Source organism: Sphingomonas oligophenolica, from assembly GCF_039522915.1.
Lineage (GTDB): Bacteria > Pseudomonadota > Alphaproteobacteria > Sphingomonadales > Sphingomonadaceae > Sphingomonas > Sphingomonas oligophenolica.
The window spans coordinates 1-57,671 of record NZ_BAAAEH010000036.1 but is presented as its reverse complement, the minus strand read 5'-3'; the positions used below and the strand labels follow the sequence as shown (position 1 = coordinate 57,671).

The window sequence follows — 57,671 nt, the reverse complement described above, 5'->3', positions numbered from 1 at the left end:
GCCGGACAGCCCCGCCCAGCTGCGCGAGGCGATCCTCGAGAATCTCTTCGGTCTTCCACTGGGGAATCATGACTGGATTGGGATAAGGCACCGCTTCGCTCGGTGCGCGTTCCGTCATCATCGCCTGCTCGCGCACGATCTCGCCACCCTCATGGAAACCGAGCCGGGGATAGGGCCGGCCCGCCGCGATGACGGCATCGACGATGCCGAGATCGCCGAAAATCTCGAGCGTACGTGGCTGGATGCCCTTGCCCTTCGAGGCATGGACGCGCTCCGCAAGCCGCTCGATGATCAGAAAATCGATCGAGCGACGCGCGAGGTCGCAGGCCAGCGTCAGGCCTGCCGGGCCCGCGCCGACGATGAGAATGTCTGTGCGGATCATGCCGCAAACTCCTCGGCCTGGATGGTGTAGAGCTCCGATGCCGGCGCGGTGGCGGCCGCCCGTAGGCCGATCGCTTCCGGCACGATCTGCGAGAGGTAGAAGGCGCACGCAGCGCGCTTCATCCGCCCGAATGCATCCCCGTCTGCGGCCAGCCGCATCTGGCGGCTCATGAGCCATCCACAAACCGCCACCGACAGCATCGTCAGGAAAGGATAGCTTGCCGCAAGCCGATCATCCGCCGACGCCCGGCACAGCCGGGTACCGATATCCTCGCAGGCGTCGATTAGGTCGCGGAGCGCGCCATCGCCGGCGTCCTGCTTCATCTCGGCGAGAAGGGCCGCAAAAGGCTCGCCATCGGACAGGCCGAGCTTGCGTCCGACCAGGTCCGCCGCCTGGATGCCGTTGGTTCCTTCATAGATCGGCGTGATGCGCGCGTCGCGGAAATGCTGCGCTGCCCCCGTCTCCTCGATGAAGCCCATGCCGCCATGGACCTGCACGCCAAGGCTGGCCACCTCGTTGCCGAGGTCGGTCGCGTGTGCCTTGACCAGGGGCGTCAGCAGTTCGAGCCGCGCCTTCGCGGTCAGATCGCCGAGCGTCGCCGCATCGACCATCGCGGCAGCATAATAGACGAGCGCGCGGGCTGCCTGGGTCTGCGCCTTCATGCGCAGGAGCATCCGCCTCACATCCGGATGCTCGATGATCGCGACGGGAGTTTTGTCCATGCGCCCGGCGCGGGCCGACTGGATGCGGTCACTGGCATAAGCCACGGCCTTTTGCGTCGCGGCCTCCGCCACCTGCACTCCCTGCAAGCCCACATTGAGGCGCGCATTGTTCATCATGGTGAACATCGCGCGCATGCCGCCGTGCTCCGGGCCGATCAGCTCACCAATGCAATCGTCCTCGTCGCCGAAGGACAGGACACAGGTGGGGGAAGCATGAAGGCCGAGCTTGTGCTCGATGGACACCGTCCGGACGTCGTTTGGCGTGCCCGGCGCGCCGTTCTCGTCGAGTCTGAACTTCGGTACGAGGAACAGCGATATGCCACGCGTTCCTTCCGGCGCCCCCGGGGTACGGGCGAGAACGAGATGAATGATGTTTTCGGCCATGTCATGATCGCCGAACGAGATGAAGATCTTCGTGCCCTTGATGCGCCATTTGCCGTTGCCGAGCGGCTCCGCACGAGTCCGCAAGGCACCGACATCGGATCCTGCCTGCGGCTCGGTGAGGTTCATCGTGCCTGTCCACGCGCCGGTCGAGAGGTGCGGCAGATAGGCCGCCTGCTGCTCGGGCGTACCATGGTGCAGTAGCGCTTCGATCGTCCCGCACGTGAGCATCGGCGCAAGCGCGAATGCCATGTTCGCGGTGCCTAGCGTCTCGAGCACAGCGCTCGCCAGCACATAGGGCAGGCCCTGCCCTCCAAAGCCCGTCGGAGCACCGAGCGTACCCCAGCCGCCATCGACATAGGCACGGTACGCCGCCCCATATCCCGGGGGCATGGTGACACCGCGCTCCGTCCATTTTGGGCCGGTGACGTCGCCCTCCCGGGCGATCGGCGCCCAAACGCCCTGGGCAAACTGGCCGGCGCCGTCGAGAACGGCATCGACCAGGTCCTGCGTCGCCTCGGCGAAGCGCTCGCTCGCGGCGAGGCCGGGGAGATCGGCGATGGTCTCGAGAACGAAGCGCTGTTCGCGCACAGCAGGGACGAAAGTCATTCTGTGTTCCCGAAACTAGGCGGAGGCACGGGAAATGGGGATCGACAGCGGCTCTCGCAGGCCTGCCTCGGCCAGCTGGATTGCCATCCAGTCGGCGATCAGGTCATGCTTGTCGTCAGCATGATTGTAGACGCAGTGATCCCCGTCCGACCAGATCGCCATGTCCCTGGACGGAGCGACGGTCTCTTCGAGGATCGACATGGCGTCCGCGTCCGGTATCAGCGGGTCGAGACCGCCGTGGACGACCAGCAGCGGTCCCGACAGCGGCATGTCGGGCCCGGTTGGAAGCACCGACTCCCAGATCGCCAGAGCCTCGTCGTCGGGTTTTCCGCCGGTGTGGGCGACCATCTTGCGGAAGAAGGTGGCGTTCGCGCGCGCGCGGGTCACCGTCGCCGGTCCGCCATTGTCGCAGCAGGCGCGGATTCGCGGGTCGAGGGCCGCGTATCGCACCACGACGCTGCCGCCCAGGCTGTTGCCAATGATGCCGAGCGGCACGTCCGGCAGGCGCGATTGCAGATGATCGACCGCTGCCCGGTAAGCCGACGGCCAATCGCGTGAAAGATAGTGGCCATGGTCGAGCCGCGTCTCGCCCTGGCCAGGCCCGTCGAGCAGCAGCGCGGCAACGCCGCGCGCGGCGAGCGCCGTGCCCATCGGTGCGAAATCCATCGCCCAGCCCTCGACGCCCCCGATGACCAGCGTAGCCCCGACCGGCGCCGCGATGGATGCGCCGTGCAGCCATCCGACCAGCGGGCCGCCCGGCGTCTCTATCCGAACGCGCTCACGGTCGCCGCTCAGTGAGGCAGCCTCGACATAGAGCGCGGCGGCGCGGGCGAAGATTGCGCGACGCTCCGGCGTGTCCGTCAACATCATCATCTGCTGCATGCGCGTGAGCGCCGAGGCGCGATACAGGCGGTTGGCGCGCGTGCTGCGCGATTCGCGCGCGAGCACCGCTTCCGGAGGCGACAGGCAGGTCACCGCCAGTTCAGCGGCCACAACCTCCCAGATCTCGCCACCGGCGACACGACCGCGCAACTCAACCATGTCGGCATAGGCCATGCCGTAGGCCATCAGCCGCTCGGCTGAAAACTGCCGCAGGGCCGCCTCGCTTTCCGGGGGGAGTTGTGCGGCGGGTGCCGTCTGGCGTCCCGAAAAGCTTCGCGTGACGATGCGCGGTTGACCACCGTTATCAGACATCCGCCCCTCGATCTTATATTGACCTAAGTGGCGTATATAGATTCGAGTGCGAGGGCTAGAGGCTAATCGCTAGTTGCCCGCTGGATTGCGAAAAAACAGCTTCTCGCAGGTCCGGATGTGCTCTTCGACCTGGCCTGCGCCAGACACGGGCGTCCCCGTGAGCATCTCGATTTCGGCGGAGGAGCGATAAGGCGCGGTTGCGGCGCCCAGAAAGATGTAGAGGAGCTGCAACGGATCGCCATCGACAAAGGCCCCTTCCGCTTGGGCGGCGGCGATGAGCGCGGAGGTGCGCGCGGTCGTCGCCCCGACATGATTCTCCACGAGCCAGCACAAGCGCTCCGAGCGCAACGTGTTCTCCTGCGTGATCATGCGGAAGAAATCGGGATGATCGGCAGAGAAGCGGATATATTCGGCGAAGTAGTGTCGCAGCCGGTCCGCGGCGGTCGAGGTCCCATCCTGCTCCGGCAGGAAAACGCGATCAAGATACCAGCTGACCGCCTCGCGGACGGTCGCGTGCCAAAGATCCTCCTTGTTCTTGAAGTGATGGATCACCAGCGAATGCGGCACCTCGGCCGCTTGCGAAATGCCGCGTGTGCTCGAGCCGTCAAACCCGAACCTGGCGAACTCGGACAGGGCGGCATTGACGATCTTGAGCCGCGTATCGATGCTGCGCTGCTGTCGCCTGCGTTTCAGCGGCGGCGTGCCGGAATCCTGCAATCTATCCTCGCTCCAGTCGCTTGCCGAAGTCTGTGGCACATCTATCCCGCAACCGGAAGCCGCCGTCACCCGGGGCCGGCCAGTGCAGCAACCCGCGCGCCCAGGGTCCTGCTCTCCGAATCGTCCAGGCCGACGAGCGGCGCGACCATCCGTGCCCAGGCCGGGTCACCCGTCCGGCGCGCGAGCTCGGCCTTGATGCCAGGGACCAGCGGCAGGTCTGTGAACAGCGATCGCACGCGTACCGCCCGGTAAAGCGCTGCGCCGTCGCCGGTGCGATAGGCAGCGGCGCAGTCGCGCGCATTGAGGTTCGCCGTCGCCGAGATGCACCCGGCAAACGGTCCTTCGCGTGCCTGGAGCAGCGTCCCCTCATTAGACGGGAACACCGCCAGGCCGGGTGACAGCGCGGCGATCTGGCCCGCATAGTCGAGATCACCCGAGGAATCCTTCAGCCCGGCGATACGGTCGCCGAAACGCTCGATCAGCCGCCCCACGATCGCGGGCGTGTACGCGATCCCGCTGAGCGCCGGGAAGTTGTAGAGATAGATCGGCAGGGCACTGTCGCTCGTCGCCTCGACCAGCGCGCCGATATAGGCGACCAGCCCCTCCGCCTTGACCGGCTTATAATAGAAGGGCGGCAGGACCAGCGCACCCGCGAAGCCCAGGCGCGCCGCCGCGCGCGTGAGCCCGAGGGCATCGGCGCAGGCCGCAGCGCCGGTGCCGACCATCATCCGGCCGAGCGGCAGCCCGGCCGCCGCGACCCCGTCCATCACCCGCAAGCGCTGTTCTATGCTGAACGAGGTGGCCTCGCCTGTAGTACCAAGCAGATTGAGACCATCGCAGCCATCGTCGAGCAACGAGCGCGCATGTTCGACCAAGCGCGCGAGATCGGGCTCGCCACCGTCGTCGACAGGCGTGGCGATGGCGGCGATCACGCCGCGGAGAGTGGCATTGGTCATGTCGGATTCCTCGTTACGGGTTAGGCGGCGGCAATGACGGCGCCTGCGATTTTCTCGGCAATCATCAGCACCGGAAGATTGGTGTTTCCGCGCGGGACGGTCGGCATCACCGACGCGTCCGCAACGCGCAGCCCGGGCACGCCGTACACGCGACCTGCGGAATCGACCACCGCGCCCGGATCTCCGGCCCGGCCCATCCGGCAGGTCCCGGCGTGATGCGCGAGCGGCATCGCATTGGCCCGTACGAAGCACGCGCGCGCCTCGCCGTCGCGCAGAATGTCGGACCACAGCATGCCATCGGCACCGAGCTCGGCGAGCATTGCTTCCCCCATCGACTGGATCAGATCGGTGATCCGCGCCACAGCGCCGGCCGCCAGGCGATTGCGCAGATTGCGGGTGGAGAAGCGCGCGGCGGCGGCGAACCGGCTGATCGGCACCGGCGTGCCAATCAGCCGCTCGGCCTGCAGCTTTGCTATCAGGTCGGCAATGAAGGGTATCGCATCGCCGAGCCTGGCTTCGTCCCTTGGGTCACCGAGCAGGTTGAACTCGATCTTCGCGCCCGCCGCGGCATCGAGCGTGACCTGACCACGCGATTCAGGTGCCATGACGATCGGTGCGAAATGCGCCACCCGAGCCGCGACTGCATGCCATGCGGCCCGGCTGCCGATGCCGATCATCATGTCGGACGCGCCGCAGCCGGGCTGACCCGAGCTGTACCGGATCATCGTGTTGTTGTGGTTCCGCTCGGGTCGGTGCTGGAGCCCTCGTCGCTTGATGTGCGCCGTCACGGTCAGGGCGGCGTGGTTCTGAAGGTTGCGGCCCACCCCGTTCAGCGCGTGCCGAATGGCCACTCCGGCGGTCATCAGCGTCTCGGGCGCCCCGATCCCTTGCGTCAGCAGGAAATGAGGCGAGAGCAGCGCTCCCATGCTCAGCAGGGTCTCGGTGGCGAGGCAGTCGCGGGTGCCCCCCGGGGTCGAGACGCGGACACCAGCGACGCGCGCGCCGTCCCAGAGAAGCGACGCGACCATCGTGCTGGTCATGATCTCGAGGTTGGGGCGCGCGCGCACCGCTGACGTCAGATAGGCTCCGGCGCTGAACGAGCGCCGCTCGGGCGTGCCGGCGATCGGCAGCGCGCCATATCCGTCACGAAAGTCGCCGTTCATGTCGGCGATGAGCGGTAGGCCACGCTCCGCGGCGATTCGCTGCGCCGCTCGGGCGATTGGCGGCCACCCGGCAGGATCGTGCCGCCGGATTTCAGTCGGGCCTGCCCTGCCGTGCAGCGGGCCGTCAAAGTCGAGGTCGTTTTCGAGCCTGCGGAACCAGGGAAGCACCTCCTCCCAGCTCCAGCCTTCCGCGCCGAGCTCAGCCCACCGGTCATAGTCCGCCGGGATGCCCCGGAGCATGATCATGCCCATGATCGAAGATCCGCCCCCCAGGACGCGCGCCTGTAGCAAGGGTGCGGCCGGCGACTGGTCGTCGCGCAGCGCATGGCCGCGGACCGGCCAGCGATAGGCTGGGTTGGCGTAGGACAAGGGATAGGGATCCAGGATGTCCGCAGGCGTTGCCCCCGGAGGGGTGTCGATTCCCGCCTCGACCAGCAGCACGCGCCGGTCCGGCCGCTCCGACAGTCGCGCCGCCAGGACGCAGCCCGCCGTACCCCCGCCGGCGACGACATAGTCAAACCGCTGCGCGGTCTCGGTCATGCGACGGCAGTCTGGGCGCCGTGGAACGCGGCGAGCCCCGCGGCCGCGCACTCCAAATCCTGTGCCGGCGTGCCCGAGGACACCCCGATCCCGCCTACGACCTGTCCTTCGACGATCACCGGGAGGCCACCGCCGACGACGCAGAAGCGGCCCGACACAGCGACATTGATGCCGAAAAGCGGCTGGCCCGGCTGGGCCAAGGCCGCCAGCTCATCGGTCGGACGCCGCGCCGAAGCGGCCGTGAACGCCTTGTCCTGCGCCACTGCGATCGAATGGATCTTGCCGCCGTCCATACGCTCGAACGCCAGCAGCGAACCCGAGTCGTCGGTCACGGCGATACACATCGGAACGCCTGATGCCTGTGCCTGGCGCCGCGCGCCCTCAATAATGAGCCGCGCCTCCGACGCATCGAGCCTGCGCATGGTGATCATGCCGATCGGATCCTCCCCTTGTCGCACCAGCGGCAAGCCATGTGCGTATATTGACCAATATGGTCACTATAACTACAGCAGACCCGGCACGCAACCGGAGCACCGGGGCAGATCGAAATTTTCAAGGGAGGATGCATGGACGCGCCAGTTGCCGGCCAGGGAGCCGCACCGTCGCCGGATCGGCCTTATCCGCCGGCCGCCCAGGCCTGGACCGCCTGCGCGATCCTAACTCTCGGCTGCGTGCTCGCCTTCATGGATCGCGGAATCCTCAGCCTTTTCATCCAGCCGATCCAACGCGATCTCCTGCTGAGCGACACACAGATCAGCCTGCTGATCGGCTTCGCCTTTGCCGTGTTCAATGCCCTTTTCGGCCTGCCCATCGCCCGTCTGGTGGACTCGGGCAATCGCAAGGTCATCGCGGCGATCGGGGTGATCGTGTGGAGCACTGCCAACGGCCTGTGCGGCGTCGCGGTCAATTTCTGGCAGATGTTCGGGGCGCGCATCGGCGTGGGTGCGGGCGAGGCAGCGGTCACGCCCGCGGCCGTGTCTCTTTTGGCCGACTATTTTCCACCCCACCGCCGCGGCACCGCGCTGGGCGTCGTGTATAGCGGCATGTTCCTCGGTGCCGGCGGGGTGCTTCTGCTAGGCGGCCTGATCTGGCGTGCCATCGGCGACCGCCTGATCACCGTGCCGCTGTTGGGCCCACTACACTCCTGGCAGGTCATCCTGATCGGCTTCGCAGGTCTCGGGCTGATCGTGGGTCCGCTCACCCTGCTCATCCGCGAGCCCGTCCGCCGGGATGGCGACCTGAAGGCGGCGGGCGCCGTTACAGTCTCGGAGGTGGGACGCTTCTACCGCGACAATGCGCGCACGATGTTCGGCCATAACATTGGCTTCTGCCTGCACAATTTCGCCCTTCACGCCGGTTCCGCCTGGCTGCCCGTCATTCTGATGCGGACCCAGGGCTGGCCGCTCCCAAAGGCGGGACTCGTCTATGGCCTGATGATGATCGTCCTGGCGCCGATGGGCAGCATCCTTGCCGGCACGCTGGCCGACCGGGTGGTGGGTCGTGGACGCAGCGACGGCAGGCTCATCGTCGCGATGGCCGGTGCAGGCGTGTCGGCGATCGCGAGCCTTGCGATCGGCCTGTTCCACGATCCCGTAATTGTGATCCCGGCACTGATGGCCTTTTCATTCTTCGCCGCCTTCACCACACCCCTCGCCCCCGGTGCGCTTCAGGACATCATGCCGAACGCGATGCGCGGGCAGGCGACTGCCATCTACGTGTTCTGGACCAACGTCGTCTCTGGCGGAACAGCGGTTACCCTGGTCGCACTTCTCACCGATTATGTGTTCCGCGATCCGCTGCGGACCAATTTGTCGTTCGCGATTGTGAGCGCGGCCGGCAGCATTTGCGCTGTGCTGATCCTGGCAGGCACGCGCGCGAACTTTCGCCGGCTGGCGGCTGCACTCGCGCGCGCGCATCAGGCGCGGGTTGACGACGCGGCGACGCTCGCGGTGGAGATCGCGACCGCCTAGCGGTCCGGGACGCGGCGCACCAAGCCAGGCGTCGCGGCCTCAAGCGATGCGATGCCGAGGTGCATCAAGCTGCGCTCGAGTTGCTCCTGCAGAATCGCGATTGCCCGCAGCGCGCCGGCCCTCCCGTCCGCCAGCGCCCCATAAAGCGCCGCACGCCCAATGAAGCTGAAGTCGGAACCCAGCGCCCTGGCGGTCACCAGATCGGCACCACAGCGGATCCCGCCATCGAAAAAGACCGGCCCCGTCCCGGCCTGTCGGATCGTCTCCAGCGCCGCGAGCGAGGAGATCGCGTTCTCCATCTTGTTGCCGCCATGATTGGAGACGGTCACAGCATCGGCACCGAGTGCGAAGGCGCGTGCGACATCGTCCGGATGGAGAAGGCCCTTCACCACGAACTTGCCGGGCCAGCGCTGCCGGATTCGATCGACCTCGGGCCAGGAGACGCCCGAGACGATCTGGCCATGGGCGAACGCCGCGACGGCGGCCGGCGACGCGCCGTCTGGCAAATATTTCGCCCATCCCTCCATCCGGGGCATCCCTCCGCGGCAGACATGCCCGACCGTCCATCTCGGGTGCGTTGCGAGCTGCCACAGGAAATGCGGCCAGGCACGCCGGGCGACGCTGCCTGGCGGGAGGATACCCGACCGGAGCAGCCAGTCGGGTATCGGGGGTGTCGGCATGTCGACAGTCAGCACCAGCACGTCGCGGCCACACGCCAAGCCGCGCGCGAGAAAATCATCGGTAATGGCAGGATCGGCGGCGGCATAGAGCTGTTGCCACACATGGTCGGGCGCGATCTTGGCAACGGCTTCAAGCGAGGCGACGCTTCCCCCCGACAACAGAAACGGGATGTTCGCAGCGACCGCAGCCTGGGCGAGCGCAAAATCGGTATCCGCGCGCATCTTCCCGGCATAGCCGATCGCGGAGATGCCGAAGGGCAGCGCGTAGCTGCGGCCAAAGAGCGTGGTTGCAAGGGCCGGCACGACCGGGCTCTCAGGCACTCGCGGCACCAACACATAACCGGCAAATGCCGCCACGTTCGACACCGGACCCCGACCATCCCCGGTGCCGATCTCGGCAGGCTTGAAGGCAAAATCAGGGACATAGCGGCGGGCCGCGCGCTGGAGGTCGCTAATCGTGACCGCTCTCTTGGACGACACGTCACCCCTCCGCGCGACTCGCATTGGATGTTCACGGTTATTGCCGCGAGAAGTCAGCGTCAACCATTGGTCACGATTGGTTTGGCACCGTTTAGTGAGCGATCACAGGTGTAATAGGGAGACGAATCCTAGTATTGACCATAATGGACAATTTAGCTAGAAACCAATCCGACCAATCGGCGCAGACCGATCAGCACTGGATTCCAGCAGGGGTCCCGATATGGAGAAGGGGAGGATTATGGCTAGAAAGGTTTCTCAGGCGCGATCGGCGATGCTGTGTTCGGCCTGCCTGATGATGGCGCCGATGGGCGCTTGGGCGCAGGACGCGAACGCAGCGCCCGGGACCACTCCGGCCGCGCAGGAACCGGCGCCGGCCGAAATCGGCGAGATCGTCGTCACCGCGCTTCGCCGCGATCAGCGCCTCCAGGAGGCACCTGCGGCGATCTCGGTCGTGACGGCGGAGACGATCCGGTCCTCCGGCGTGGTCGGCCTTTCCGATATCAGCAAGGTCGTGCCGTCGCTGCGCTTCGAAGGTGGCATCCGTCCGGGCGTGCCCAGCATCGCGCTGCGCGGTATCTCAGCTGTCCAAGGCGGCGACGCGCCGGTCTCGATTCTGGTCGATGGGGTCCAGGTTCCGTTCCTGTCGCTCGCGCGCATGGACCTGCTCGACATCTCCAGCGTCGAAATCCTGAAAGGCCCGCAAGGGGCTCTCTATGGGCGCGGCGCAATCGCCGGCGCGATCGTGATCAACACGCGGCAGCCGGACGATCACCTGCGCTTTACGGGGCGGGTGATCGCGCAGGAAGGAAGTGATTACCAGGGCATCGCGACCATCTCTGGCCCGATTGTCAGCGACCTGATCTATGCCAAGCTGACCGGATCCTATCAGAACAGGCGCGGGCTGTTGAAAAACGGCTTCCTCAACACCTATGACGACTTTGTCGATCAGGGAACGATCGACGGAGAGGTGGTCCTGAAGCCAGCGGCGGGCACCAGGATTCAGTTGACCGGGATGTATACCCGCGGCCGTGTCGGCACGAACGCCCTTGCCCTGGTACCGACCGCGCGGCTCAACGATTTCAGCGTCGAGATCGATTCGAACTTCCGCAACTACGACCGGCGGCGGCTTTGGCGCGCGGCGATAAAGCTGGACCAGGAGACACCGCTCGGGACCCTGACTGTCGTCGCGCAGCATGCTAGAGCGCGTGACTACGTGGTGACCGACCTCGATTACACTCGGGTCGCAACGCGCTATAACTACAATCCGGAGCTCGACGAGGCGACGAACGTGGACGGCCGCCTCTCCTCCACGAAGGGCGGCGCCTTCAACTGGATCGTTGGCGCCTTCTGGCAATATCGCACGGGCGAAAACTTCATCAACGCGCTGCAGGATCCGGCCGCGCTCACACCGCAATCGACAATTCTGTCTTATCAGGCCGGCAACAGCCGTTCCTGGGGCGCTTACGGCCAGGGGTCCCTCGACCTGCAGGGTGGCGTGTCTGTTATCGGCGCGCTGCGGTACGATCGCGATAAGCGCTTTGACCAGCTGACGAACGTAGCCGGGAGCGCCATTTCCGGTTCTTTTGATGCATGGCAGCCCTCCGCCACGTTGAAATGGCAGGCGCAGCGCGACCTGATGTTTTACGCAACCTATGGCCAGGGCTTCCGCAGCGGCGGTTTCAACGCGGCCAATCTGGTGGTCCCAGCGGTCGGCGCGCGGCGCATCTACGACAAGGAAGTTTCGCGCAACTATGAGGTCGGTTTCAAGTCGCAGTTCGCTGATCGGCGGGTGACACTCAACGCGTCGGCTTTTCATACAGACTATGACAACACGCAGTATCAGCGAACCATTCTGACGCCGGTGTCGGCGCGCTATGTAACGTCGATCCCCAAGAGCCATGTCAACGGCGCCGAAGCCGAGCTCACCTTCCGGCCGGTCGATGCGTTCACAATGCGCGCCGCGGCATCGATCACCAAGACGCGCATCGATGATTTCGACGGTACTACGCTCTATGTCGGCAACCGACTGCCCAATGCGTATACCGACAATCAGCAGGTCAGCATCGACTATACGCCTCGCTTCGATGCCACGTATCGCGGTCTATTCCATCTTGACCTGAGCCGGCGCGGCAGCATCTCTTACGATCTGGCCAATGCGGTGAGCTATGGGCCTGCTGCGTTTCTCAACGCGCGTATCGGGGTTCAGACCGATCGATGGTCGATCGCCGTGTTCGGCGCAAACCTGACCGATCGCCGCGCGCCCGAGTTTGTCTTCCCCAATTTCTTCGGGGCTAATCATGGCCGCCTCGCCAACCTGCCCTTCCGGGCAGGCATTGAGTTCAACGTCAACATCGGGAACTGACAGTCGTGGAACACACCATCGTCGTGGTCTCGGAGCCCGGCCCCGCGGACAATCCGCGGGGCCACTGGCCCGAACCGCTCCAGCGCGCGTTCGAGGAGAACCAGTACAGCGGTGCGGTCGGCAATCTGCTTGTATCCGAAGCCGAGAACTGCAGAGTCTGGCACCTGCACCTTCCCCCCGGGGGATTGCTGACCTTCCACCGGCACGTGCTTGATTATTTCTGGACCGCGCTCACGGCAGGCGTCGCACGTGGCTATTATGAAGACGGTCGTATCGTCGATGTCCATCACTATCCTGGTGAAACCCGTCATTTCAAGCACGGCCCCGGCGAGTATTTCGTGCATGCGATCGAGAATGTCGGGGACACGGAGCTCGTCTTCGCCACTGTGGAATTCCTGCCGGGCGACAACCCTGCGATCGAGATCCCCGACAGCTACCGTCTTGCAAAGCAGCGCGAGGCAGCTGGCCTGGTCGATGTCGCACATGACTGAGGCCGCACATCGCTGGGCGGTAGAGCCCGCACCGCGCCCGAGCGTAGCCGTCAGCGACGGCTCCGCGTTTCCGGTGCGCCGTATCTGGTGCGTCGGCCGCAACTATTCGGACCATGCGCGCGAAATGGGCGGCGATCCCGATCGGGAACCGCCCTTTTTCTTCGCCAAGCCGGCCGACGCCGTCGTGGCGGACGGGTCCATCCTCCCCTTCCCCGCCGCGACCGGCGATCTCCACCATGAGGTCGAGCTTGCCGTCGCGATCGGACAAGCTGGTTTCGACCTCTCTCCGGAACAGGCACTAGCAGCCATTTTCGGCTATGCCGTCGCACTGGACATGACTCGGCGGGACCTCCAGGCCGAGGCGAAGAAAGCCGCCCGCCCCTGGGACATGGGCAAGGGATTCGACAGGTCGTGTCCGATCGGCGCCCTCCGGCCGGCCGCTGAGATCGGCAATGTCATACAGGGTGCGATCCGGCTGGTCGTCAATGACACGCCGCGGCAGGAAGGTGATATCGCCGATATGATCTGGACACCCGCCGAGTGTGTGGCGGCGCTGAGCCGGCTGGTCGAGCTCGCTCCAGGCGACCTCATCCTGACCGGCACGCCCGCCGGCGTCGGCCCGGTTCATCGCGGTGATCGGCTCCGGGCCAGCATCGACGGTGTCGGCAGCCTCTCGATTACCTATGCTGGGTCACCATGCTGATCGTCGACTCGCAAATCCATCTCTGGCGCAACGACAACGCGCCGCCCCACCACCGCCGCGCGCCGTATCTCGCGGACGAGGCGATCACCGCCATGGATGCCGCTGGCGTGGCCCGATCGGTCAATTGCCCGGCCATCTGGGACGATGGCGCCAATGATTATGCCGACGAGGTCGCGCGCGCCTATCCGACCCGCTTCGCGACGCTCGGCTGGTTTCCGCTCGCGCTGGGGGCCGAAGAAGGCTTTGTCGAGCAATTCCTGGCCCGCCCGGGTATGCTTGGGCTGCGGTTCGTGATCATGCGGCCCGAGGATTGCCAAGCATTGGCTGACGGGATGCTCGACCCCATCTGGGCCGTGGCGGACCGCCTAGGCCGACCCGTTGCCATCATGGCGCCGAAACCGTTGCTTCCGGTGGTCGGCGAAACGGCGCGGCGCTTCGCCAATGTCCGCTGGCTGCTCGACCATCTTGCCATTGGTCCATTCGAGAAGCTGCCTGACGCCATGTCGCATCTCGGCGCCTTAGAAGCGTTGGCCAAGATCCCAAATGTCGCGGTTAAAGCCAGCGCAACTCCCAGCATGAGCAATGCCGGCTATCCCTACGAAGACGTGTCGGATCCGCTTCACCGCATCTTCGACGCCTTTGGACGCGAGCGTTTTTTCTGGGGCACTGACATAACGCGAATGCCAATTCCGCTAAGCGCGTGCGTCGAGATGTTTACCAGGCACCTTTCTTGGCTCGGCGGAGCGGATCTCGAGCATGTGATGGGTAGCGCGCTCTGCGAATGGATCGGATGGAATCCTTCCTGAGAAGGTCGAGACACTGCCATCCGGCAGTGCGTGCGCCGGCGCATCAACGCCTGGGGAGGCTGCGTCGGCGCGCGATCTAACCGGAGCTCGCGGTCTCGATGAGCTGCTGGCGTGTTTTTTCGAGGTGCCCGCGCATTGCGCGCATCGCGCGATCCCCTTCGCGGGCCTCGATCGCCGACAGGATTTCCTCATGCTCCCGGAAGGAATGGTAGTCGGGCGGCGGCGCTCCGTCGCCTTTGCGCAGATTGCCCCAAACCACGTGGCGCCGCACGCCGTTCAAAAGCCGTTGAATCTCGATCAGCAGCACGTTGCCGGTGGCCTCGGCCAGGCGATTATGAAACTGCCAGTCGAGTTCGGCATAGTCGCTCCACGTCGCCGCGGTGCGCATCTCCTCGGCCAGCGCACGCATGGCTGCGAAGTCCGTCGACGTCGCATTCAGCGCCGCGAGCCGGGCAAGTTCCGGCTCAACCGCAGCCCTGGCCTCCATGGCAGCCATCGGGCTGGTACGTTTGGCCACGCCTTCTGTCGTGGCAGCAGAGTCGCCCGGGCGCGGCACGATGAAAGTACCGCGTCCGACGTGGCGCCGGATCTGTCCCTCCTGCTCGATCACCGTCAGCGCCTTGCGGAGTTCGGCGCGGCTCACCGAAAATACCGCGGCAAGCTCGCGCTCCGCCGGCAGTCGGCGCGCGGAACCTCGGCGGAATTCGGTGAGCCATGCGCGGATGGCATCGAGAAGTTCGATCGGCTCCATGGGACCCCTTCAGCCTTTGCCCGCGACCATATTGGTTACCTCCCGCGCGAGCAAGCAAAGCCGTGAAACGCGACACGCCAAGCCGCTGTCAACCATATTGGTCTGAATGGTTCTTAAAGGTTGGAAATTGGTTGCACGCGCGGTAGACATGCTCAGCCAGCATGGAGATGACGATGAACGAGACGACGATCGACGAGTTGAAGGCAGCTCCGTCGGATCTTGAGGTCCCCGGGACGATGCGCGCCTGGACGCTGGGCGACCCGAACGAGCTCAAGCTTGAGACCAGAAAAACCCCGACTCCGGGCAGGTCCGAGGTGCTCGTCCGGATCGATGCAGTCGCCATCTGTGCGACGGATCTCGACGTGATCTCCAAGGGCCCTCCAGCCCTGATCAACGGGGGGCTGCCCTTCAATCAGGATTTTACGCCCGGCCACGAATATATGGGCACCGTCGTCGCGGCCGGCCCGGGTGTCGATGAATATACGATCGGCGACCGTGTCGCGGTCGAGATCCATGCCGGTTGCGGACAATGCCGTCGGTGCCGGTCCGGCATGTACACTTCCTGCACGAACTATGGCCGCAATTACGGCGAACAGGACAAGGGGCACCGCGCCAACGGTTTCACCACGCAGGGCGGCTTCGCCCAATATGCGGTGAATCACGTCAATACCCTGGTGCCGGTGCCCGACCAGATGTCGGATGCCGAAGCGGCGCTAGCGGTCACGGCCGGCACCTCGATGTATGGGTTTACGGAGATGGGCGGATTGTTGGCTGGTGAGAGCGTCGTCGTGATCGGGCCGGGCCCAATCGGCCTGCTCGCCGTCGCGGTCGCAAAGGCGCTCGGCGCATCTCCGGTCGCTCTCGTCGGCACACGGGCCAATCGGCTGGCGATCGGCGGGAAGCTCGGTGCCGATGTGCTGATCGACGGGAAATCGGAAGATGCAGTCGCGCGCGTTCGCGCACTCACCGGCGGGATCGGGGCGGATTATGTCATGGACTGCGCCGGCACCGAGCAGACGATCAACGAAGCGATCCACATGTGCAGCCGCGGCGGCAAGATCTGCCTCGCCGCCTTCCCGCACGGACTGGCCAGCATCGACCTTGCCCATGCCGTCATGAACAACATCTACCTGTATGGCATCCGCGGCGAAGGGAAGAGTGCCGTGCGGCGGGCGATGGCCTTGATGGCCGCGGGCCGGTTCGACGCCACATTGATACATACCCATACGTTCAATCTGGCCGATCTGCCCGAGGCGCTGCGTTATGCGCGCGAGCGGGTCGACGACGCGATCAAGGTCGTTTTGCGCCCTCAGCATTGATGTCCGAAGACCGGGCGCGCGGCGCAACCGCGGAGTGACCCTGCAGCTACCATTTATCAGATCGCTCTGAGGGCATCCTTGGCCGCGCCCAGTCTTGGGAAGAACATGAGCTTCGCCGCGTCGATGTACCGCCGGCAACCCGGATATGGCGGCACTCGCGGCACTTCTTCAGACCGAACCGGATCGCGCCTTCCGGCGACTGGACCGCAGTTATTCTCGCGCCTTGGCCACCTCGACGCCGAGTTCCGCGAGCGTACGCAGGATCCGCGCACGTGAAGCTTAATTCATGGCCGGATGATCATCGTAACGGCCGAACAAATGCTGTCGGTGCTCTCATCCGACGATCAGAACCGGATTCTCGACGATGTTGCGGAATGCGGCCATGAACTGTGCAGCGGTGGCGCCGTCGATCGCGCGATGATCGAAACTTGCGGTGGCGGACATGATCGTGGCTAGGCCGATCTGGCCGTCCACCTTCCACGGTTGTTCGACCCCCGCGCCAATGCCGAGGATCAGCGCCTGTGGTGGATTGATCACGGGGAGCATCTCGTCAATCCCGAACATGCCGAGGTTGGTAATCGACGCAGTGCCGCCCTGGTAATCCTCGGGCGCGAGCATGCCATCACGCGCTCTGGCGGCCAGCGCCTTGCTCGCCCCGGCGATCGCCGAGAGTGACAGTGCGGCGACGTCGCGGATGATCGGCGTGATCAGCCCGCCGTCAATCGCGACGGCCATCGAGATATCGACCCGGGAAAATCGATGCAGATCGTCGCCGCCGAACTGGACGTTGGCGTCCGGCACCTCGACCAGCGCCAGCGCGAGCGCCTTCATCAGTATATCGTTGACGCTGAGCTTTATGCCGCGCGGGGCAAGGCTTGCATTCAGCTCCCCGCGCAGCTTCAGCAGCCGATCGAGGTTGCAGCGCGCGGTCAGGTAGAAATGCGGCACCGTCTGTTTGCTCTCGGTCAAACGCCGCGCGATGGTTTTGCGCATCGTACTGAGCTTTACCGTCGTGACCGGCACGCCAGCAGGTGGCGGTGCGATTTCGGCCACCGGCGCGACCGGACGCGGAGAGGCGGTGGGTTGCGGCGATACCAGCCGCGAGCCGATGCCCAGATCGGCACGAACGATGCGACCGTCCGGCCCCGTCCCGGCGATGCCGTCGAGGTCGATCTCCTTGGCCTCTGCGATGCGCAGCGCAAGTGGGCTTATCCTGACGCGATCGGCTGGCGACCGCCGGGGCCGCGCTGTGCTGACCTCAGCTGAATGCTGCGGCGTGGCGGCGGTGGCAGTTGCGGCCGGCGACGGCGGAACGGCCTCGGCCGGGCCGGCAATGGCTGCGACAGCTTCCTCCAGGACCGGTTCGGACACAACATCAGTCGCGTCGGCGAGCAACGCGATCACCGTGCCGACAGCGACATCGTCGGTGCCCTCGGCAACGACCAGCCTGACGACCCGGCCCTCATCGACCGCCTCGAGCTCCATCGTCGCCTTGTCGGTTTCGATCTCGGCGATCAGGTCGCCCGGCATGACGCGGTCACCCTCGGCCACCAGCCATTTCGCCAGCGTACCCTTTTCCATCGTCGGCGACAGTGCCGGCATCTTCAGCTCGATCGCCATTCAGTTTTCCAGGAATAGTTCGGCGGCCGCGTCGATAATGGCTTCGGCGTCCAGCCTGTAGATGCGATAAAGGTCGAACAGATTGCCCGTTTGCCCGAAGCGGTCGATCCCCAGCGGGCTGACGCGCATACCGGTCACCCCGCCGAGCCACGACAGCGCGGCGGGGGAACCGTCGAGCACCGTCACCAGCCCCGCACCCGGCGCGAGCGCAGAAAGCAGCCTTTCGGCATGACACTGCCCCCCTGCCCCGTCCGCCCAGCGCGCCGCGCGCCGCGCCGACCAGCCGCGATGCAGCAGATCGGGCGAGGTGACGTTGAGCAGGCCGATGCCGGGGATATCCTCGGCCAGCTGCTCCCACGCCGCCAGCGCCTCGGGGACGACGACCCCGGTAAAGACGATCGCGGCCTCCGCGCCCTCGGCCGGGCGACGCAGCCAATAGCCGCCCTTCAACGCATCGGCTTCCCAGTCATCATCGTCACGGGCAATCTGCGGTATCGAGCGGGTGGTGAGGCGCAGATAGACCGAGCTGCCGTCGGGCTGCTGCATATGCTCGAACGACCAGCGCATCATCGCCGTGAGTTCGTCAGCATAGGCCGGTTCGAAATAGGTGAGGTTGGGTTGCCCCATGCCGATCAGCGGCGTGTTGATCGACTGGTGCGCGCCGCCCTCGGCGGCCAGCGTGACGCCCGAGGGCGTTCCCACCAGTAGGAAGCGCGCATCCTGGTAGCAGCCATAATTCAGCGCATCGAGACCGCGCGCGATGAAGGGATCGTAGACCGTGCCCACGGGCAGCAGCCGGGTCCCGAAATGCGGCGCCGCGAGACCGAGAGCCGCCAGCATGATGAAAAAGTTGTTCTCGGCGATCCCCAGCTCGATGTGCTGTCCCGCCGCGTGTTGCGCCCATTTCTGCGCCGACGGAATCTTCGCCTTGTGGAACACATCCGCCAGCTCCTGCCGCCGGAACAGGCCGCGCTGGTTGACGAACGCGCCGAGATTGGTCGTCTGCGTGACGTCGGGTGCGGTCGTGACGATCCGGTCCGCGAGCGGCTCGCCGGATTTGGCGAGATCGAGCAGGACGCGGCCGAACGCGCCCTGCGTCGATTGCTCGGCACCGTCCGGCACCGGCAAGCGCACAGGCACGGGAACCGCCTCTGCCTTGGGTTCGCCCGGCTTGCGCGCGAACGGGCTTGCCTCGACAAACGCCTTCAACTGCGTGGCGGCGTTATTGCCCAGTCCGCCCCAGGGTTCCCATTCCTGACCTTCGGCGATGCCAAGACTTGCGCGGAACTGTTCCATCTGCGGCGGATTCATCATCCCCGAATGATTATCCTTGTGGCCGGCGAGCGGCAGCCCGTAGCCCTTCACCGTATAGGCGATGAACAACGTCGGCTTGTCGTCGTTCGCGCTGTCGAAAGCATCGACCAGCGACTCGACGCAATGACCGCCCAGATTCGTCATCAACGACGCGAGTGCCGTGTCGTCGAAACTGTCGAGCAGCTTCTTCACATGGGTCTTGCCGCCGATATCGGCCATCAGCCGCGTGCGCCAGGCCGATCCGCCCTGATAGGTCAGCGCCGCGAAATCGGCGTTGGGGCAACTGTCGATCCACTCCTCGAGTGTCTTCCCGCCGGGCCGCTGGAAAGCCTCGCGCTGCAGCTTGCCATATTTGAGTGTGATGACCCGCCAGCCGCAGGTTTCGAAAATGTCGTCGAACCGATCGAACATGCGATCCGCCGTCGTCGCGTCGAGTGACTGGCGATTGTAATCGACGATCCACCAACAGTTGCGCAGGTTGTGCTTGTAGCCCTCGATCAGGCATTCGTAGATGTTGCCCTCGTCGAGTTCGGCATCCCCCATTAGGGCGATCATGCGACCCGCGTCTTCCTCCCGCACCTGGCCGTGCGCAATCAGATAATCCTGCACGAGACTGCTGAACGCGGTGAGCGCAACGCCGAGCCCGACCGACCCGGTCGAGAAATCGACGGCAATCGAATCCTTGGTCCGACTGGGGTAGCTCTGTACGCCGCCAAGGCCCCGGAAGCGCTGCAGCTGGTCGAGCGACTGCTGCCCCAGCAAATAATGGATCGCGTGCAGGACTGGTCCCGCATGGGGCTTCACGGCGACCTTGTCCTGCGCCCGCAGCGCATGAAAGTAGAGCGCTGCCATGATCGCGGTCATCGAAGCGCAACTGGCCTGATGTCCGCCGACCTTCAGACCATCCAGCTTGGGACGGATGTGGTTCGCGTTGTGGATGGTCCATGACGATAGCCAACGGAGCCTCGCATCCAGAAGCTCCAGCGAATTGATCAGTGCGGCGCGGTCCTGTGAAATCGTCTCGGCCATCGGTCGTCCGTTTGTTTAGGAGTGCCGTTTAGCAGACTTCCGCTTGATGCGTCCTTGCGATATGATGCGTGATTTCCAACGATCACAGCATAATTTGCTGACATTACGCAGAGTATCGACAGATTATGCCAACATTTGTGACGGATGCTATCGATCGCCGAATTCTCTCCGAACTCCAGCGCGACGGACGGATGACCAATCAAGAATTGTCGGAAAAGGTGGGACTCTCACCCAGCCCTTGCTTGAGGCGTCTCCGGCAACTCGAAAGCGACGGGCTCATCATCGGCTATGTCGCGCTGGTGAGTCCCGAGAAGTTGGGTTTGGGTGTCACCGCTTTCATCCGCGTCCGTCTCGATCAGCAAGACGACCGACACCTCAGTTTATTCGAGGAGGCCGTTGCTCAATTTCCCGAGGTTATGGAATGCTATCTGATGACCGGCGATGCGGACTATCAGCTACGCGTCGTCGTTGACGACTTGAAAGCGTTTGAGGACTTCTTGCGGCACAAGCTGACTCGAATTGAAGGCGTTTCCCAGTTAACGACCAGCTTCGCCTTGCGGCCGATCGTTTATAAAACTGCGCTGCCGATCGGTGGCTCGACGTAAACGGGATTCGTGCTGGCTGAGGTGAAATCTGCGCGGCCGAGATGCTCTTGCCGGCTGAATCCTTCACCCTGTGGCACTTTGTTGACCGATCTGGGCGGTTAATTCCCGCATTGTTCAAACGGATGCAGAATGGCGCGACCGCATCGTTGGTTCCCCGCGGCGTGCGGTCGTAACGACGCGCGATTTAGTTTTTCATCAGGTCCCCGAAGCCGCAATTCCTCGCGTCCGCCTTCGCAGCGCGGGAAGGCCGCAGGGCTACATTCATAGAGAAAATCAGCACGCCATCTTGATGGTTGTTCCCCACCGGCGCATAATCGGCATCTGGCGGGCAGACTCCTTGTGTAAGGAAACCTGCTCAATGACAGTTCCCACCGACGTCCCGGTTGAGGCATCGCAGCAGCGACTCGACGCCTCCTTCCCGCTCTCGGCGATGAAAGATCGGCGAAAAGACCGTCTCCTGCGCGTGAAACTCGTCAGCGCGCGGACAGGTCTCTCGGTAGCGACCATCTACCGCCGAGGAGCAGAGGGGACTTTTCCTAAGAAGGAGCGGATCGGCCCTAGATCTGTCGGGTGGTACGAGAGCGACATCGACGACTTCGTGGCCGACCCCCTCAACTATCGCTCGCCCTGAATGATGAGCGTAAGCGGCCCTGGGAGTCCGGCGGAAATTAGGTCAGCCCACACCTGATAGAGGGCAGCTTGGGGCTTTCGATAGCGTGCCCGATTATACGCCCATTCGGATGCGGAAATGCCCTCCGGAACGTGCGCCAGCATCATGTCGATGATCATGCGATCAGCGTCTCGTTCGAGTTCAGCGGCGCGTTCATTCATGATCGTCGAGAAGGCGGATCGCCATCCGTGCGGCACCATACGCCCCTTGTAACGCCCGCCTGCCATACGTTTGTATAGGGAGCTCAGTGTCGCATCGGTCATTGGCTCGCGCCACGATTTCGTGCTGGGAAACAGCAGTTCGCAAGTGCCGGTCAGCACCCGCAGAGCTCGCAGCGTCTCAACGGCTTGACGCGACAGGTGAACATCGTGCCCGAAGGCCTCATTGCCTTTGTCTTCGACCTCGAGCTTCATGCGCTTTGCCGAGATACTCCACATCGGCTTTTCGCATATCGCGTCCGGGTCCGCCCAATCGACCCCGCTGAATTCTGACCAAGTTGCAGTACGCAGCACACCAATCCTGACCAGAGTCAGCGCCTTCAATCGAGATGCCAGTTTCGTGACCGTGTGTGCCGTCGACCGGTCGACCGAAAGCTGAAGCTCCAGCAGCTCCGGTAAGGTGGTGAGTGCCGGTTGCTTCACGCCTGGCCGCGATGGCTTGAGCGCGTCTTTGATCTCATCGATTTCCATAACCGTATTCATCGACACCAAGCGCTCCGCCTTGGCCCGCTTGAAGATCGCAAAGGCATATCCCCTCACCCGCTTTGCGGTCTCGATGGAACCCCTTGCTTCGATCTTGCGCAACGCTCTGAGGACGATGGAGCTGTCGACGTCACCGATCGGCCGGTGTCCGAGCATCGGGTAGAGATCGCGTTCGATCCGATTGCGGACTCTAACGGCATGCGACGACGACCAGACCGGGGCCTGATCCATCATCCATTCTTCGGCCTGCTTGCGAAAGGTCGCATTTGCGGCGTCGATCTCAGCGTCTCGCTTCTTCTGCGCTTCTAGCGCCGGGTCCTTGCCGGCGCGGATCAGCTTACGCGCGTCGTCGCGTAGCTCACGCGCCGCGACCAACCCCACGTCAGGGTAGAGCCCGAGCGTCAGGAGCTTCTCCTTGACGCCGAAGCGATATTTGTAGCGCCAGGATTTTGCGCCGCTTTTTGTGACGAGGAGGAAGAGACCTCCCGAATCGGCCAGCTTTAAGTTTTTGTCGCCCGCTTTGGCGTTTTTCACTTCTGCGATGGTCAGAGTCATCGATACCCCCAAATCGGAGTCCGATACCCCCACGGATACCCCCAGATTCGCTGAGAACTGGTGATTTCTCTTGAGAAGATATGGTTGAACAAATCCCAGGAAGCCCTTGTTAAACAAGGCCTTTCTGATACCATATTGAAGAGATGAAAGGTAGCTGTGGTGGGCCCGGCAGGACTTGAACCCGCAACCTACCCGTTATGAGCGGGCAGCTCTAACCAGTTGAGCTACAGGCCCCCACCGCCCCGCTCGTTAGCGGAGGGGTGGCGGCGGTGGCAAGGCCATGGTGTGGGTGCTGCCTGAGTTGCCGCTTCGGATCGTGCCGGACATTGCCAATGGTGCCGGAACCCGCCAATTTGGTCCCATAAGTTCCGACGCTTTCAACAGCGCGGTCAGCGGCAAGCCGAACCGGCATCGCCGGGAATCGGCTGCGGGAGACGGCAGATGATCGAGACACGGCTCAACGGCCAGTTTCCACCCGACTATGTCGTCGGCGAACGGATCAACCTCACCCAACTCATGAACCGTGGCGGGGAGACCTCGCCGCGTACGCCGCCCCTCAACCCGCCGACGCGGATCATCGACGCCCGGCCGCTGCAGGCGCAGGCGGTTTCCGAGCGGGAATTCTTCGACAGCCACGGCTTCGTACTGCTCGATGCGCCCACTGCGATGACTGACTGGGCCGACGCGGCCGCTGTCGGCCAAACCTATCTGCCCGAGGTCGAGGCGCTGATCCGCACGCGCCTCTATCCCGGACGCAAGCTCGCCATCATGCAGCCGCCCAATGTCCTGCGGCGTGGCGCGGGCACCGCCAATCCGCAATATGGCACTGGCGTCCACCAGGATTACGGCACCACCGCTGACGACTTCCAGCAGAGTGTCGCCGCCTTTGCCGGCGTCGAGGCCGGAGCGGGCTGGCGCGCCCGGTTCGAGCAGCCGGATGTCGAAGGCTTTGTCATGCTCGATTTCTGGCGCACGACCATGGCCCAGCCGCTCAAGCATATGCCGCTCGCCCTGTGCGATCCGAGCAGCGTCGATGCGGGCGACATCGTGCCGACCGCGCTCGAGGGGATAGCGCCGGGCGGCGCCATCACCCACCATGTCTCGCTGCGCTACAATGCCGGCCAGAGCTGGTTCTATTATCCCGACATGACGGCGAACGAGGTGCTCGTGTTCAAGCTCTTCCAGCTGATGCCCGGTGAAGAGCCGCAACGATACCGCGCCTGCTTCCACAGCGCCGTCGAGGATCCGGCAACGCCGCCTGACGCCCCGCTGCGCCAGAGTTGCGAGCACCGTGTTTCGGTGATGCTGCTCAGGGACTAGCGTTTGTCCGCTCTCCCGCGGCCGCGATGATCGTATCGAGCGACGCCGGTGCGACACCGCGCCGTTCCAGATCGGCGAGCACCCGGTCCCACCAGTGGTGGAACGCGGCGAGATCAGCGGCGTCGCGCACATAAGGCGTGTGGCCGGGCGCGAGCGACGGCGAGTGGAAGGAGAAATTGAGCAGCCTGAGCCCTTCGCCAAGCGCGACGGCGATCGCCTCGAGCGCATCGGCGAGCGGCATTTCCTCGGGCGTCAGCGCGACGCGCGACAACAGATGCGCGCGGGCGAAAATGCCCTTGCCCTTGGGGATGGTGCCGAGCGCGCGGTACAGGCCGACGCCGCCGCGCCGCGCGAGGCCGGTGAAGACGATGGTCAGCGGCAGTTCGATGATCGCGCCTCCCGGGCCGGCCCGGAACGCCCCGGCGCCGATCGCCCCGAAATCGGGGCCGCCCTCCGCCAGATATTCGTAAGCAGGCCGCATCGAGCTGTCGAGGCGATACCCCCGCGCCGCGAGCAGGCCGAGCGTCGCCGGGCCGATGCCGTAGCGCCCGGCGCGATAGGCGCGCGGCGCAACGCCAAAGGCGCTGGTGATCGCCGCGGTCAGCGCGTCGAGCTTGGCAGCCTCGAGGCTTTCGGGGAGGTTGCCGGCGAAGCTGTTGACGGGAGTCAGCGCCTCGTCGAAGGGCGGGTTGACCCAGGCATGGAGCTGGGTGCCGATCGCCGACACGCCGTCAGCCGTCGCGGCGCGCAATATGTCGATCGCCTGCGGATCGGTCGCGATCGGATAGTCGACCATATAGGTGAGCGGCACGCCGCGATCGACGAAGTGGCGATGCGCCTCGGGCAGCGCGGTGATGGCGGAGACGCCATGGCTGTCGCGGTCGAGCGGCGCATCCCAGTCGAACTCCTCTTCCGTATCGACCAGGACAGTGAAACGCGTGCCGAAGCTCTCGGGCCAGGCGACCAGATCGGCGGCGGCGGGCGGCGGGACTCGGTACCCCGGCGCCCCGGCGGCGGAGGATGTGGACACTGCCACGGTCAGCTGGAAGAAACCTGCTCCACCGGCTCGATAACGGCGGCGGGAAGCCGCAAAGTCAAGGTATTGTCGCCGATCGCCAGCGTGCCGCGCAGCTCGGCAGCGAGGTTGCGCGCGAGCCGGAGCGCGAAGCCGGTGCCGAGCAGCGGCGCGCCCTCGCGACCGGATTCGGTCTCGACGTCGATCGAGAGCAGCGCGTCGCCGGCATAGGCAGCCAGCGCGCGGGGCCGGTCGAACACGATCGCCACCATCGCGTCCGCATCGCGCGTGGCTGAAATGCCGATCCGCTCGCCCGCGCTGCCCGAGGCGACCAGGGTCGCCATCAGCCGCGCGATCAGCCGCTCGACCGCACGGTCATCGCCGTCGATCGCGAGCGTGTCGCCGTCGGTATAGATATCGAGGCTGGCGCCGCGCAGCCGCGCGAGCGGCGCGAGATCGTCAGCGATATGCTCGAGCAGCGGCCCGACGGCGACGTCGCCGGGGCGCAGGTCGAGTGCCCTGGATTCGATCCGCGCCGCCATGTCGATATCGTCGATCGCGGCCAGCAGGTCGCCGGCCTGGCCCCGGATCATCGCTGCCTGGGCGCGGTAGGCCTGAGGCACCGGGCCAAGCATCTGTGATTCGATCATCTCCGCAAAGCCCGCGATCGCGTTGGTCGGCGTGCGGAGCTCGTGGACGAGCTGGCGGAGTGCGTCCGACGCGGCGTTGCGGCTGTCGTGGATGGGCTCGGCGGATTCATCCGGGCGCGGGCGGCGGGCGGTGCCGCGATAACCGGTGAAGCGGCCCGTCTCGCGATCGAACACCGGGATACCCGTGATTCGCCACTGGCCTGCGGCATCCGAATTGCCGTCGACGACGAGCCGTGCGTTGGTAAAGCCGGCACGGCGGCGGAAGGCGCCGGTGGCGACTCCGTCCACCCGCGATCCGGCAGGCAGCGCGGCGAGATCGAGCGACAGGCCGATCAGCGGCGCGCGCGCCGCGCCCTCGATCCAGCGGACGACGCCGTTGACATCAGTCTCGAAACGAAAGCTGGGCGCCTGATTGGCATCGAGCTCGAACAGCTCGGGCTGAACCTCGGCCGGCGCGAACTGACCGGCCGCCACCTCGCGCTGGCGCTGATAGGCGTCGATCCGCGCAACCAGCTCGGCAATCTGGAAGACACCCGTTGAAGCCTCGGCGGGCGGTGGGCGAAGCGCGGTGACGGCGGCGCTCGGCCGAACCTGCTCGGCTGGCTCGGGCGGGATTTCCGATTCGGGTTCGGCAGTGGCGGTCGATTCGGCCGCTTCCGCGCTGGTCTGACGCAGCGCCTCGGCAACCACCGGAAGCCCGAGCGCGACGCTCGCGAGCGAAACGAAGCTCGATTCGGCCGGCGCCAGCGGCGTTTCCGGCGCCATAGTCGTCGGTCCTGCGGGTTCAGGTTCCGGGATCGTCTCGACGGCTTCGGAGTCGACCGCAATCGGCCCGACACTTTCAGCCTCGATCACGGGCAATGGCTCCTCGACCTCGATCGGTCCGACTATCTCGGTCCAGTCGACGGAGGCCGCTGCAATCAGAGGTTCTTCGGCGACGGTGTCAGCCCTGATCGGCGCAGCCGGTTCGACAGCGATCTCGGGCTCGACCGGGATCTCCGCCGCGGCCGCCGGCAGCACGAAATCGACGCTGCCGAAGCTCTCCAGCGCGCGGCAGACAGCAGGCGCGAGGTCGCGGCGATGGCGCAGGACCGAGCGTGTCGCCGGCGAGAGGCCGGGCAGCATCTCGATCCATTCCTGCGAGCGCAGCCGAGCCGTCCGCAGCACCGGCGCCGCGATGCTCAGTTCGTCCTCGGCGAAAAGCTCCACCAACGCGGCGGGCGGATCGGCAAAAGCGGCGCCACGCGCGCTAGCGGCGCGCACCGACGGCGGCACCTGGTTGCGGATCGACCTCAGTTTCGCGATTGCGCCGGCGCTGGGTGGCACCCGCCGCCGGCCGATCAGGTCGACCAATTGCCGCCATGCCGATTGCGCGCCGAACGACGTCGACATATCTGCCGAGAGAACCGTTTCAAGACTGTCGTCGAAGCGCAATTCGATGTGGCCCCCCGGGCTGGCGCGATTGTCACGCTACAACGATTTCTTAACCGGGCCCGCCGCCTGCGGGAACAGGAGATTTTGACCCGTAGCAATGTGGGACAATTGCGTTCGCCAGCAATTATCTTATGTTGAACCCTGACGGCCTGATCGAAAAATCGTGCCGCCGGGGAGCAAAACGCAATGGCCTTTGATTCGATCGACCGTCAGATTCTGGGACTATTGCAGCAAGACGGGCGAATGACCAATGTCGATCTGGCCGAACGCGTCGGCCTGACCGCACCGCCCTGCCTGCGCCGGGTGCGATCGCTCGAGGAAAGCGGGGCGATTCGCGGTTATCATGCCGAACTCGACGCTGCGACCCTCGGCTATCCGATCACTGTGTTCGCGATGGTCAGCCTGCGCAGCCAGGCCGAACATGATCTCGCAGCGTTCGAGGACCATGTCGCGCAGATCCCCGAGATTCGCGAATGCCACATGCTCAACGGCGAAATCGACTTCATCCTCAAGATCGTCGCCAGCGACCTGAAGAGCTTCCAGGAAATCCTGACGACTCATCTGACGCCGGCCCCCAATGTCGCGAGCGTGAAGACGTCGCTGACGATCCGTACCGCGAAATCGATGCCGGGGATTCCGGTTCGGGTCTGATTGCTTCCGGGAACATGGGCACAAAAAAGGGCGGCATCGCTGCCGCCCCTGTTTGTCGCTATCGGCGTTCGCCTCAGGCGGCGGGCGCATCCAGCCACGCGGTCCACAACGCAGCGATCTCGGTCTGCGGGGCGGTGGTGACGGCGGCGAAATCGGCGCGCGCCTTTTCCTTGTCGCCCGACATCGCATAGGCAATGCCGCGGTGAAGATGGAGTGCGTCGGGATTGGCCGCGTTCTTGCTCAGCGCCAGACCGTACATCGCAATCGCCTTGGGATAGCTGCGCGCGCCGAGATAGGCATCGCCGACCAGCCCGGCCGGATCGCCGGTGGCGGCCGCGGTCGCGGCCTTTTCCCGCACCGCGAAGGACTTGTCGGCGGCAATCCCGGCCTTCGCCTTGGCGGCAAGCGCAATCACCGACTTGTCGGTTGCGGGGAGCACCGCCGCCGCGCGCGCCTGGTCGAGTACCGACCGCGCCTCGGTGGAGAGCTTCAGCGCGAGCGCTGCGTTGACATAATCCAGATAATCGCTCTGCCCGGCCAGGCTGTGTGTCGCAACCATCAGGCGGTAAAGGTCGATCCGGTCCTGATTGGTCAGGCGCTTCATCGTGTCGACGCGGAAGCCGAGATTGTAGATTGCGTCGCGCCAGTTCTGTGGCGACGGGTAGGCCTCGAGCCACTTCACCGTCCAGGTCGAGACCTCGGCGTTCTTCTGGTTGTCGTCGAGGCGCTTGAGCGCATAGCGATACCAGTTTTCGGGCGGCTTCTTGCCGGCGGCGACCTGCGCCTTAATCAGCGCATCGAGCGCCTCGGCGCCGGCAACGACATTGCCGCCCTCCATATCGGCCCGCACGATCTGGTAGTTCAGCTCGTCGTCCTGCATGCCGCCGTCGCGGGCGTGCTGGTAGAATTGCACCGCCTTCGCATATTGCTTCGCCGCATAGGCAATGTCGCCGCGCATGTAATTATAGCGTGCGCGGTCACCGGGCTGAGTCCGTGAATTCGCAATCAGCGCGTCGAGCGGATCGATCAACGCCTTCATCGACTGGACGGTCGGCGGCACCGTCGCGAGCAGCGCGACCCGAAGGGTCAGTGCCACATAATGCTCGTCGTCGTTGCGCGCCTGCGCCTCGAGAGCGGCCACCGCGGTTTCGGCAGAGGCAAGGTTGTTCGCCGCAAGGGCAGTCCGCGCCGCAAGCGCCGATGCGCGGACCTCCTTCGAGAGCACGAAGCCGGCGTCGCCGGCCGGCTGTTCGTGCTTCTTGGCGCTGACCGGGGCAGCCAGGATTGCCCCACCCAGTGCCACGACCATCGCCACAGTGAGCGCAGTCTTCGTATATTTGTGCATTACGGAAACTCTCCTGACACGGCGCGCTGCCTATCGTTACGCGCCGCTTACCGCCTGAGCACTCAACTGGAAAGCTGGGGCGTGTCCAGCCACAGCGCCCAGAAATGCGCGATATCGGCAAGCAGCGGGCCCGAAACCTTGGCGAACGCTGCCTTTGCCTCGTCCCGCCGGCCCAGATGCACCAGCGCAGTGCCGAGACGGAGATTCACCTCGTCCGCATTCACGCCGCCCTTGGTGAGCGCCATGCCGTAAAGCTCGACCGCCTTGGCATTGTTGCCCGAGGCGAGATAGGCGTCAGCCGTCTGGGCGGCCTTGGCGCCATTGGCGGCGGCGGCCGCTTCCTTCTCATAGACGGGCAGCGGGCTTCCGTTCGAAATCGAGGCGCGCGAGTTATTGTAGAGCTGGGTGAAGCTCGCGCTGCCCGCCGGGATCACGCCCGAAGCGCGCCCCTGGTCGATCACCGAGATGGTTTCCCATGGAATACCCAGCAGGAAAGCCGTTTCGGCATAATCGAAATAATCACCCTGGCCGGACAGGACCTTGGTCGTGCTCATGAGCCGGTACAGATCGACCTTCTGCGCGCGGGTGAGCTTGGTGCCCGCCTTGTCGGCACTGTCGCGATAGAGCAGGATCGTGGTCTTCCAGTTCGCCGCGGTCGGATATTCGTGGAGCTCGCGGGCAAGCCACTGGCCGGCGGCGGCGCGATTGCCGCTCGCGTACAGGTTGCTGACCGCATAGCCATACCATGAATCGGGCGCCTTGCGGCCGGCCGCCGTTTCGGCGGCGATCGCCTTGTCGATCTCGGCGATCGCTTCGTTGATCTTGCCGGTCCCGCCATAGGCACGGGCCAGCAAGATGGGCAGATCGGAAGAGGTCGAACCGAGCTGGCGGGCCTTGAGCAGGAAGGGGATTGCCTGCGCATCCTGCTTCATGTCGACCGCGATCGATCCGCGCAGGTAAGTATAGGTCACCACATCGGCGGGCGGCGTCTTGGGATTCGCGATCAGCACCTCGAGCTGCTGGGCAATGGCGGGATTGTCCTGCCGGTTGGCGGCGATAGTGAGGCGCATCTTCGCGACATAATAATGCTCGTCGTCATTCTTCGCGACGGCTTCAGCTGCGCTGATCTGCGTGTCGGCGGTCGCGTAATCCTTCGCGGCGATCGCTGCCTCGGCTGCCTGTGCGGGCTTGGCGAAGGCGGCGCTGACCGACAGTTTCGGCGCTGCGGCCTGAGCGGCATTCTTTTCCTTCGCGGTGGCCGGAGCGGCCGCTATGCCGAGCGACAGAGCTGCGGCGATCGCGAGATGGGAGACCAATTTCATCAACGAAAATACTCCTGAACAACCATTGGGGAAAATCATTTCGGATCGAATTTCGAGCGGCTCTAGTCTGCCCGCGACAGGCGTCAACCCGATGATGGCCCTGATGGGTACGCCAACGGATGACGCGCCGATGACATCCGGTCACTGAACGCTCATTGAACGTCCGGGGTCCCTGCTCTTTTCGCAACGGCGGCCGCGTGCCGCATTATCGTCACGGGCAGGCGCTCTCCAGCACGCCGTGCCCCGATCGCGCGCCGGCGACCCTGTGGAGATCGGCGCCGCTGCGCTCGACCGGCTCGGGCCCGGCGCCCAGGCCGCGCCACAGGGCCGCATTGAACGCTGTCGTGTCGAGATGGTCCTCGGTCCGGAAATCCTGCCCACGCATGGCGCCGGCCCAATAGGCCGCGTCATGCGCCCCGCAGGCGAGCCGTGCCGCACCCGAGGTCGCGAAACGATCCGGCGGGATCGGCAGGTTGGTCGATCGCAAGACGGCCGCGGCCCGCGCCCGGTAGCTCCAGTCCTTCTGCGCGAGATCGAACAGGTCGGCCATCGGCGCCGCGAGCGAGTCGTTCAGGCCAAGCGGCTTCAGCCCGAGCACCGATTCGATCGTCCGCAACATGCTGACCGTCGTATAGCGGGTCGATACAAGCGCGTGGCGGCGGACATAGGGGCCGATCACGAAGGCGATGCTGCGGCGCGCATCGACATGATCGGCGCCGTTCTGCGCATCGTCCTCGATGATGAAGACCAGCGTCGAATCGCTGAACCTGCTGGCGGCGATTCGCTCAACGACCATGCCGATCGCATAATCATTGTCGGCCATCTCGGTCTCGACGCTGTTCACCCCGTCGATGGCCTTGTCGAAATCGCCGAAATGGTCATGCGAGAGGCGCAGCAGGGTCAGCGCCGGCATCGTATCCGACGCCTCCTGCTGCGCGAATTCGCGCTGCCATTCGAGCACCCGCCAATAATCGGGCATCTTCTGGTCGAACCCGCGAAAATAGGCGTCGCTGCGGGTGGCGAGCTGGCGGTCCGCCGGCGTGTAGATGATATGATGCTCGGCCGCCGGATCGCGGATCAGCGGCACCGCGCCGGGCTTGTCCGCATCATAAACCGAAGCGTCGGAAAAACCGTAATTGCGCACGCTCAGCCCCGCCCGCAGGGCCGCGTTCCACAGAAAGCCGTGGCCGGGGGCGTCATCGTCGTCGCCGTCGGGCGCGGTGAGCAGCGCCTGCCCCGGCAGCAGGTCGGGATCGTCGGACAGCGCCGGATTGACCCGCCGCCGCGCCGCGCGATCAAGCGCGGTCGGCACGTCGCGGTCCTCCTCCTCGGCCTCATAGGCGAGGCCGCGCTTGGCATAGTTCACCGGCGCTGTCTTCTCGAGCAGGTCGGGCACCCGCGCGGCCGTCGTCCAGGTCCAGCCGGTGCTCGATTGCTCGCCGCTGTCGTAGAAATTGTCGAGCGTCACGAACTGGCTGGCGAGCGCGTGATGGTTGGGCGAGAGCGGCGCGCCGAGAATCGCGAGGTTCGGATCGCCATTGCCGACTGACAGGTCGCCCAGCACCTGATCATAAGTGCGGTTCTCCTTCACGATGAAGACGACGTGCTTGATGCGGGCGCGCAGCAACGCCATGCGCGCTTCAGCCGCCGCCCGTGCGGGCTGATCCGAGAGGCCGATATTGTCCGCGACGCGCAAGGTCGTCGCGACCAGCATTTTCGGGTCCGGAGCGGGAAACTGGAGCAGCCCGGCCTTTTCGAGCTGGAAGACATATTGATTGGCGCCGCCGCACGCACTTGGCTGCGCCTTCACCACGGCGACCTTCGGCAGGCACCCTTCAGGATTGGGGCCGGGCGGGCTCTTGCGGTTGACGACGAAAATCCGCCGGCCGTCGCGGCTCGTCGCCACCGCGCTCGGATACCAGCCGGTCGGCACCAGCCCGGCGACCGTCGCCCCTTTCTCGCCCGGCACGACGATGGCAAGGGCGTTGATGCCGCCATAGGTCACCAGCAGCCGATGATCCGGAGTCAGCGCCAGCCCATTGGGGTTCACCCCCTTGCCGAGCGCACCGGCATTGACCGCGTCGGGCATGCCGAGCCGCGGTTCGGCGATCAGCCGCCCGGTCGCGGTGTCGAGCATCGCCAGCCGGTCGGCATTGTCCTCGGTCGCGTAAAGCCGCTTCGCCCCCGCATCATGGAGCAAGGCGGTCGGCTCGCCGATCGTCGGCACGCGCCCGGTGACCGAGACCTTGTCCCCGGCCACGGCAAGGATGACGAGCTGGCGGTCGCGCGGCGCCGAGACATAGGCGACATCATTGCCGCGCCACACAATAGCGAAGGGATATTCGCCCCCCGCGACGCCGGAGGCAGCGGGGTCGATCTTGCCCGGACGCAAGTCCCGCTCGTCGAGCACCACGCGCCGGTCGAGATCGATCAGGCTGACTGAATCACTGTAGTAATTGGCGACCAGCGCGCGCTTGCCGTCCGGGCTGATCGCGACGCCGGCCGCCTGGGGCTTCACATCCGGGCCATTGCCGGCGGCATGGCCAAGCGTGATCGGCGCGCCTGCCTCGGCAAAGCCCGCTGCCCCGCGAACGAACAGGTGGACATTGTCGTCCACCCCGCCGCCGACGATGAAGCCCTTGCCGTCCGGCCGCCACGCAATCCCCGAATAGCTGTTGGGCACGCCGAGCGTCTGCTCGAGCCGGCTGCCGGCGGCGTCGATCCGGTAGACGAAGACATATTGCACTGACTGCGCCGGATCGAGCGCGCCATCGGCATTGTTATAACGGTTGTAGCCGCTGGTCAGCACCAGCATTTCGCCGCCATCCGGGCTCACCGCGACTGCCGCGGCGCCGTCGGCCACATAGGATGGATGCGGCCCGATATGCGTGACCAAGGGTTCGAAACGCGCACCGGGCGCGGCAAGCGGGGTCAGTGTCTGTCCGGTCGGCAGCTTCTGCGGCGCCGGTCGCGCGGCGCCGGCACCGCCGAGCAAAAGACCGATGGCGATCGCGATCACGCCTTGCCGAACCCGCTTGTACCCATATTTCCCGACCATGGTCGCGACGCTTAGTCGCGCTTCGCGTAAGCTTTGTTACACCGGATCAGTGCAATTCTGCGCGCCACGCGCTCACCCCGGCAGCGCATCCTCCTCCGCAACGACATTGGCGACCAATGCCCGATAGCTGCGCCCGACCGGGAGCTCCAGATCCCCGGCAAGCACGATCTTGTAGCCGCCGGCCGGCCGCCGCCGCACCGCGACGATACGATCCCGATTGACGATGTAGGAGCGGTGGATGCGCAGGAAGCGCCGCGCGTCGAGCCGTTGCAGCATCGAGCTCAGCGGCTCGCGGTGGAGATAGCTGATCGAGTCGAGGTGGAGCCGCACATATTCCCCCTCGGCGCCGACCCAGTCGATCAGGTCGAGATCGACCCGCACCGTTTCGCTGCGGCGCTGCACCCATAGATAATTGCCGGCACGGAAATCGCTGCCGCGCTCCTCACGCAGCGCTGCGAGCTGCTCGGCGAGGTCGCCGAGCCGCATCCGGGCCTCACGGCTCTCGATGGCGTCGCGCGCCCGGGCGATCGCCGTTTCGAGCCGGCCGAGCCGCACCGGCTTGGTCAGGAAGTCGATCGCACCGGTATCGAAGGCGTGCGCGGCGAATTGCGGATAGGCGGTGACGAAGATGATCAGCGGCGCCGCGGCGCCGCCGCGCGCCAGCTCCTCGACCACGTCGAAGCCATCCAGCGCCGGCATCTCGATATCGAGAAAGACGATATCGGGTTGGAGCTCGGCGATCATCGCGAGCGCCACGGCGCCGTTCCCCGCCTGGCCGGCCACCTCGATGCCGTCGATCCGGTCGACCATGTCGGCCAGCCGCTCGAGCGCGAGCGGCTCATCGTCGCACAGGATGGCGCGGATCATGGCGCGGGCGCTCCCGACCAGGGAATGGCGAAACCGACCGAAAAGCCGCCCTCCTCGCACGGCCCGGCCTTGAACGCGCACTCCTCGCCGAAGCGCGCCTTCAGCCGCGCGGCGACATTGTTGAGGCCGACCCCGGTGCCGCGCGCGCCCTGCCCGCTGCCGTCGCCCGCGCTGTTACGCACGCAAACGTGCAGCCGCCCATCCTCGACCGATGCCGAGATATGAAGCGTGACCGGCGTGATGCTGGTCGACACGACATGCTTGACCACATTCTCGATCAGCGGCTGGAGCACCAGGCTGGGCACCAGCGCGCGTTTCGCTTCATCGGGAATGTCGATCTGCACATCGAGCCGGTCCGAGAAACGCACTGCCTCGATCGCGAGATACAGCGCCTGGAGATCGATCTCGCGATCGAGCGGAATATCCTCCTGCGGATCGAGCGAAAGACAGGCGCGGAGGAAATCAGCGAGATTCTCGACCATCAGTTCAGCCGGCTCGACCTCGCGCCGCGCGATCAGCGCAGCGATCGAATTGAGCGTGTTGAACATGAAATGAGGATTGAGCTGATAGCGCAACGCCCTGAGTTGCGCCGCATCGGCAATGCCGCGCAGCTGCGCGATCCGCCGCTCGCGCTCGGCTGATTCAAGGCTGTACCAGAAGGCGAGCAGCAGGGCCGACAGGGCGAGATAGGCCCAGAACCATTGGACGCTGGCGATCATGTAGGAAAAGATGCTTGCCTCTTCGCCCTTCGGCTCCCGAAGGAGCAGGCTGAAGATCGCGACATTGCTGGTCGCGTGGATGACCGCGCCAAGCGCCGCCAGCCCGATCGCGAGCATGATCCGCAGCCGGATCGGCCGTCCCTTGAAGCGCTGGCCGATCACTGCGATGCCGATCGACAAGGCGATGCCGACCATCGTCACGCAGGAGCGCGGCAACAGATAAGGCAGGTTGTTGCCCTCGGGCATCATCATCATGCTCTGCGCCGTGAGCAAGGCGAACTGAGTCACCCAGAACAGCAGGATGAACCAGATGGTGCCGCGACGGATCGCCTCTGGTTTCGCCGCGGATATCGTGTCGGAGCGCATGGCTTACCCTAGCGCGCCGCCCGCCCCCCGGTAAACGCCGCCCCCGGTCGTTGATGCTGCGAACGATGCCGTTCGTGGCGCGGATAGGTGAACTGACCCTTCCTTCCTCTCCTTTTGGGGGAGGTAAGGTCCTCACCTGTCTGCGGCGTCCGCCTCGCTGACGCCGATCCACAAGGTCCGCGAGCCGCGCGCATCCGGCTCGGTGCGGAAGCGCAGGCCCCAGCCGCGCACCGTCTCGAGCGGGTCGCCGGCGCCGATCTCGGCGAATTTCCGGCGCAGGCGGAAGATCAGCACTTCGCGGCTGTTGGTGCGTGAGTGTCGCACATCGAGCAGCCGGTCGATGTCAGCCCAGGGCACGCGTCCACGCTGCGCGACAAGCGCGAACAGCTGCCCCTCGAGCGGGGAGAGCGCGACGCGAACCCCATTCCAGCGGACATCGACCGGGTCGAAGGTGATCGCCACGGCCCCGCGCCGGATCATCGGGCGGCGCTCGGGCTGGAGGGAAGTCTTGGCGGATTCCGCGTCTGCCGGCGGCGGTTCCTCGATCGTGCCTTCAGGGTCGCTCGCACCGAGCCGAGCAGCGACCAGCCAGGCGAATTCATGCGGGCCGAGTGTCGGGGCATCGGTTTCGCCGGTGGCGGCGCGCAGCAGCGCAACCCCGCTGGCCGCCTGCGCGGTGCAATGCCCGGAGGCGCTGTCCGGCGCATGACGGGCGAGGATTTCCTCCAATAGCCGGCACAGGGGCTGCTCGACCCGGTCCTGATAGAAGCCGGCGAGCCAGCTCATCGCCGCATCGCGCCTGACCGAGGCAAGCAATTCGCGGTGTGCGTTGGTCGCGAGCGCCGCAAGCGCGCGCCGGCCGAAATCCTCGAGATCGGTACGCAGGGCGCCGCTCCCGGCACCGTCGAGCGGCAACAAATGCTCGAACTCGCGCAACAGATCAGCGCGCGACGCGCAGTAGAGCGAGTCGCGGCCTGGGAAGAGGTTGCAGACCGTGCGCCGTGTGACGCCGGCAAGAGCTGCGACGCCTTCCATGCTGAAGCTCTGATGGCCTTCGGCGCGCAACAGCTCGCGCGCCGCTGCGAGGATGCTGCGCCGGGTACCAAGCGTCCGCAGTTCGCCCGGGGCGACGTCGCCGGCCGGCGTGCCGATCATGGGCGCGCCGGTCATCCGGGAAAGGTTGGTCGCATTCATGACGGAGAGGCTAACCCGTCGGCCGCGCTGCCAAAGCCCCGATGCAACCGAACGTCGCCGCCTTCCCGTGAATGACGGTTGCCGCACGGGCAGCCCTGATTACGGCACGAACGGCCATATCGGCGGTTCATCGTTCAGGCGGCGCGGTTCACTGGCGGGCCTGTAAGGATGCGGCAAGGTTGAACGGATCGATGGCGCTCCGAACCTCGCAGGCGCCGCTGACCGCAAGGCCCGCCTCGGATCACGCCCGATTGGAGCGGCGCGTGATCCTTGATCCGGCGATCAAGAATGGTGCGATTCAACCATGGCCGAGACTATGGGAGAGCGCGAGCGGGCGGGATGCTGTCCCGGTTCCGCCCTGCTCTTTGACATGACCGTTTTATTCAAGGGGCGGGCTGCCATTCCAACGGGCCCGCTGTTCCCCGCTGTTCCCCGCTGTTCCGCCGCTGTTATCGTCGCTGTTCCCCCGCTGTTATTCCGCTGTTATTCCATAACAGCGTAATTGCCGGTAAGCTGTTGATAACAATCGGGCAAATTGAACGAAAAATCCAACATAACAGCGGCAAAAACAAAAAATCGCGGGGAACAGCGGGAAACAGCGGGGATCGCGAGCGGTCGGACTCACTCACTTTCCCCTTCGCGCGCTCGATCCTCAGCCTTCCGGAAACAATGCCGGCTTCGTATCCGCCGGGAAGGACAAGGCCGGCGGCTGCATGACGAGCCCACCTGCCGGCACATCCTCGGTCACCCAGACATTGCCGCCGACGGTCGCGCCCTGCCCGATCGTCACCCGGCCGAGAATCGTCGCGCCGGCATAGATCACGACATCGTCCTCGACGATCGGATGCCGCGCGAACCGTTCGCGCACCCCGTGCCCCTGCTCGGGCGGCAGCCGCCGGGCGCCGAGCGTCACATGCTGATACAGCCGCACCCGCGCGCCGATGATCGCCGTCTCGCCGATCACCACGCCGGTGCCGTGATCGATGAAGAAGCTCGGTCCGATCGTCGCGCCGGGATGGATGTCGATTCCGGTGCGGCCATTGGCGATCTCGGAAATCAACCGCGCCACCAGCGGCGCGCCGAGCTGGTACAGCTGATGCGCGAACCGGTGATACATCACTGCCAGCGCGCAGGGATAGCAGATCAGTATCTCGTCGACGCTGCGCGCGGCGGGGTCGCCCTGGAAGGCGGCGGCGACGTCACTGTCGATCAGCCGCCTGATCTCGGGGAGCGCGGCGGCGAACAGGCGGATGATGGTGGCGCCGTGCCCGGGATCGAAATCGTCGCCCGCCTCGACTTCCCAATAGCGCAGCTCGCGCGCGACCTCGTCGCCGAGGATCGCCAGCGCCTGGTCGAGCCGCAGCCGGACGAAGACATCCTCGCTCGTTCCCTCGAAATGGCCGAGGCGCTGCGGGAACAGGGCTGCCTCGAGATGCTCGAGCATGAAGGCAAGCGCGACGCGCGACGGAAAGCGCGCAGTCCCCGCGCTGCTATGGCGCTGATGACTCGAGCGCCAGTCAGCGCGGGCCGCACGGAGACCGGCGACGACATCGTCAAGGGGATCGGCGGTAGCAAGTGCCGCGATCGGGCGGCCAAGGGTGACGAAAGACATGGTTCAGGGTCCTTTGGTCAGGGGAAAGTCGCCGGCGTCGAGGGCATCACGACGCCGACCTGCTTGCCGTATGAATCCCAGGCTGCAGCCAGCGCGGCCGCCTTTTTCGGGTCGCTTCGCGCAAGGTCGCGGGTCTCGCCTGGATCATGCGCGACATCGAACAGCTTCCAGCCGTCGCCGAGATTGACTGCCTTCCAGTCGCCCTGCCGGATCGCGCGCCTGCCGAACAATTCGGTGCCGACCTGCTCGCCCGGCGCATGGACGCGATCGGTGGCGCCGAGCAGATAGGGCAGCCAGCTCCGCCCGCGCACCGGTTGCACCGCCCGGCCGGCATAGGTCGCGCCGCGCCAGTCCCCGCCTGCCGCTTCCACGAGAGTCGGCACCACGTCCATCACCGTGCCATAGACGCCGGAAACGCCGGTGCGCGCGCCACCGGGCCAGTCGATGAACGCAGCGACCCGGGTGCCTCCCTCGGTGGTGAACCCCTTGTACATCCAGGACGGTGCCGTGGCGGCCTGCGCCCAGCCCGGGCCATAACCGACATAGGAGGTCGGTTTGCCGATATTGTCGAAACGATTGTCGGCCGCCTTCACCCGCTCGGTCATGCCCGGAATCTCGGTATGGGCGACATCGAGGCCCTCGGCGCCATTATCGGCGGTGAACAGGATGATCGTGTTGTCATACTGGCCGGTCGCCTTGAGATGCGCGATCACCCGGCCGACATTCTGGTCCATCCGGTCGACCATCGCCGCATAGACTTCCATGGCACGGGATTGCTCGCGCCTCTGCTCGGGCGAGAGGCTGGCCCAGTCCGCGCCCTTCTTCAGCACCAGCGGATGCGGCACCACATTGGCCGGGATCAGCCCCAGCCGCTTCATCCGCGCCAGCCTTTGCTCGCGCAGCGCCTCGAACCCCGCATCATATCTGCCGCGATAGCGCGCCACATCCTCCTCGGGCGCCTGGAGCGGCCAGTGCGGCGCGGTGAAGGTGAGATACGCGAAGAAGGGCTTGCCCTTGTCCGCCTTGCCGAGTTCCTCGATCAGCTTCGAGGCATAGGTGTCCGACGAATAGAAATTGGCCGGCAGCGCCTTGAGCTGCGCGCCATTCTCCCAATAGGTCGTGCCCTTGTCGCCCGGCGCCTTTGAGAGATCGAGCCCATAGTGATTGCCGCCGCCCTGGGCGAGATCGAAGCTCTGGTCGAAACCGTGCCGCGCCGGCGTGTCCTCAGGCCGCGTGCCGAGATGCCATTTGCCCGACATCAATGTCGCATAGCCGAGATCGTGCAGCCGATCGGCCAGCGTGACGATATCGCCCGGCAGATAGCCTTCATAGCCGCGCTGCCCCTTCTGGTTAGGCGCGAGCAGCTCGGCCATATTGCCGAGGCCGGCAAGATGATTGTCGGTCCCGCTGAGCAGCATCGACCGCGTCGGCGAGCAGGTCGGCGCTGCGTGGAAACCGGTTAGTTTCAGCCCTTGCGCGGCGAGCGCATCGAGATTCGGGGTGCGGATCTCGCCCCCGAATGCGCCGACATCCGAATAGCCGAGATCGTCAGCGACGATGACCAGGATATTGGGCTTCGGCAGGGCAGGCTCCTCAAGGACGGTCGGAAGCCTGCTTCCCGGATGCGTCAGCAACAACGGCGCCATCGCGACAATCGCGGCTGAGAGGATCGTGGTGGGTTTCATCAGTGACGCCTTGAAGCAAGTGCCGATTCATTCCCTCTCCCCTTGTGGGAGAGGGAGGGAGGAGCGAAGCGACGGAAGGGTGAGGGGGATGAGGCTCGAGACAACACAACAACGAGTGTCCCCCTCACCCTTCCCGTGCCTCGCACGGGCCCAGCATTGGGTCGGTCATGCCCCCGGCATGACCTGAACAGCGCGGGGCGCTGTTCACCCAATGCTCCTCTCCCACAGGGGGAGAGGGAGAAAGGAAGAGGGAGAGTTTGCCTCACTCAGCCGCCAGCAGCTCAAGCTCAGGCTTCACCACCCGGCTGTGCCCCCCATCAACGCCCACCGGCACCGACCCCGCAATCGTCGCCCGCCGCAGCCACCGCCGCTGTTTCCCGAAATCGGCGATCGCCCGGTGCTGGGTCGCGCGATTGTCCCAGATCGCCACATCGCCCGGCGACCAGCGCCAGCGCACCGTGTTCTCGGGCCTGGTGATCTGGTCCTGCAGCAGCCCGAAGATCCGCGCGAAGTCGTCGCGGCCAAGCCCAACGAACGACTTCACGAAATTGCCGAGCAGCAGCACCCGCTCCTGGGTTTCGGGGTGAATATGGACGACCGGATGCTCGGTCTCATAGACAGTCGAGGCGAAGATCTCGCGGTGACGCCTGATCTGCTCGTTCGAGGCATCGGGCTTGCTCGCTGCATAATCATAGGCGTTGGTGTGGATGGCGCGCAGCCGCTCGACCAGCGCCTTCAGGGGCGGGGCGAGATCGGCATATGCCGTCGCGCAATTCGCCCACAAGGTATCGCCACCCGCCGGCGGAATGACGATCGCGCGCAGCACCGAGGCCGAAGGATAGGCCGGCAGGAAGGTGATGTCGGTATGCCAGGCCGAGGCTGCCTCGCCTTCCTTCGAATTCAGCTCGAGCAGGAAGCGCGATCCTTCAGCGACCGGCACGGTCGGGTGCGCTATCGGCTCGCCGAGCCGCGCGGCGAAGGCCTCGTGGGATTCGTCGTCGAGCTGGTTCTGGTGACGGAAGAAGATCACCTTGTGCCGCAGCAGCGCCGCGCGGATCGCAGCGATGGTCGCGTCGTCGAGATCGCCGCCGAGCCGCACATCGCGGATCTCGGCCCCGATCCGCCCCGCGACGGGGACGATGTCGAGCGGGCTTTCCTCGTCGGTCACATTGTCGAAATGATGGATGAGCGCAGTCATGGCATTACTCCTTCAGGCGGTTTGGGATGCGGGAATGGTGTCGGCCGCGGCGAGCGCGCGGAGGACTTCGGCATGGGCCTCCTCGTCGAGCGGGAAGCGCCAGATCAGGGTCGCGGCGAGGACATGGGCGAGCGCCGGGCCAAGCGCGAAGACATATTTCAGCGCCTCCAGCGAGCCCGGGGCGCTGGCGCCCTTGGGGTCGAAGCCGAACCAGGCGACCAGCGGCAAAGCGAGGCCGATGCCGAGCGCCGGCCCGAGCTTCTGCGACAGGCTGAACACCGAGAAGAACAAGCCGGTGCGGTCATGCCCGGTCTTCACCCGGTGCGCGTCGGCGACGTCGCCGACCATCGCGCGCAGCATGAGATTGCCCGACCCCTGGGTCAGCCCCTGCGCAGCGGTCAGCGCGATCATCAGCCAGAGCATGCCGGGAAAGACGAGGATCAGGCCGAAATTGATCGCCGCCTGAACCAGCTCGCCCGCGATCGCGGTGCGGCGCTTGCCGAAACGATAGCCGATCCGCAGCCAGATCGGCCCGGCGAGCACGCCGAACACGAACTGCAAGAGATAGAGCCCGCTCGCCCAGGCCGGGAGCTTCATGTAATTGACCGCGAAGAAGATGATGAGGCCGGCGCGGATGCTCTGCCCCGCCGTCACCGCGACATCGGAGGCAAGGACGCGGAGCAGCAGGCGATCCGAGAAGACGATCCTGGTCGTCTTCCAGAAGCCGGGACGCTGCGGCACAGTTTCCGGAAGTGACCCTTCGCGAAAGGCGAGCAGGCTGGCGGCCAGGGCCGGGAACAGCGTCACCAGGATGAAGCCGCCGACGACCTGAAGCTTGAGTGCTCCGTCACCCGGCCTGATCTGGTCGAGCAATGTCGGCAGGATCAACGTGAGCAACAGGCCGATCGAGCGCAGGGTGAGCTGATAGGTCACCACCCGCGTCCGGCCATGATAATCGCGGTCGATCTCCCCCGCCCAGGCCGAGAAGGGAATCTCGATCATCGTCCAGCCGAAATAGAAGACGAACAGGACAAGCCCGAGATAGAGCGGGCCGACCAGCGCCGGCGGGGGAAAGAACAGCAGCGCCGAGCCCAGCCCGAACAGCAATCCGCCCGCTGCGATCCACGGCTTGCGGCGGCCGAAACGGGTCCGGGTGCGGTCGCTGAGGATCCCGACGATCGGATCGGAGGCGACGTCCCAGAGCCGGCCGAGCAGGAAGATGAAGCCGATCGTCGCAAGCGACAGCCCGAAATGCGTCGCGTAAAGCTGCGGCACGAACAGGGCGAGCGGCAGGCCAGCGCCCGCAATCGGCACCGCCATCGAGGCGAAGGCGATCAACCGGTATCCGGCGGGGCGGCCCGAGGCTGGCGCCGCCCTGACCGCGGCGGGCTTCGGGAGGTCATCAAAGGCAAGCGTCGCCATGGCTCAGATCCTGGCCCGGAAGGTTGCGCCGAAGGTGCGGGGGTCGCCGAGATTGGCGGTGATCAGGCCGGTCGCTGCGATCGACAGGGTCTGGAAATAATGTTTGTCGAAGATGTTCTTCGCCCAGACCGAAAGATCGTAGCGCCCGTCATCGAGCCGCACGCCGAGCCGGGCATTGCCGATCCCGTAGGACGGCACGAGCGTGAACCGGCTGTCGCTCACCGCAGTGTAGAAGGACGACCGCCAGCTATAATCGGCATGGCCGTAAAGCTCGGTCCGGCCGCCCAGCGGCTGGCTCGTGTCGACGCCGCCGGTGAACGCCCATTTCGGCACGCCGGCGAGCGGCTTGCCCGAAAGGTCGGTCGATGCGGAGATATTGCTCGTCTCGACCGGCGCCGGGCCCTTCGGATAGCTTACATAATAGGCGTCGGTATAGGCGCCCGAGAGGTTGACGCTGATCCGGCTGGTCACCGCCCAGGCCGCATCTCCCTCAACACCGCGCGAACGCGCGAGCGGGATGTTGGTGATGTAGTTGCGGAAATTGGTGGTGGTCGGAATCTGCTCGGTGATCGCGGTCTGGTAGTTGGCGACATCAGTCCAGAAGAGCGCCCCGTTGAGGGTCACGGCGCGATTGAAGAGCTGGCTCTTCACGCCGATCTCGTAATTGTCGACCTTCTCGGGCGCGACGACCGCGCTGATCCCGTTGGGCAGGTTCGAGAGATTGAGCCCGCCCGATTTGTTGCCGCGCGCATAGGTCGCATAGACCAGCACGTCCCTGCCCGCCTTCCAGGCGATCGTCGCGAGGCCCGACAGGCTGTCGTCCTTCGTCTCGGCGCTGTAGGAGACATTCGGGTTCAGCTGGGTACGGATTGCCACCGCTGCCTTCAGCTGATCCGCGGTCAGGCCCGTGAGCGGCAACCCGGCCACCTGGGTCTGAACAAAGCTGCCCGCCTTCTTCTCGTGCGTGTAGCGCAGGCCCGTGGTCAGGCTGAGCGCGTCGCTGATATGCCAGACGGTCTGGCCGAACAGCGCGTAGCTGTGGGTCGTCGGGTTCGACGTAGAATCCGCTTCGAAACCATTGGTGGCGGCATTGGCGGCAACCTGGTCCTGAAGCGGAAACAACCAGTTCGCGGCGGCCGGCCCATATTGCGAGGCACCGTAACCGCGCACCACCTGGTAGAAATAATAGGCACCGACGACATAGTCGATCGCGTGGCTGCCGTTCGAGGCGAGGCGAATCTCCTGGCTGAACTGCCGCTGCCTGTTCTGCTGCTGGCTCTTCAGCATCTCGGGCAGCGCGATCGAATCCGCGTCGTTCGCCGGGAACCAGTTCCACTGCCGCCCCGCCGTCACTGAGGTCACGGTCAGCGGCCCGACATCCCAGTCGACCTGGCCCGACACGCCCCAGGTGTCCATGTTCGCCTGGAAATGCCCGTCCGCATCGGTGACCCGCGCGAACGGCGTGAAGGGCAAAGGCGTATAGCCGAACCGCCCCACGCGGATGTTGAAGTTGTTCGCGATCGTCGCGCCATTGTCATAGGTGGTGATCGCGCCGGCGAGCACACCGATGCAGCAATTCTGCTTCTGCTTGCCGTAATCGCCGATCAGCCGCACCGTGAGGTTCGACGCCGGCGTGATCAGCACCTGCCCGCGGGCGCTGAAATTGTCGAAATCATGGACCTTCCGGTGGGTGGTGATGTCGTCGATAAACCCATCGCGATGCGTGTCGCTGATGCTCAGCCGCGCCGCGACAAGCCCGTCGATCACACCGCCGCTGATCGAGCCCCTAACCTGGTGGAAGCCGTAATCGCCAAGCGTCGCCTCGCCGAACCCTTCGAGCGCGAAGCTTGGCGCCTTGCTGGAGATGTTGATCGCGCCGGCGGTGGTATTCTTGCCGAACAGGGTGCCCTGCGGCCCGCGCAGCACCTCGATCCGGTCGAGATCGACCAGCTCGAACTGGCTCTGGCCGAGGCGGCCATAATAGACCTGGTCGATATAGATGCCGACGCCGTTCTCGAGCCCGTCATTGGTCAGCGCCACGTTCGAGCCGAGGCCTCGGATGTTCACATTGGTGTTGCGCGGGTTGAAGCTGAACACCTGCAGGCTCGGCACGCTCTGCTGGATGGCGCCGAGCGTATAATCGCCGCGCACCCGCAGCTTTTCGTCGCTCACCACACTGAGCGCGATCGGCACGTCCTGGGCACGCTCGGTCCGGCGGCGCGCATTGACGACGACATCCGACCCCACATCCGCGTCGGGCGCCGCCGTATCGGGCGCCGCGGTATCGAGGCTGGCGAGCTGTGTGCCGGCGGACGCGGTTTGGGCCAGGGCCGGTTGGGCAAGGAGCGCCAGCGTCGCGGCGCTGGAGAGCGCGGCCAGTCGGACGAAATGGCGAGAATTCATGGTGATGATGCCCCTGTTGGATAATTTCGGTAGACTGTATCGAGAGGCCGTCCCCCCGGGGCGGAACACACGACTCCGCCTTCCCGAGGCCGCACCGGCCACGGGATGAAGAGCGCGCAAATCCGTGGCGCCGGAGACGGCGCGAAGACCTGCTTTTCAGTGAGTTAGCGGCCCGTCAGGCCTGGACGGTGACTCGAAGGCCAGGCGGTGGATGGAAGCAGGAACGCGACATTGCAGTCTCCTCGCCGGGTGGATTGTGCGGGGCGGATTTCAGCTATCCGCACTCGACGACTCTATTCCTACTGATTTGATGGGATATTGAAAGGAAAGTTCGCCTTGTCGGGGCGAAAGCACGACTAATTGCGTTCGGAGATTCAATCGGGGTTCTCCTTTGACCGCAACGGGCGCGCCCGCTACCCGGCACCGGTGATCGCCCTGCTCTCCCCCGCAAAGACGCTCGATTACGAGCGGCCCCTTCCACCCCTCGATTCTACCGCTCCCCGCTTCGCGGCCGAGGCGAGCGTGCTGGCCGCCGCCGCCGCGAACCTTACTCAGAAGCGGCTGGCCGAACTGATGCATATCTCGCCCAAGCTGGCCAGGCTCAACGCCGACCGCTTCCAGGGCTTCGAGGACCAGCCCGAACGCCCCGCGATCTTCGCCTTTGCCGGCGACGTCTATACCGGCTTCGAGGCCCGGTCGCTCGACGAGTCGGGCATCGCCTTCGCCCAGGATCATGTTCGAATGCTCTCCGGCCTTTATGGCCTGCTCCGCCCGCTCGACCTGATGCGCCCCTACCGACTCGAAATGGGCACGCGCTGGGCGCCGCGCCGCAAGAGCCTCTACGCCTGGTGGGGCGACCGCATCGCCGAAGCGGTCCGCGGCGACGTCGCTGAAGAAGGATCGGGCGTGGTGCTCAACCTCGCCAGCCAGGAATATTTTCACGCCGTCGCCGACAGGCTGACGGGGCTTCGCGTGATCGACGTCGATTTCCGCGAGCCCGGCCCCGACGGCCCGCGCTTCGTCAGCTTCCACGCCAAGAAGGCGCGCGGGATGATGGCGCGCTGGCTGTGCGAGCACCGGATCGACCAGATCGAGGCGATGAAGGGTTTCGACAGTGCCGGCTATGCCTTTGACGCCGAGGCAAGCGACGGTGATCGCTGGACCTTCTCACGGGCGTGAGCGGTGCGGCGGTCCTCATCGGTGCGAGCGGCGGTATCGGCGCTGCCCTTGAAGCCGCGCTGATCGAGGAAGGCGCCTTCGACATCGTCCACGGCTTTGCCCGAAGCCGGACGGGCGCGCAGCATATCGACATCACCGAGGAGGCGAGCATCGCCGCCGCCGCGGCGATCGTGGCAAGCGGCCCCGCTCCGTCGCTGATCATCGTCGCGACCGGCGTGCTCCACGCTGACGAGCGCGGCCCCGAAAAATCACTGAAGGATCTCGACCCCGCCTGGCTCGCGCTGACCCTTGCGGTCAACGCGATCGGCCCGGCGATCGTCGCAAAACACTTCCTGCCGCTGATGCCCCGCACCGGAAAGTCAGTCTTCGCTGTCCTCTCCGCGCGAGTCGGCAGCATTTCGGACAACAAGCTCGGCGGCTGGTACGGCTATCGTGCGTCGAAGGCGGCGCTGAACATGCTCGTCAGAACGCTCGCGATCGAGGACAAGCGCCGCAACGATCGCGGCATCGTCGTCGCACTCCATCCCGGCACGGTCGATACCGCTTTGTCCCGGCCCTTCCAGGGCAATGTCCAGCCCGGCCGGCTGTTCGACGCCGAGCGCGCGGCACTGCAATTGCTCGACGTGATCGAAGAACTCCGCCCGCCCGACAGCGGCAGGTTCTTCGATTTCGAGGGGAAGGAAATAACGCCCTGACCCGCCATCGTCGCCCCTCGCGTACGCGCGCGCATGCGTGACAAATGGAGCCGGCCCCGCTAGAACCGTCATCCAACCGACATACAACTCCGAAAGCGTGAAAACTTGACCGACGAGACACCCCTCGCCGACCCTTCCGATATTTCCCCGATCTCGATCGTTGACGAGATGCGGTCGAGCTATCTCGATTATGCGATGAGCGTGATCGTCAGCCGTGCGCTGCCTGATGTGCGCGACGGGCTGAAACCGGTGCACCGCCGAATCCTCTACGCAAGCCAGGAGGGCGGCTTCGTCCCCGGCCGGCCATACCGCAAATGCGCCAAGATCGTCGGCGACGTGATGGGCAATTACCATCCGCACGGCGACAGCTCGATCTACATGGCGCTCGCCCGCCTCGCCCAGGATTGGGCGATGCGCGTGATGCTGATGGATGGCCAGGGCAATTTCGGATCGATGGACCCGGATATGCCGGCGTCGATGCGTTACACCGAGGCGCGGCTGACCAAGGCGGCGATGGCGCTGCTCGAGGATATCGACAAGGACACGGTCGATTTCGGCCCGAACTATGACGGTTCGCGCGAGGAGCCGCTCGTCCTCCCGGCGCGCTTCCCCAACATCCTCGTCAACGGCGCCGGCGGAATCGCGGTCGGCATGGCGACCAACATCCCGCCGCACAATCTCGGCGAAGTCGTCGACGCCTGCCTCGCCTATATCGAGAATGGCGCGATCACCATCGACGAACTGATGGAGATCGTGCCGGGGCCGGATTTCCCGACCGGCGGCATCATCCTCGGCCGTACCGGCTGCAAGAACGCCTATCATGAGGGCCGCGGCTCGATCATGGTGCGCTCGCGCCACATCCTCGAGGAAAATCGCGGCGACAAGCGCGCGATCGTGCTGACGGAGATTCCGTACCAGACCGGCAAGAACGCGCTGGTCGAGAAGATCGCCGAGGCCGCCAAGGACAAGCGAATCGAGGGCATCGCGGATATCCGCGACGAATCGAACCGCCACGGCGTCCGCATCGTCATCGACCTGAAGCGCGACGCGACGCCTGAAGTCGTGCTCAACCAGCTCTGGCGCCATACGCCGGCGCAATCGAGCTTCCCGGCCAACATGCTCGCGATCCGCGGCGGCCGGCCCGAGACGCTCAACCTGCGCGACATCATCGAGGCCTTCGTCAAGTTCCGCGAGGAGGTCATCACCAGGCGCTCAAAGTTCGAGCTCGCCAAGGCACGCGAGCGCGCGCACATCTTGCTCGGCCTGGTGGTCGCGACCACCAATCTCGACGAGATGGTCAAGATCATCCGCGGCTCCTCGAGCCCGCCGGTCGCCCGCGCCGCCCTGATGGCGCGCGAATGGCCGATCGCGGAGATCGCGCCCTATATCAAGCTGGTCGAAGCGGTCGAAAAGGAGATCGAGGGCGACAGCTACCGGCTGTCCGACATCCAGGTCCGCGCGATCCTCGACCTGCGCCTGCACCGCCTGACGGCGCTCGGTCGCGACGAGATCGGCGATGAGCTCAAGACGCTCGCCGAGTCGATCACCGAGCTGCTCGCGATCCTCGCTGATCGGGTGAAGCTCTATGCGGTGATGAAGGACGAGCTCGCCGCCGTCCGCCTCGCCTTCGCCACCCCGCGCAAGACCGAGATCGCCGCTGCCGCCGACGGCATCGACGACGAGGATCTGATCGAGCGCGAGGACATGGTCGTCACCGTGACCATGCAGGGCTATATCAAGCGCACCAGCCTCGACACCTTCCGCGCCCAGCGCCGCGGCGGCAAGGGCCGCGCCGGCATGGCGACCAAGGAAGAGGATATCGTCACCGAGCTGTTCGTCACCTCGACGCACACGCCGGTGCTGTTCTTCTCGACCGCGGGCAAGGTCTACCGCTTGAAGGTCTGGCGCCTGCCCGAAGGCGGTGCCGCGACGCGTGGCCGGCCGATGGTCAACCTCCTGCCGCTCGCCGAAGGCGAAACGATCTCCACCGTGCTCGCCCTTCCCGAGGACGAGGCCGAATGGGGTGCGCTCCATGTCATGTTCGCGACCGCGAAGGGCACGGTGCGCCGCAACTCGATGGACGCGTTCACCAATGTGCCGACCAACGGCAAGATCGCGATGCGCTTCGATGAGGAGAGCGACGACCGCCTGATCGGCGTCGCCCTGCTCAGCGAGCATGACGATGTGCTGCTCGCCACCCGCCAGGGCAAGGCGATCCGCTTCGCGGGCGACGATGTCCGCGAGTTCCAGAGCCGCACCTCGACCGGCGTGCGCGGCATGACGCTCAAGGACGGCGACGAAGTCATGTCGCTCTCGATCCTCCACCGCGTCGGCACCACCCAGGAAGAGCGCGAGGATTATCTTCGCTTCGCGCCCTGGAAGCCGGAAAAGGAAGGCGAGCCGGCGATGGCCCAGGCGCGCTTCGAGGAGCTGATGGCGCGCGAGCAGTTCATCCTGACGGTCTGCTCCAACGGCTATGGCAAGCTGTCGAGCGCCTATGAATATCGCCGTACCAATCGCGGCGGCCAGGGCATCACCAATATCGACAATATCAAGCGCAACGGCCCCGTCGTCGCGAGCTTCCCGGCCTCGAAGGGCCATCAGCTGATGCTGGTGACGGACCAGGCCAAGCTGATCCGCATGTCGCTCGGCGATCTGCGCGTCATCGGCCGCGGCTCGGCCGGCGTGAAGCTGTTCGATGTCGCGGACAACGAGCATGTCGTCTCCGCCGCCCGAATCGAGGAATCGGAAGACGAGGCCGAGGTCGATCTCGGTGACGGCCCGCAGGCGGCAGCGCCGACCCCTGATGGCGACACCGGCGAAGACCTGGCGGCTGGCCCGGAAGGTGGCGAGAGCTGAGGCTCCTGCTCCTTGCCGGTGGATGCCCGGCGAGTCAGGAAGATTGATTTTTCGTCATAGAGGCGTCTCGGCGGAACGATAACCTTCCTGCTCCGTTGCGCGGATTCGAAGCGCGCGCGGACGCGGGAAATGGGGTGACTATGCGAAATCCGACCGATCGGGCTTATTTCGAACGCCGCGCCAGCGAAGAGCATGCCCGCGCACGCGCCGCGCGCGATCACTGCGCTGCCAATATGCACCGGGACCTTGCCCGCGAATATGAACGCCGCGCAAGGGCCCTGGGCCCGGCCGAGTCTCCCGTGACGGCTCCCGCTGAATGAACGCCGTTAACGGGCCAGGATCGTCCGCCGTGTTAATATTTGGGTAATAAATTCGGGCGATTGTCGCTGTGAGATAACATGCTGTTTTCGGGGTGGTTCAGGCCATCTTCCGAGGCCGAATACAATCTCGCTAGGGGCAAGATGTTCGATTCAGATGAAGATGGCGGCCTGACGACCATTTCCCTGTCGAATGCGCCGCCGTCCCAGTTCGACCGACGCACGCAGGAACGCCAGGTTGCCGTCTTGCGGGTAGCGAAGTTGCGTACCCCCCATGGCGAGGAGTTGTGCAAGGTCCGCAATATTTCCTCGGGCGGGCTCATGGCGCATGTCTATTCGAGCCTCGACGTCGGCGACGCGGTGACCGCTGAATTCAAATCGGGGCATCCCATTTCCGGAAAGATCATCTGGCGCCGCGCCGGCCTGGCCGGAATGGCCTTCGACGAGGTCGTGAACGCAGCCAGCGTTCTATCCGGCGATGATTTCGCGCCTGCCCGCCAGCCGCGGGCACCGCGGCTCGGGCTCAGGCTCCGCGCCCGAATGCGCGTCGGCGCACGCTATCATGCCGCGACCCTGTGCGATATCTCGCAGGGCGGCGCGAAAATCGAGCCCGAGGTGGCCGAGATCGGGCAGAAAGTGGTTCTCATGGTAACCGGCCTGCCCGCGATCACGGGGGTGATCCGCTGGCACGATCGCGGCCAGGCCGGGATCCAGTTCGACATCGCCCTGCCCTTCGACACCCTCGCGCAATGGGCGGCCACGGTGCAGCACAGGCCCGGCACCGACCAGGCCGACTCGGAGTCGGCGCCTCTCTGAGGCCTGCCCGGCATTGCGCGCGCCATCGCATCGGCTAGACAGATGGCCGGCTGGTGGAATGGAGCGCATGGCGGCAACGATAGCATATAAGGTCCTGACCGGACCCCAGATGGCGACGCTCGAGCACGAAGGCAGCTTTGCCGGCGCGCCGATCGATCTCGCCGATGGCTATATCCACCTCTCGACCGCCGAGCAGCTCGACGAGACGCTGGCGAAGCACTTTGCCGGGCAGGACGATCTCCACATCGCCGCGGTCGACCTCGACGCGCAGGAAGCGGAGTCAGTGCGCTGGGAGCCGTCGCGCGGCGGTGCGCTGTTCCCGCATCTTTACGCCCCGCTGCTGCTGGAGACAGTGATCGCCTATGGGCCGATCGAGCGCAACGCTGACGGCACGGTGCGGTTGCCCGTCGCGGGCTAGGATGGGAAGGGGAAATGCGTGATCGCTTCCGCCCCGGATGACCCCTCCCCGATGATCGCCCGCGACGATCCCCGCACGCTCGCCGCCATCGGCGTTGTCGCTGCCTGCCTTGCCTCGATCGCGCATGAGACGATCGGGCATGGCGTTACCTGCCTCGCAGTCGGCGGCACGATCACGCGGCTCACCGCGACTCATTTCCGCTGCGCGGACGGGACCGTGCTCGTCGATGCGCTCGGGCCCGCAGGAAATCTGGTCTCCGCGGCGATCGCATTCGGGCTGCTCCGGACTTGCCGTGGCTTCGCCCAATCGGCGCGACTGTTCCTGCTCATGCTCGGCGGCATCAACCTGTGCTGGTTCGCCGGCGAGATGATTCACTCGGCACTCATCAATAGCGAGGACGAGGCACATCTGGCGCGGCTGCTCGGCTGGCCGGCCGCGTGGCGCCCCATCGCGGTAGCGGCCGGCGTGCTGATCTATGGGACCACGATCCGTTACGGCGCGGCGGTGGCGCGCCGCATGGTGGAGGCAGGCGATCCGCCGGATAATCTCCGCCGCCGGATCATGATCGCCTGGGCAGCGGCGACAGCCTCCTTCGCGGTCGCCGGCCTTGCCTGGGCGCGCGATCCGTTCGGTTCGGCATGGGAATGCTTCATGACCATCGGCGTTGCCGGCGTGCCCCTCTGGATCGGCGTCGGCCTGATGCGCTGGCCGGACGCTCGCCCGACCGGACGGCGGATCGGCACATCGACCCCATGGACCCTGGTCGCGCTATTGGTGCTCGGCGCCTTCGTCGTCATCCAGGGCCGTGGCGTGGGGCCCATGTCCTGATCCGCACCGCGGTGCTCAGGCGTAGAGGTCCACCACATCGTGCTGGTCCTCTGCCGCCAGCAGCAGCGTCCGGTGGCACATGGCCGGATCGCGCTCGAAGCAGAGCAGAGCGCTTGGTTTCTCGGCCGCCAGCGCGAGCATCTGCGCCGCCTGGGCCTGGGCTTCGGGCAGATGAAGCTGATCGGCATAGACCGCCTCGAGCGTGGCCCTGTCTCCCTTCTTCGCTGCGTCGCGGCCGCGCTTGGGTGTGCCGAGCGCCTTGAGATGAACATAGCCGATCCCGGCCTCGGCCAGCGAAGCGGCGAGCGTGGATTTGGAGAAACCGGGCCGCCGCGACAATGGCAGCGCACGCACATCGATCACCCGTTCGACTCCGGCGGCGGTCAGCGCGGCGAGGAAATCGGCCATCGTCGCGCCTTCATAGCCGATGGTGAAGATCTTCATTGCGCTTCCTCGCTTCCAGCGTGCGGACCACCCCATAAGCGATCAACGCCTGACCGGCGAAATAGAGCGGCCAGATCAGCAGAGCAGGGATGATCGATCCGCCAGCCGGCTTGAGATGGGCGAAGATCAGCAGATCCGACGCAACGAACATCAGCGCGCCGAGCGCCACTGTCCCGCGCGGGAATCGGCTCGCCCAGGCTGTGCCTGCCATCCCGCCCAGGCCGATCGCGTAAGGCAGCACGGCCGGATCGCGCGTGATGACAAAGGCCTCGGCCGCGATCAGCACCGCGATGGCGAGGCCGATCGCGATGACGCCGCTCTTCCCGCGTCGATTGGAAAGATAGAGGAAAATCGCCAGCACGTGCCCGACGAGAAAGGCAGCCGCGCCCGCGACCAGCCCCACCGCGTCAATCAGCACATCCCCGGCCGCGCCAAAGGCAAGCACGCCTGCCAGCAGCCAGCCGTTGCGCTCGCGCGCCGCCAGCCCCGCCCAGATCGCGAGCAGTGCGACACCGGCGCCCTTCCACACCAGCATCAGCGCCGCCGGCAGTGCCGCGTGGCTGGCCGGCCAGAAGCCCGCGCCGACGATCAGCGCAACAACAAACAGCGGCAAGCGGGGCAGCCACGGGCTCGAATGATCACTCATCGGAGGGTTATCGCCCTGTACCGCCGTCTGCGCAATGCTTGGCGCGATGGTTGACACCATAGGTACCTTCACATATTTCTGTTATTACAGAAATGGAGAGCAGATGAGTATCACCGACCATCCCGACGTCAAGGCTTTCATTCTCCATTGGGGCGAGATGGGGACTCAATGGGGCGTCAACCGGTCAGTCGCGCAGGTCCATGCCCTGCTCTATCTTTCCGACCGGCCGATCGATGCGGAGGCGATCGTCGAGGCGCTCGGCCTGGCGCGCTCGAACGTCTCGACCGCGCTCAAGGAACTGCAGGGCTATGGCATCGTCCGCCGGGTCCATGTCGAGGGCGACCGGCGCGACCATTTCACCGCCGAGACCGATCTGTGGGAGATGCTGATGCGCATCGCCGCAGAGCGCAAACGCCGCGAGATCGACCCGACCCTTGCTCTGCTCGCCGAGCTTTCGGAGCGGATGAAGAACGACAGGACCGCGCCGGCTCATGTCCGCGAGCGGGTGACGCGGATGCATGAGTTCATCGCGACGCTCGGTAGCTGGTACGATCAGGTCCGCACCCTGCCCAAGCCGACTCTCGTCACGCTGATGAAGCTCGGCAGCAAGGTCGCGCGCTTCATTCCAGGCGGCAAGGCGAAGGCCGAGTAGAATCCACTGAAGGTCAGGGCCGGCACCTCACCTCATGCCGGCTTGCTGCACTTGAAGCTGGCCGCCGACTTCTCGTCGCCGCCGATAAACTGGGGATAGCTCGGCCATGGGCACAAGGGGCGCTCGCCGGGTGTCGGCAGGGTGCGTCTGGCGGTCACCGCCTCGGGCGCCTTGCCCTTCTCGACCCAGTCGACGACCGCGCCCAGCAGATCGAAGCTGTCATAGGTGTTCGCCCCGCCGCCGCAATGCCCCATGCCCGGCACCATGTAGAAGCGGCTGCTGTCGGCCCAGATCGCCCCGTTGGCCGCCTCGGCGCGGTGCCAATAGTCAAGCGTGTCCAGGGCAGAGAACCACGGATCGCTCGCGCCATGGTAAAACAGGATCTTGCCGCCATGGCCGGTAAAGCTGTTCAGGTTGGTCCACAGATTGGTATCGGTCAGCCGCTGCCCGGCGTCAGCGCGGATCGCCTCGATGCGCGCATCGACATCCATCGTCAGGTCGCGGCTCGCCGGCCCGAAAACGCCCGGCTTGCCGGTCGGCAGGAAGCCCGAAATGCCGGGGCCATTGAAGACGTTGCCCGTGTCATAGGGATAGGGAGAGTAAAGCGGCCGTCCGCTCGCGTCCCTGGGCGGCTGAAACGCGGTTTCGATCGCCTTCACCTGCGCGGCGCTGAAGCAGCCATCGGTCTTCTTGCCCTTGCAACGGAGCAGCGCCGGCTTGAACCGGCAACCGCCGGCATTCGCGATCACGCCGTCCTTCAACCCGTCGAGCGCGTCGCACTGGTCGAGCAGGGCGTCGAGGTAGAGCTTGCGGTCGCTCGCCGAGAAGATCTGGTCGACGATCGGCAACCCCTTGCCGTCACGCGGCGCCGCCTGGTTGAACTGGACAGCCGCCCAGGCCAAAGCGAGGTTCGAATTACCCGTCCGCATCGCCGGCGCGCCGACGACGATCCCGTCGAACAGCTCGGGATAGCGCTCAGCGGCGAGCATCGATTCGCGCCCGCCGGTCGAACATCCCGCCATATAGCTCCGGGCGATCGGCTTGCCATAATAGCCGGCGGTCATCGCCTTCGCCGCCTCGGTCACGACGCGCACCGAGGCTTCGGCAAAATCGAGACTGGCGCGCTGGTCGGCCATGAAGCTGCCGTCGAACACGGCGCCGGTGTGGCCGCTGTCATGGCTCACCACCGCGAAGCCGCGCGCGAGCGCCGGCCTGTCTCCCGCCGCAACCGCGCCCAGCGGCAACCCGACGCTGCCGTTCAGCCCGCCGCCGCCCTGCAGCAGGAAGCGCCCGCTCCACGCATCGGGCAACGCCAGCGCAAAGTGGATGCCGAAGGGCTTGCCCTGAGCGCCCGAGCGCTCGTTGATGACGCCCTCGACCTTGCAATAAGCCGGCAGTCCCACCGCAACCGGCGGCCCGTAGCCGGTGCTCACCGTGCCCGGCGCAGCCGGCCCGACACGCGTCGTCGCGGTGATCTTCAGGCCCTGGAGCTTGAAATCCTTCATCGCCGCGCAGGCGTCAGCGACGGAGGGCGTCGCTTGCGCGGGGGGCGCAGCCGCTGCGGTCGTGGAAAAAAAGGCGCCCAGCGCCAGCAACGCCAATCCGGTGATGCGCATTGTCGCCCCCTCCCAAAACGGCGTCGCTCTGATCGATCGTCTCGACCGCACGATACCCAAGGACTCGCCAAAATGCTATGTCATATAATGATCATCCCCGCGCCGGCTGACCCAGTCGAAGCAGCAATGCAGCGTTCGTCTTCGCTCGAAGGAGATTCAGTGAAGAGGGGCGCTCCGTATCGGCGACGCGATCGCGGCATGATAGCGCCGGACCCATGCACTTCATCGGCTCCTTCCGGCTCGGCGTCGTCTTCGCTTCACTGGCGGCTGGCCCGCTTGTGCTTATGTGGAATCTCTGCAGCGCCATTGCGACAAACCCGGAGGAAATCCAGTACTTCACATTCGAGCGGGCCCTGCTCTTCATTGCCATGCTGCTGGCATCGATACCGGCCGGATTTCTGATCTCGGTGTTGCCGATCCTTCTCTGCACTGCGCTGATGTTTCGCCTCGGATGGCTGGACCGGCAACTCCGGTCACCTGTCTTCTGGGCTGGTGTCGGCGCTTTGCTGCCGGGCGCGGCGCTGCTTGTGCTTGAACTCGTGACAGGCCCGCCCGATCGCCCCCTGGCGCACGCGCTCGGGCCAACGCCGCTCATCATGGTCCCCGGCGCCCTATGCGCCCTGATCGCCCGGTCCCGTACAAAGTGGAGCGAGCGCGACGTCGCCGAGCTTGAGGCCGATCCACATCGTCGATAGGATCGTCCAGCGGAGGCCTGATTTCGGATCCACGTACGCCTCTGGTCGCGCAAGCGTAACCTGAGGCGGCCAAGCCCCCCTCTCCGGGAGGTCGAAACGACCCGCCTTTGCCGAATGCGCCCGCGCCCGCTATCTGCCCCGCCATGACTCATGACATCCATATCATCGGCGGCGGCCTCGCCGGATCAGAGGCCGCGTGGCAGCTTGCCGAGGCCGGCTTCAGCGTGAAGCTTTCCGAAATGCGCGGCTCGGGCGAGATGACGCCCGCGCACCAGACCGACGGGCTCGCCGAGCTCGTCTGCTCGAACAGCTTCCGGTCGGACGATGCCACCAGCAACGCAGTCGGCCTGCTCCATGCCGAGATGCGCGCGCTCGGCTCGCTGATCCTGCGCGAGGGCGATGTCCACAAGGTGCCCGCCGGCTCGGCGCTCGCGGTCGACCGCGACGGTTTCTCGGCCGGCGTCACCGCCGCGCTCGCCGCGCACCCCAATGTCACGATCGTCCGCGAGCGGGTCGATGCCCTGCCCGACGGCCTTGCGATCATCGCGACCGGGCCGCTGACCGCTCCCGGGCTCGCCTCGAGCATCGGCGCCGCGACCGGCGCCGAGGCGCTCGCCTTTTTCGACGCGATCGCCCCGATCGTCCATTTCGACTCGATCGACATGGAGACTGCCTGGTTCCAGTCGCGCTGGAACAAGGGCGAGGGCAAGGATTACATCAATTGCGCGCTCGACAAGGAGCAGTATCTCGCCTTCCACGCCGGGCTGATCGCCGGCGAGAAGACCGAGTTCAAGGAATGGGAGAAGGACACGCCCTATTTCGAGGGCTGCATGCCGATCGAGGTGGCTGCCGAGCGCGGGCTCGACACGCTGCGCTTCGGGCCGATGAAGCCGGTCGGGCTCGACGACCCGCGCACCGGGCGCTGGCCGCATGCGGTGGTTCAGCTCCGCCAGGACAATGCGCAGGGCACGCTCTGGAACATCGTCGGCTTCCAGACCAAGCTCAAGCATGCCGAGCAGATCAGGCTCTTCCGCACCATTCCCGGCCTCGAAAATGCCGAGTTCGCGCGGCTCGGCGGGCTCCATCGCAATACCTTCATCCGTTCGCCGGAACTGCTCGACACGACGCTCAGGCTGAAGAGCCGCCCGAACATCCGCTTCGCCGGGCAGATCACCGGCTGCGAAGGCTATGTCGAAAGCGCCGCGATCGGGCTGCTCGCCGGGCGATTCGCCGCGGCCGAACTGGCGGGCACCGTCCTCGCACCGCCGCCGGTCGAGACGGCGCTGGGAGCGCTGCTCCATCACATCACCGGCGCCGCGGTGGCCGAGACCTATCAGCCGATGAACGTGAATTTCGGCCTGATGCCCCCGATCGAGGGCCGGACGAAAAAGGCGGATCGCAAGAAGATGTATACCGATCGCGCCCGCGCCGCGCTCAAAGGGTGGATGGCAGCCTGATCTAGTCACCCGAATCTAAAGTTCGGTGCATAATGTGCGCTCGGTCTTTTGGCAGAAGCGTCTGACCG

General features: G+C 65.5%; 47 protein-coding genes, 1 tRNA gene and 1 pseudogene (1 of these 49 running past the window's edge). 19 read left to right on the top strand and 30 right to left on the bottom strand.

What is annotated here, in order from left to right:
* The 7 genes from ABD050_RS18370 to ABD050_RS18340 all read right to left on the bottom strand — a co-directional run.
* Positions 1-382, bottom strand: partial view of an FAD-dependent monooxygenase gene (locus tag ABD050_RS18370; RefSeq protein WP_343890946.1) — the start only. Its footprint begins 1,082 nt before the window's first position; 382 of the gene's 1,464 nt are visible here — the first part of the coding sequence; the start codon lies at positions 380-382; the stop codon falls past the left edge of the window.
* Positions 379-2,094, bottom strand: a complete 1,716-nt coding sequence (locus tag ABD050_RS18365; RefSeq protein WP_343890945.1) for an acyl-CoA dehydrogenase family protein — start codon at positions 2,092-2,094, stop codon at positions 379-381. Before ABD050_RS18365 ends, ABD050_RS18370 begins: the two co-directional genes overlap by 4 nt.
* A 15-nt stretch (positions 2,095-2,109) precedes the next feature.
* Entirely contained in the window at positions 2,110-3,288 is a 1,179-nt protein-coding gene (locus tag ABD050_RS18360; protein ID WP_343890944.1) for an alpha/beta hydrolase, read from the bottom strand.
* A gap of 69 nt (positions 3,289-3,357) precedes the next feature.
* Positions 3,358-4,044 carry a TetR/AcrR family transcriptional regulator gene (locus tag ABD050_RS18355; protein WP_343890943.1) on the bottom strand — a complete coding sequence of 229 codons (687 nt, stop codon included), beginning with the start codon at positions 4,042-4,044 and terminating at the stop codon, positions 3,358-3,360.
* 26 nt (positions 4,045-4,070) lie between these two features.
* A complete protein-coding gene (locus ABD050_RS18350; protein ID WP_343890942.1) occupies positions 4,071-4,961 on the bottom strand; it encodes a dihydrodipicolinate synthase family protein in 891 nt (296 codons plus the stop codon).
* A 20-nt stretch (positions 4,962-4,981) separates the two neighbouring features.
* Complete coding sequence (locus tag ABD050_RS18345; protein ID WP_343890941.1) at positions 4,982-6,664, bottom strand: GMC family oxidoreductase; 1,683 nt, start codon at positions 6,662-6,664, stop codon at positions 4,982-4,984.
* Positions 6,661-7,095, bottom strand: a complete 435-nt coding sequence (locus tag ABD050_RS18340) for a GlcG/HbpS family heme-binding protein (protein ID WP_343890940.1) — start codon at positions 7,093-7,095, stop codon at positions 6,661-6,663. Before ABD050_RS18340 ends, ABD050_RS18345 begins: the two co-directional genes overlap by 4 nt.
* A 135-nt stretch (positions 7,096-7,230) precedes the next feature.
* Here ABD050_RS18340 and ABD050_RS18335 point away from each other — a divergent pair, with 135 nt between their 5' ends.
* A complete protein-coding gene (locus ABD050_RS18335) occupies positions 7,231-8,634 on the top strand; it encodes an MFS transporter (RefSeq protein WP_343890939.1) in 1,404 nt (467 codons plus the stop codon).
* On the opposite strand, the gene ABD050_RS18330 is transcribed toward ABD050_RS18335, so the two are convergent.
* Positions 8,631-9,794 (bottom strand): alpha-hydroxy acid oxidase, encoded by a 1,164-nt coding sequence (locus ABD050_RS18330; RefSeq protein ID WP_343890938.1) that lies wholly within the window; start codon positions 9,792-9,794, stop codon positions 8,631-8,633. The genes ABD050_RS18335 and ABD050_RS18330 overlap by 4 nt on opposite strands.
* 238 nt (positions 9,795-10,032) lie before the next feature.
* Here ABD050_RS18330 and ABD050_RS18325 point away from each other — a divergent pair, with 238 nt between their 5' ends.
* Genes ABD050_RS18325 through ABD050_RS18310 form a run of 4 tightly spaced genes read left to right on the top strand, consistent with a single transcriptional unit; the run spans position 10,033 to position 14,156 of the window.
* Positions 10,033-12,156 (top strand): TonB-dependent receptor, encoded by a 2,124-nt coding sequence (locus ABD050_RS18325; RefSeq protein WP_343890937.1) that lies wholly within the window; start codon positions 10,033-10,035, stop codon positions 12,154-12,156.
* Positions 12,157-12,161: 5 nt separating this feature from the next.
* Complete coding sequence (locus tag ABD050_RS18320; protein WP_343890936.1) at positions 12,162-12,647, top strand: cupin domain-containing protein; 486 nt, start codon at positions 12,162-12,164, stop codon at positions 12,645-12,647.
* Positions 12,640-13,350 carry a fumarylacetoacetate hydrolase family protein gene (locus tag ABD050_RS18315; RefSeq protein ID WP_343890935.1) on the top strand — a complete coding sequence of 237 codons (711 nt, stop codon included), beginning with the start codon at positions 12,640-12,642 and terminating at the stop codon, positions 13,348-13,350. Before ABD050_RS18320 ends, ABD050_RS18315 begins: the two co-directional genes overlap by 8 nt.
* Complete coding sequence (locus ABD050_RS18310) at positions 13,344-14,156, top strand: amidohydrolase family protein (protein WP_343890934.1); 813 nt, start codon at positions 13,344-13,346, stop codon at positions 14,154-14,156. Before ABD050_RS18315 ends, ABD050_RS18310 begins: the two co-directional genes overlap by 7 nt.
* A gap of 76 nt (positions 14,157-14,232) precedes the next feature.
* Here ABD050_RS18310 and ABD050_RS18305 read toward each other — a convergent pair whose 3' ends face one another.
* Positions 14,233-14,907, bottom strand: coding sequence for a FadR/GntR family transcriptional regulator (locus tag ABD050_RS18305; protein ID WP_343890933.1), 675 nt, complete (start codon positions 14,905-14,907; stop codon positions 14,233-14,235).
* A 173-nt stretch (positions 14,908-15,080) separates the two neighbouring features.
* Here ABD050_RS18305 and ABD050_RS18300 point away from each other — a divergent pair, with 173 nt between their 5' ends.
* Positions 15,081-16,226, top strand: coding sequence for a zinc-dependent alcohol dehydrogenase (locus ABD050_RS18300; RefSeq protein ID WP_343890932.1), 1,146 nt, complete (start codon positions 15,081-15,083; stop codon positions 16,224-16,226).
* 333 nt (positions 16,227-16,559) lie between these two features.
* Here ABD050_RS18300 and ABD050_RS18295 read toward each other — a convergent pair whose 3' ends face one another.
* Both ABD050_RS18295 and ABD050_RS18290 read right to left on the bottom strand, forming a co-directional pair.
* Complete coding sequence (locus tag ABD050_RS18295; protein WP_343890931.1) at positions 16,560-17,846, bottom strand: pyruvate dehydrogenase complex dihydrolipoamide acetyltransferase; 1,287 nt, start codon at positions 17,844-17,846, stop codon at positions 16,560-16,562.
* The gene (locus tag ABD050_RS18290) at positions 17,847-20,189 is read right to left on the bottom strand and encodes a transketolase (RefSeq protein ID WP_343890930.1); all 2,343 of its coding nucleotides are present in this window, start codon (positions 20,187-20,189) and stop codon (positions 17,847-17,849) included. It lies immediately after the preceding gene.
* A gap of 137 nt (positions 20,190-20,326) precedes the next feature.
* Here ABD050_RS18290 and ABD050_RS18285 point away from each other — a divergent pair, with 137 nt between their 5' ends.
* Together ABD050_RS18285 and ABD050_RS18280 are read left to right on the top strand one after the other, a co-directional pair.
* Positions 20,327-20,794, top strand: coding sequence for an Lrp/AsnC family transcriptional regulator (locus tag ABD050_RS18285; RefSeq protein ID WP_425542481.1), 468 nt, complete (start codon positions 20,327-20,329; stop codon positions 20,792-20,794).
* A 358-nt stretch (positions 20,795-21,152) separates the two neighbouring features.
* The gene (locus ABD050_RS18280) at positions 21,153-21,425 is read left to right on the top strand and encodes a helix-turn-helix transcriptional regulator (protein ID WP_343890928.1); all 273 of its coding nucleotides are present in this window, start codon (positions 21,153-21,155) and stop codon (positions 21,423-21,425) included.
* On the opposite strand, the gene ABD050_RS18275 is transcribed toward ABD050_RS18280, so the two are convergent.
* Positions 21,410-22,720, bottom strand: coding sequence for a tyrosine-type recombinase/integrase (locus ABD050_RS18275; protein WP_343890927.1), 1,311 nt, complete (start codon positions 22,718-22,720; stop codon positions 21,410-21,412). The two genes, ABD050_RS18280 and ABD050_RS18275, sit on opposite strands and share 16 nt — an antisense overlap.
* Positions 22,721-22,877: 157 nt before the next feature.
* Positions 22,878-22,954, bottom strand: a tRNA-Ile gene (locus ABD050_RS18270).
* Positions 22,955-23,161: 207 nt separating this feature from the next.
* On the opposite strand from ABD050_RS18270, the gene ABD050_RS18265 reads away from it, so the two are divergent.
* Positions 23,162-24,040, top strand: a complete 879-nt coding sequence (locus ABD050_RS18265) for a CmcJ/NvfI family oxidoreductase (RefSeq protein WP_343890926.1) — start codon at positions 23,162-23,164, stop codon at positions 24,038-24,040.
* On the opposite strand, the gene ABD050_RS18260 is transcribed toward ABD050_RS18265, so the two are convergent.
* Positions 24,030-25,076 carry a polysaccharide deacetylase family protein gene (locus ABD050_RS18260; RefSeq protein WP_343890925.1) on the bottom strand — a complete coding sequence of 349 codons (1,047 nt, stop codon included), beginning with the start codon at positions 25,074-25,076 and terminating at the stop codon, positions 24,030-24,032. The genes ABD050_RS18265 and ABD050_RS18260 overlap by 11 nt on opposite strands.
* Before the next feature lie 2 nt (positions 25,077-25,078).
* A complete protein-coding gene (locus ABD050_RS18255; RefSeq protein ID WP_343890924.1) occupies positions 25,079-27,097 on the bottom strand; it encodes a sensor histidine kinase in 2,019 nt (672 codons plus the stop codon).
* A 228-nt stretch (positions 27,098-27,325) separates the two neighbouring features.
* Between ABD050_RS18255 and ABD050_RS18250 the strand changes: the two genes are divergently transcribed.
* Positions 27,326-27,790 carry an Lrp/AsnC family transcriptional regulator gene (locus tag ABD050_RS18250; protein WP_343890923.1) on the top strand — a complete coding sequence of 155 codons (465 nt, stop codon included), beginning with the start codon at positions 27,326-27,328 and terminating at the stop codon, positions 27,788-27,790.
* Positions 27,791-27,863: 73 nt separating this feature from the next.
* Here ABD050_RS18250 and ABD050_RS18245 read toward each other — a convergent pair whose 3' ends face one another.
* The 11 genes from ABD050_RS18245 to ABD050_RS18195 form a co-directional block, all read right to left on the bottom strand.
* Positions 27,864-29,135, bottom strand: a complete 1,272-nt coding sequence (locus ABD050_RS18245; protein WP_343890922.1) for a tetratricopeptide repeat protein — start codon at positions 29,133-29,135, stop codon at positions 27,864-27,866.
* A gap of 62 nt (positions 29,136-29,197) precedes the next feature.
* Positions 29,198-30,457 carry a tetratricopeptide repeat protein gene (locus ABD050_RS18240; protein WP_343890921.1) on the bottom strand — a complete coding sequence of 420 codons (1,260 nt, stop codon included), beginning with the start codon at positions 30,455-30,457 and terminating at the stop codon, positions 29,198-29,200.
* A 211-nt stretch (positions 30,458-30,668) separates the two neighbouring features.
* A complete protein-coding gene (locus ABD050_RS18235; protein ID WP_343890920.1) occupies positions 30,669-33,515 on the bottom strand; it encodes a YncE family protein in 2,847 nt (948 codons plus the stop codon).
* A gap of 72 nt (positions 33,516-33,587) precedes the next feature.
* On the bottom strand, positions 33,588-34,382 hold the full coding sequence (locus ABD050_RS18230; protein ID WP_343890919.1) for a LytR/AlgR family response regulator transcription factor: 795 nt from the start codon (positions 34,380-34,382) through the stop codon (positions 33,588-33,590).
* Positions 34,379-35,467 (bottom strand): sensor histidine kinase, encoded by a 1,089-nt coding sequence (locus tag ABD050_RS18225; RefSeq protein WP_343890918.1) that lies wholly within the window; start codon positions 35,465-35,467, stop codon positions 34,379-34,381. The genes ABD050_RS18230 and ABD050_RS18225 overlap by 4 nt, the downstream gene beginning before the upstream one ends.
* Before the next feature lie 132 nt (positions 35,468-35,599).
* The gene (locus ABD050_RS18220; RefSeq protein ID WP_343890917.1) at positions 35,600-36,661 is read right to left on the bottom strand and encodes a TetR family transcriptional regulator; all 1,062 of its coding nucleotides are present in this window, start codon (positions 36,659-36,661) and stop codon (positions 35,600-35,602) included.
* 652 nt (positions 36,662-37,313) lie between these two features.
* Positions 37,314-38,273, bottom strand: coding sequence for a serine O-acetyltransferase EpsC (gene epsC / locus ABD050_RS18215; protein ID WP_343890916.1), 960 nt, complete (start codon positions 38,271-38,273; stop codon positions 37,314-37,316).
* 17 nt (positions 38,274-38,290) lie between these two features.
* The gene (locus ABD050_RS18210; RefSeq protein WP_425542484.1) at positions 38,291-39,919 is read right to left on the bottom strand and encodes an arylsulfatase; all 1,629 of its coding nucleotides are present in this window, start codon (positions 39,917-39,919) and stop codon (positions 38,291-38,293) included.
* A gap of 301 nt (positions 39,920-40,220) precedes the next feature.
* On the bottom strand, positions 40,221-41,156 hold the full coding sequence (locus ABD050_RS18205; protein ID WP_343890914.1) for a TauD/TfdA dioxygenase family protein: 936 nt from the start codon (positions 41,154-41,156) through the stop codon (positions 40,221-40,223).
* A 12-nt stretch (positions 41,157-41,168) separates the two neighbouring features.
* Complete coding sequence (locus tag ABD050_RS18200) at positions 41,169-42,578, bottom strand: MFS transporter (RefSeq protein WP_343890913.1); 1,410 nt, start codon at positions 42,576-42,578, stop codon at positions 41,169-41,171.
* 3 nt (positions 42,579-42,581) lie between these two features.
* Positions 42,582-44,981: a TonB-dependent receptor gene (locus tag ABD050_RS18195; protein ID WP_343890912.1), complete on the bottom strand. Its 2,400-nt coding sequence runs from the start codon at positions 44,979-44,981 to the stop codon at positions 42,582-42,584.
* Between the two features lie 426 nt (positions 44,982-45,407).
* Between ABD050_RS18195 and yaaA the strand changes: the two genes are divergently transcribed.
* From yaaA to ABD050_RS18165, 6 genes are all read left to right on the top strand, one after another.
* A complete protein-coding gene (yaaA, locus tag ABD050_RS18190) occupies positions 45,408-46,160 on the top strand; it encodes a peroxide stress protein YaaA (RefSeq protein ID WP_343890911.1) in 753 nt (250 codons plus the stop codon).
* Positions 46,157-46,855, top strand: coding sequence for an SDR family NAD(P)-dependent oxidoreductase (locus ABD050_RS18185; protein ID WP_343890910.1), 699 nt, complete (start codon positions 46,157-46,159; stop codon positions 46,853-46,855). The genes yaaA and ABD050_RS18185 overlap by 4 nt, the downstream gene beginning before the upstream one ends.
* A gap of 105 nt (positions 46,856-46,960) precedes the next feature.
* Positions 46,961-49,714, top strand: a complete 2,754-nt coding sequence (gene gyrA / locus ABD050_RS18180) for a DNA gyrase subunit A (protein ID WP_343890909.1) — start codon at positions 46,961-46,963, stop codon at positions 49,712-49,714.
* Between the two features lie 398 nt (positions 49,715-50,112).
* On the top strand, positions 50,113-50,847 hold the full coding sequence (locus tag ABD050_RS18175; RefSeq protein ID WP_343890908.1) for a PilZ domain-containing protein: 735 nt from the start codon (positions 50,113-50,115) through the stop codon (positions 50,845-50,847).
* A 67-nt stretch (positions 50,848-50,914) separates the two neighbouring features.
* Entirely contained in the window at positions 50,915-51,265 is a 351-nt protein-coding gene (locus ABD050_RS18170; protein WP_343890907.1) for a DUF952 domain-containing protein, read from the top strand.
* An 18-nt stretch (positions 51,266-51,283) separates the two neighbouring features.
* Positions 51,284-52,093, top strand: coding sequence for a hypothetical protein (locus ABD050_RS18165; protein ID WP_343890906.1), 810 nt, complete (start codon positions 51,284-51,286; stop codon positions 52,091-52,093).
* 15 nt (positions 52,094-52,108) lie between these two features.
* Here ABD050_RS18165 and ABD050_RS18160 read toward each other — a convergent pair whose 3' ends face one another.
* Both ABD050_RS18160 and ABD050_RS18155 read right to left on the bottom strand, forming a co-directional pair.
* The gene (locus ABD050_RS18160; protein ID WP_343890905.1) at positions 52,109-52,537 is read right to left on the bottom strand and encodes a DUF488 domain-containing protein; all 429 of its coding nucleotides are present in this window, start codon (positions 52,535-52,537) and stop codon (positions 52,109-52,111) included.
* Positions 52,512-53,183: a lysoplasmalogenase family protein gene (locus tag ABD050_RS18155; RefSeq protein ID WP_343890904.1), complete on the bottom strand. Its 672-nt coding sequence runs from the start codon at positions 53,181-53,183 to the stop codon at positions 52,512-52,514. Before ABD050_RS18155 ends, ABD050_RS18160 begins: the two co-directional genes overlap by 26 nt.
* Before the next feature lie 103 nt (positions 53,184-53,286).
* Here ABD050_RS18155 and ABD050_RS18150 point away from each other — a divergent pair, with 103 nt between their 5' ends.
* Positions 53,287-53,835 (top strand): GbsR/MarR family transcriptional regulator, encoded by a 549-nt coding sequence (locus tag ABD050_RS18150; protein WP_343890903.1) that lies wholly within the window; start codon positions 53,287-53,289, stop codon positions 53,833-53,835.
* Between the two features lie 32 nt (positions 53,836-53,867).
* On the opposite strand, the gene ABD050_RS29065 is transcribed toward ABD050_RS18150, so the two are convergent.
* Both ABD050_RS29065 and ABD050_RS29060 read right to left on the bottom strand, forming a co-directional pair.
* Entirely contained in the window at positions 53,868-54,326 is a 459-nt protein-coding gene (locus tag ABD050_RS29065) for a tannase/feruloyl esterase family alpha/beta hydrolase (RefSeq protein ID WP_425542483.1), read from the bottom strand.
* 108 nt (positions 54,327-54,434) lie between these two features.
* A pseudogene (locus ABD050_RS29060) lies at positions 54,435-55,340 on the bottom strand (tannase/feruloyl esterase family alpha/beta hydrolase); the annotation flags it as partial.
* Positions 55,341-55,666: 326 nt separating this feature from the next.
* Between ABD050_RS29060 and ABD050_RS18140 the strand changes: the two are divergent.
* Both ABD050_RS18140 and trmFO read left to right on the top strand, forming a co-directional pair.
* Positions 55,667-56,146 carry a hypothetical protein gene (locus ABD050_RS18140; RefSeq protein WP_343890901.1) on the top strand — a complete coding sequence of 160 codons (480 nt, stop codon included), beginning with the start codon at positions 55,667-55,669 and terminating at the stop codon, positions 56,144-56,146.
* Between the two features lie 143 nt (positions 56,147-56,289).
* Positions 56,290-57,603 carry a methylenetetrahydrofolate--tRNA-(uracil(54)-C(5))-methyltransferase (FADH(2)-oxidizing) TrmFO gene (gene trmFO / locus ABD050_RS18135; RefSeq protein WP_343890900.1) on the top strand — a complete coding sequence of 438 codons (1,314 nt, stop codon included), beginning with the start codon at positions 56,290-56,292 and terminating at the stop codon, positions 57,601-57,603.
* Positions 57,604-57,671: the final 68 nt, after the last annotated feature.

What these genes read in the sequence shown, in the direction of transcription:
- ABD050_RS18150 (WP_343890903.1), top strand. Translation starts at nt 53,287, where the DNA reads ATGAGTATCACCGACCATCCCGACGTCAAGGCTTTCATTCTCCATTGG.
- ABD050_RS18305 (WP_343890933.1), bottom strand. Translation starts at nt 14,907, where the DNA reads ATGGAGCCGATCGAACTTCTCGATGCCATCCGCGCATGGCTCACCGAA.
- ABD050_RS18275 (WP_343890927.1), bottom strand. Translation starts at nt 22,720, where the DNA reads ATGACTCTGACCATCGCAGAAGTGAAAAACGCCAAAGCGGGCGACAAA.
- ABD050_RS18245 (WP_343890922.1), bottom strand. Translation starts at nt 29,135, where the DNA reads ATGCACAAATATACGAAGACTGCGCTCACTGTGGCGATGGTCGTGGCA.
- ABD050_RS18335 (WP_343890939.1), top strand. Translation starts at nt 7,231, where the DNA reads ATGGACGCGCCAGTTGCCGGCCAGGGAGCCGCACCGTCGCCGGATCGG.
- ABD050_RS18235 (WP_343890920.1), bottom strand. Translation starts at nt 33,515, where the DNA reads ATGGTCGGGAAATATGGGTACAAGCGGGTTCGGCAAGGCGTGATCGCG.
- ABD050_RS18300 (WP_343890932.1), top strand. Translation starts at nt 15,081, where the DNA reads ATGAACGAGACGACGATCGACGAGTTGAAGGCAGCTCCGTCGGATCTT.
- ABD050_RS18350 (WP_343890942.1), bottom strand. Translation starts at nt 4,961, where the DNA reads ATGACCAATGCCACTCTCCGCGGCGTGATCGCCGCCATCGCCACGCCT.
- ABD050_RS18220 (WP_343890917.1), bottom strand. Translation starts at nt 36,661, where the DNA reads ATGAATGCGACCAACCTTTCCCGGATGACCGGCGCGCCCATGATCGGC.
- ABD050_RS18290 (WP_343890930.1), bottom strand. Translation starts at nt 20,189, where the DNA reads ATGGCCGAGACGATTTCACAGGACCGCGCCGCACTGATCAATTCGCTG.
- ABD050_RS18225 (WP_343890918.1), bottom strand. Translation starts at nt 35,467, where the DNA reads ATGCGCTCCGACACGATATCCGCGGCGAAACCAGAGGCGATCCGTCGC.
- ABD050_RS18255 (WP_343890924.1), bottom strand. Translation starts at nt 27,097, where the DNA reads ATGTCGACGTCGTTCGGCGCGCAATCGGCATGGCGGCAATTGGTCGAC.
- ABD050_RS18155 (WP_343890904.1), bottom strand. Translation starts at nt 53,183, where the DNA reads ATGAGTGATCATTCGAGCCCGTGGCTGCCCCGCTTGCCGCTGTTTGTT.
- ABD050_RS18360 (WP_343890944.1), bottom strand. Translation starts at nt 3,288, where the DNA reads ATGTCTGATAACGGTGGTCAACCGCGCATCGTCACGCGAAGCTTTTCG.
- ABD050_RS18230 (WP_343890919.1), bottom strand. Translation starts at nt 34,382, where the DNA reads ATGATCCGCGCCATCCTGTGCGACGATGAGCCGCTCGCGCTCGAGCGG.
- ABD050_RS18280 (WP_343890928.1), top strand. Translation starts at nt 21,153, where the DNA reads ATGACAGTTCCCACCGACGTCCCGGTTGAGGCATCGCAGCAGCGACTC.
- ABD050_RS18315 (WP_343890935.1), top strand. Translation starts at nt 12,640, where the DNA reads ATGACTGAGGCCGCACATCGCTGGGCGGTAGAGCCCGCACCGCGCCCG.
- ABD050_RS18160 (WP_343890905.1), bottom strand. Translation starts at nt 52,537, where the DNA reads ATGAAGATCTTCACCATCGGCTATGAAGGCGCGACGATGGCCGATTTC.
- trmFO (WP_343890900.1), top strand. Translation starts at nt 56,290, where the DNA reads ATGACTCATGACATCCATATCATCGGCGGCGGCCTCGCCGGATCAGAG.
- ABD050_RS18310 (WP_343890934.1), top strand. Translation starts at nt 13,344, where the DNA reads ATGCTGATCGTCGACTCGCAAATCCATCTCTGGCGCAACGACAACGCG.
- ABD050_RS18365 (WP_343890945.1), bottom strand. Translation starts at nt 2,094, where the DNA reads ATGACTTTCGTCCCTGCTGTGCGCGAACAGCGCTTCGTTCTCGAGACC.
- ABD050_RS18240 (WP_343890921.1), bottom strand. Translation starts at nt 30,457, where the DNA reads ATGAAATTGGTCTCCCATCTCGCGATCGCCGCAGCTCTGTCGCTCGGC.
- ABD050_RS18250 (WP_343890923.1), top strand. Translation starts at nt 27,326, where the DNA reads ATGGCCTTTGATTCGATCGACCGTCAGATTCTGGGACTATTGCAGCAA.
- ABD050_RS18175 (WP_343890908.1), top strand. Translation starts at nt 50,113, where the DNA reads ATGCTGTTTTCGGGGTGGTTCAGGCCATCTTCCGAGGCCGAATACAAT.
- ABD050_RS18210 (WP_425542484.1), bottom strand. Translation starts at nt 39,919, where the DNA reads ATGGCGCCGTTGTTGCTGACGCATCCGGGAAGCAGGCTTCCGACCGTC.
- ABD050_RS18170 (WP_343890907.1), top strand. Translation starts at nt 50,915, where the DNA reads ATGGCGGCAACGATAGCATATAAGGTCCTGACCGGACCCCAGATGGCG.
- ABD050_RS18265 (WP_343890926.1), top strand. Translation starts at nt 23,162, where the DNA reads ATGATCGAGACACGGCTCAACGGCCAGTTTCCACCCGACTATGTCGTC.
- ABD050_RS18140 (WP_343890901.1), top strand. Translation starts at nt 55,667, where the DNA reads ATGCACTTCATCGGCTCCTTCCGGCTCGGCGTCGTCTTCGCTTCACTG.
- ABD050_RS18325 (WP_343890937.1), top strand. Translation starts at nt 10,033, where the DNA reads ATGGCTAGAAAGGTTTCTCAGGCGCGATCGGCGATGCTGTGTTCGGCC.
- ABD050_RS18205 (WP_343890914.1), bottom strand. Translation starts at nt 41,156, where the DNA reads ATGACTGCGCTCATCCATCATTTCGACAATGTGACCGACGAGGAAAGC.
- ABD050_RS29065 (WP_425542483.1), bottom strand. Translation starts at nt 54,326, where the DNA reads ATGGATGTCGATGCGCGCATCGAGGCGATCCGCGCTGACGCCGGGCAG.
- ABD050_RS18195 (WP_343890912.1), bottom strand. Translation starts at nt 44,981, where the DNA reads ATGAATTCTCGCCATTTCGTCCGACTGGCCGCGCTCTCCAGCGCCGCG.
- ABD050_RS18200 (WP_343890913.1), bottom strand. Translation starts at nt 42,578, where the DNA reads ATGGCGACGCTTGCCTTTGATGACCTCCCGAAGCCCGCCGCGGTCAGG.
- ABD050_RS18340 (WP_343890940.1), bottom strand. Translation starts at nt 7,095, where the DNA reads ATGATCACCATGCGCAGGCTCGATGCGTCGGAGGCGCGGCTCATTATT.
- ABD050_RS18345 (WP_343890941.1), bottom strand. Translation starts at nt 6,664, where the DNA reads ATGACCGAGACCGCGCAGCGGTTTGACTATGTCGTCGCCGGCGGGGGT.
- ABD050_RS18295 (WP_343890931.1), bottom strand. Translation starts at nt 17,846, where the DNA reads ATGGCGATCGAGCTGAAGATGCCGGCACTGTCGCCGACGATGGAAAAG.
- epsC (WP_343890916.1), bottom strand. Translation starts at nt 38,273, where the DNA reads ATGTCTTTCGTCACCCTTGGCCGCCCGATCGCGGCACTTGCTACCGCC.